At 73.1% G+C, this 57025-nt stretch carries 56 protein-coding genes (2 of these 56 cut by a window edge); 41 read left to right on the top strand and 15 right to left on the bottom strand.

Translation table 11 applies throughout. From position 1 onward, the window contains the following. Positions 1 to 1284, top strand: the 3' portion of a protein-coding gene (locus tag OG871_RS11280; RefSeq protein WP_371496476.1) for an MXAN_6230/SCO0854 family RING domain-containing protein. It extends 1392 nt beyond the left edge of the window; only the last 1284 of its 2676 coding nucleotides appear in the window; its start codon lies off the left edge, out of view; its stop codon occupies positions 1282 to 1284. Then, entirely contained in the window at positions 1281 to 1757 is a 477-nt protein-coding gene (locus OG871_RS11275; RefSeq protein WP_371496475.1) for an N-acetyltransferase family protein, read from the top strand. Before OG871_RS11280 ends, OG871_RS11275 begins: the two co-directional genes overlap by 4 nt. An 87-nt stretch (positions 1758 to 1844) precedes the next feature. Here the strand turns inward: OG871_RS11275 and OG871_RS11270 are convergent, their stop codons facing one another. Continuing rightward, positions 1845 to 3557, bottom strand: a complete 1713-nt coding sequence (locus tag OG871_RS11270) for an alkaline phosphatase (protein ID WP_371496473.1) — start codon at positions 3555 to 3557, stop codon at positions 1845 to 1847. A 290-nt stretch (positions 3558 to 3847) separates the two neighbouring features. On the opposite strand from OG871_RS11270, the gene OG871_RS11265 reads away from it, so the two are divergent. From OG871_RS11265 to OG871_RS11250, 4 genes are all read left to right on the top strand, one after another. Next, on the top strand, positions 3848 to 6382 hold the full coding sequence (locus tag OG871_RS11265; RefSeq protein ID WP_371496472.1) for a collagenase: 2535 nt from the start codon (positions 3848 to 3850) through the stop codon (positions 6380 to 6382). A 170-nt stretch (positions 6383 to 6552) separates the two neighbouring features. Next, entirely contained in the window at positions 6553 to 6702 is a 150-nt protein-coding gene (locus tag OG871_RS11260) for a hypothetical protein (RefSeq protein WP_371496470.1), read from the top strand. Positions 6703 to 6794: 92 nt separating this feature from the next. After that, positions 6795 to 7379, top strand: coding sequence for a dienelactone hydrolase family protein (locus OG871_RS11255; protein ID WP_371496468.1), 585 nt, complete (start codon positions 6795 to 6797; stop codon positions 7377 to 7379). A gap of 6 nt (positions 7380 to 7385) precedes the next feature. Then, complete coding sequence (locus tag OG871_RS11250; protein ID WP_371496466.1) at positions 7386 to 7796, top strand: DUF3052 domain-containing protein; 411 nt, start codon at positions 7386 to 7388, stop codon at positions 7794 to 7796. A 10-nt stretch (positions 7797 to 7806) separates the two neighbouring features. Here the strand turns inward: OG871_RS11250 and OG871_RS11245 are convergent, their stop codons facing one another. Together OG871_RS11245 and OG871_RS11240 are read right to left on the bottom strand one after the other, a co-directional pair. Then, a complete protein-coding gene (locus OG871_RS11245; RefSeq protein WP_371496465.1) occupies positions 7807 to 8361 on the bottom strand; it encodes a hypothetical protein in 555 nt (184 codons plus the stop codon). A gap of 84 nt (positions 8362 to 8445) precedes the next feature. Further along, positions 8446 to 9786 carry a DUF2252 domain-containing protein gene (locus OG871_RS11240; protein ID WP_371496463.1) on the bottom strand — a complete coding sequence of 447 codons (1341 nt, stop codon included), beginning with the start codon at positions 9784 to 9786 and terminating at the stop codon, positions 8446 to 8448. Between the two features lie 221 nt (positions 9787 to 10007). Between OG871_RS11240 and dnaE the strand changes: the two genes are divergently transcribed. Next, positions 10008 to 13550: a DNA polymerase III subunit alpha gene (dnaE, locus tag OG871_RS11235; protein WP_371496461.1), complete on the top strand. Its 3543-nt coding sequence runs from the start codon at positions 10008 to 10010 to the stop codon at positions 13548 to 13550. A gap of 16 nt (positions 13551 to 13566) precedes the next feature. On the opposite strand, the gene OG871_RS11230 is transcribed toward dnaE, so the two are convergent. The 6 genes from OG871_RS11230 to OG871_RS11205 all read right to left on the bottom strand — a co-directional run bounded on the left by OG871_RS11230 (position 13567) and on the right by OG871_RS11205 (position 19856). Beyond that, entirely contained in the window at positions 13567 to 14352 is a 786-nt protein-coding gene (locus tag OG871_RS11230; RefSeq protein ID WP_371496459.1) for an alpha/beta hydrolase family protein, read from the bottom strand. A 19-nt stretch (positions 14353 to 14371) separates the two neighbouring features. After that, the gene (locus OG871_RS11225; RefSeq protein ID WP_371496457.1) at positions 14372 to 14824 is read right to left on the bottom strand and encodes a type II toxin-antitoxin system PemK/MazF family toxin; all 453 of its coding nucleotides are present in this window, start codon (positions 14822 to 14824) and stop codon (positions 14372 to 14374) included. Positions 14825 to 14848: 24 nt separating this feature from the next. Further along, the gene (locus OG871_RS11220) at positions 14849 to 15313 is read right to left on the bottom strand and encodes a DUF3291 domain-containing protein (RefSeq protein ID WP_371496456.1); all 465 of its coding nucleotides are present in this window, start codon (positions 15311 to 15313) and stop codon (positions 14849 to 14851) included. Positions 15314 to 15428: 115 nt separating this feature from the next. Continuing rightward, positions 15429 to 18254, bottom strand: a complete 2826-nt coding sequence (locus OG871_RS11215; RefSeq protein WP_371496454.1) for an AAA family ATPase — start codon at positions 18252 to 18254, stop codon at positions 15429 to 15431. Positions 18255 to 18291: 37 nt separating this feature from the next. After that, positions 18292 to 18726 (bottom strand): hypothetical protein, encoded by a 435-nt coding sequence (locus tag OG871_RS11210; protein ID WP_371496452.1) that lies wholly within the window; start codon positions 18724 to 18726, stop codon positions 18292 to 18294. Between the two features lie 248 nt (positions 18727 to 18974). After that, entirely contained in the window at positions 18975 to 19856 is an 882-nt protein-coding gene (locus OG871_RS11205) for a LysR substrate-binding domain-containing protein (protein ID WP_371496450.1), read from the bottom strand. A gap of 72 nt (positions 19857 to 19928) precedes the next feature. On the opposite strand from OG871_RS11205, the gene OG871_RS11200 reads away from it, so the two are divergent. The 6 genes from OG871_RS11200 to OG871_RS11175 all read left to right on the top strand — a co-directional run bounded on the left by OG871_RS11200 (position 19929) and on the right by OG871_RS11175 (position 26292). After that, positions 19929 to 20804 (top strand): dihydrodipicolinate synthase family protein, encoded by an 876-nt coding sequence (locus OG871_RS11200; RefSeq protein ID WP_371496448.1) that lies wholly within the window; start codon positions 19929 to 19931, stop codon positions 20802 to 20804. Positions 20805 to 20915: 111 nt separating this feature from the next. Then, positions 20916 to 21944, top strand: a complete 1029-nt coding sequence (locus OG871_RS11195; protein ID WP_371496446.1) for an aspartate-semialdehyde dehydrogenase — start codon at positions 20916 to 20918, stop codon at positions 21942 to 21944. A 277-nt stretch (positions 21945 to 22221) separates the two neighbouring features. Continuing rightward, the gene (locus OG871_RS11190) at positions 22222 to 23478 is read left to right on the top strand and encodes an NYN domain-containing protein (RefSeq protein ID WP_371496444.1); all 1257 of its coding nucleotides are present in this window, start codon (positions 22222 to 22224) and stop codon (positions 23476 to 23478) included. A 215-nt stretch (positions 23479 to 23693) separates the two neighbouring features. Next, positions 23694 to 24641 carry an ABC transporter ATP-binding protein gene (locus tag OG871_RS11185; RefSeq protein WP_371503276.1) on the top strand — a complete coding sequence of 316 codons (948 nt, stop codon included), beginning with the start codon at positions 23694 to 23696 and terminating at the stop codon, positions 24639 to 24641. Positions 24642 to 24678: 37 nt separating this feature from the next. Next, positions 24679 to 25485, top strand: a complete 807-nt coding sequence (locus OG871_RS11180; RefSeq protein ID WP_371496443.1) for an ABC transporter permease — start codon at positions 24679 to 24681, stop codon at positions 25483 to 25485. A gap of 45 nt (positions 25486 to 25530) precedes the next feature. Continuing rightward, entirely contained in the window at positions 25531 to 26292 is a 762-nt protein-coding gene (locus tag OG871_RS11175; protein WP_371496441.1) for a hypothetical protein, read from the top strand. 25 nt (positions 26293 to 26317) lie between these two features. On the opposite strand, the gene ybaK is transcribed toward OG871_RS11175, so the two are convergent. The 3 genes from ybaK to OG871_RS11160 all read right to left on the bottom strand — a co-directional run bounded on the left by ybaK (position 26318) and on the right by OG871_RS11160 (position 29229). Beyond that, entirely contained in the window at positions 26318 to 26812 is a 495-nt protein-coding gene (gene ybaK, locus OG871_RS11170; RefSeq protein ID WP_371496439.1) for a Cys-tRNA(Pro) deacylase, read from the bottom strand. Between the two features lie 16 nt (positions 26813 to 26828). After that, on the bottom strand, positions 26829 to 27557 hold the full coding sequence (locus OG871_RS11165) for an LON peptidase substrate-binding domain-containing protein (RefSeq protein ID WP_371496438.1): 729 nt from the start codon (positions 27555 to 27557) through the stop codon (positions 26829 to 26831). A 94-nt stretch (positions 27558 to 27651) separates the two neighbouring features. Then, positions 27652 to 29229: an oxidoreductase gene (locus tag OG871_RS11160; RefSeq protein WP_371496436.1), complete on the bottom strand. Its 1578-nt coding sequence runs from the start codon at positions 29227 to 29229 to the stop codon at positions 27652 to 27654. A gap of 95 nt (positions 29230 to 29324) precedes the next feature. On the opposite strand from OG871_RS11160, the gene hisD reads away from it, so the two are divergent. From hisD to hisF, 8 genes are read left to right on the top strand one after another with little or no spacing between them, the layout of a single operon-like run. Further along, positions 29325 to 30632, top strand: a complete 1308-nt coding sequence (hisD, locus tag OG871_RS11155; RefSeq protein WP_371496435.1) for a histidinol dehydrogenase — start codon at positions 29325 to 29327, stop codon at positions 30630 to 30632. Then, positions 30629 to 31726 (top strand): histidinol-phosphate transaminase, encoded by a 1098-nt coding sequence (locus OG871_RS11150; protein ID WP_371496433.1) that lies wholly within the window; start codon positions 30629 to 30631, stop codon positions 31724 to 31726. Before hisD ends, OG871_RS11150 begins: the two co-directional genes overlap by 4 nt. Before the next feature lie 5 nt (positions 31727 to 31731). Continuing rightward, positions 31732 to 32325, top strand: coding sequence for an imidazoleglycerol-phosphate dehydratase HisB (gene hisB, locus OG871_RS11145; protein ID WP_371496431.1), 594 nt, complete (start codon positions 31732 to 31734; stop codon positions 32323 to 32325). Then, positions 32322 to 32474 carry a hypothetical protein gene (locus OG871_RS11140; protein ID WP_371496429.1) on the top strand — a complete coding sequence of 51 codons (153 nt, stop codon included), beginning with the start codon at positions 32322 to 32324 and terminating at the stop codon, positions 32472 to 32474. The genes hisB and OG871_RS11140 overlap by 4 nt, the downstream gene beginning before the upstream one ends. A gap of 25 nt (positions 32475 to 32499) precedes the next feature. Next, the gene (gene hisH, locus OG871_RS11135; protein WP_371496427.1) at positions 32500 to 33135 is read left to right on the top strand and encodes an imidazole glycerol phosphate synthase subunit HisH; all 636 of its coding nucleotides are present in this window, start codon (positions 32500 to 32502) and stop codon (positions 33133 to 33135) included. Positions 33136 to 33155: 20 nt separating this feature from the next. Then, positions 33156 to 33881, top strand: a complete 726-nt coding sequence (priA, locus tag OG871_RS11130) for a bifunctional 1-(5-phosphoribosyl)-5-((5-phosphoribosylamino)methylideneamino)imidazole-4-carboxamide isomerase/phosphoribosylanthranilate isomerase PriA (RefSeq protein WP_371496426.1) — start codon at positions 33156 to 33158, stop codon at positions 33879 to 33881. Then, positions 33878 to 34312, top strand: coding sequence for a RidA family protein (locus OG871_RS11125; protein ID WP_371496424.1), 435 nt, complete (start codon positions 33878 to 33880; stop codon positions 34310 to 34312). Before priA ends, OG871_RS11125 begins: the two co-directional genes overlap by 4 nt. Further along, on the top strand, positions 34309 to 35079 hold the full coding sequence (gene hisF / locus OG871_RS11120) for an imidazole glycerol phosphate synthase subunit HisF (RefSeq protein ID WP_371496422.1): 771 nt from the start codon (positions 34309 to 34311) through the stop codon (positions 35077 to 35079). Before OG871_RS11125 ends, hisF begins: the two co-directional genes overlap by 4 nt. A 43-nt stretch (positions 35080 to 35122) precedes the next feature. On the opposite strand, the gene OG871_RS11115 is transcribed toward hisF, so the two are convergent. Together OG871_RS11115 and OG871_RS11110 are read right to left on the bottom strand one after the other, a co-directional pair. Then, the gene (locus OG871_RS11115; protein WP_371496420.1) at positions 35123 to 35902 is read right to left on the bottom strand and encodes a VOC family protein; all 780 of its coding nucleotides are present in this window, start codon (positions 35900 to 35902) and stop codon (positions 35123 to 35125) included. 145 nt (positions 35903 to 36047) lie between these two features. After that, the gene (locus tag OG871_RS11110; protein WP_371496419.1) at positions 36048 to 36683 is read right to left on the bottom strand and encodes a TIGR03085 family metal-binding protein; all 636 of its coding nucleotides are present in this window, start codon (positions 36681 to 36683) and stop codon (positions 36048 to 36050) included. Between the two features lie 107 nt (positions 36684 to 36790). Between OG871_RS11110 and OG871_RS11105 the strand changes: the two genes are divergently transcribed. After that, positions 36791 to 37486, top strand: a complete 696-nt coding sequence (locus OG871_RS11105) for an ester cyclase (RefSeq protein ID WP_371496417.1) — start codon at positions 36791 to 36793, stop codon at positions 37484 to 37486. Positions 37487 to 37498: 12 nt separating this feature from the next. Here OG871_RS11105 and OG871_RS11100 read toward each other — a convergent pair whose 3' ends face one another. Next, on the bottom strand, positions 37499 to 38017 hold the full coding sequence (locus tag OG871_RS11100; protein ID WP_371496414.1) for a hypothetical protein: 519 nt from the start codon (positions 38015 to 38017) through the stop codon (positions 37499 to 37501). Between the two features lie 117 nt (positions 38018 to 38134). Here OG871_RS11100 and OG871_RS11095 point away from each other — a divergent pair, with 117 nt between their 5' ends. The 19 genes from OG871_RS11095 to OG871_RS11005 form a co-directional block, all read left to right on the top strand. After that, entirely contained in the window at positions 38135 to 38608 is a 474-nt protein-coding gene (locus tag OG871_RS11095) for a hypothetical protein (protein ID WP_371496413.1), read from the top strand. A gap of 56 nt (positions 38609 to 38664) precedes the next feature. Beyond that, on the top strand, positions 38665 to 39039 hold the full coding sequence (gene hisI, locus OG871_RS11090) for a phosphoribosyl-AMP cyclohydrolase (protein WP_371496411.1): 375 nt from the start codon (positions 38665 to 38667) through the stop codon (positions 39037 to 39039). A gap of 45 nt (positions 39040 to 39084) precedes the next feature. Beyond that, complete coding sequence (locus tag OG871_RS11085; RefSeq protein ID WP_371496410.1) at positions 39085 to 40602, top strand: anthranilate synthase component I; 1518 nt, start codon at positions 39085 to 39087, stop codon at positions 40600 to 40602. Between the two features lie 125 nt (positions 40603 to 40727). Then, the gene (locus OG871_RS11080; protein WP_371496408.1) at positions 40728 to 41330 is read left to right on the top strand and encodes a TIGR02234 family membrane protein; all 603 of its coding nucleotides are present in this window, start codon (positions 40728 to 40730) and stop codon (positions 41328 to 41330) included. A gap of 149 nt (positions 41331 to 41479) precedes the next feature. Further along, positions 41480 to 41725, top strand: a complete 246-nt coding sequence (locus OG871_RS11075) for an HGxxPAAW family protein (protein ID WP_371496407.1) — start codon at positions 41480 to 41482, stop codon at positions 41723 to 41725. Between the two features lie 93 nt (positions 41726 to 41818). Continuing rightward, a complete protein-coding gene (locus OG871_RS11070) occupies positions 41819 to 42259 on the top strand; it encodes a DUF2752 domain-containing protein (RefSeq protein WP_371496405.1) in 441 nt (146 codons plus the stop codon). 238 nt (positions 42260 to 42497) lie between these two features. Then, complete coding sequence (trpC, locus tag OG871_RS11065; protein WP_371496404.1) at positions 42498 to 43310, top strand: indole-3-glycerol phosphate synthase TrpC; 813 nt, start codon at positions 42498 to 42500, stop codon at positions 43308 to 43310. 10 nt (positions 43311 to 43320) lie between these two features. Next, positions 43321 to 43470 carry a tryptophan biosynthesis modulator TrpM gene (trpM, locus tag OG871_RS11060; protein WP_368666561.1) on the top strand — a complete coding sequence of 50 codons (150 nt, stop codon included), beginning with the start codon at positions 43321 to 43323 and terminating at the stop codon, positions 43468 to 43470. 59 nt (positions 43471 to 43529) lie between these two features. Then, positions 43530 to 44768 (top strand): tryptophan synthase subunit beta, encoded by a 1239-nt coding sequence (trpB, locus tag OG871_RS11055; RefSeq protein WP_371496402.1) that lies wholly within the window; start codon positions 43530 to 43532, stop codon positions 44766 to 44768. A 2-nt stretch (positions 44769 to 44770) separates the two neighbouring features. Then, positions 44771 to 45580, top strand: coding sequence for a tryptophan synthase subunit alpha (gene trpA, locus OG871_RS11050; protein ID WP_371496401.1), 810 nt, complete (start codon positions 44771 to 44773; stop codon positions 45578 to 45580). A gap of 167 nt (positions 45581 to 45747) precedes the next feature. After that, positions 45748 to 46182 carry a helix-turn-helix domain-containing protein gene (locus OG871_RS11045; protein ID WP_371496399.1) on the top strand — a complete coding sequence of 145 codons (435 nt, stop codon included), beginning with the start codon at positions 45748 to 45750 and terminating at the stop codon, positions 46180 to 46182. A gap of 67 nt (positions 46183 to 46249) precedes the next feature. Then, on the top strand, positions 46250 to 46633 hold the full coding sequence (locus OG871_RS11040) for a DUF4180 domain-containing protein (RefSeq protein ID WP_371496397.1): 384 nt from the start codon (positions 46250 to 46252) through the stop codon (positions 46631 to 46633). A 155-nt stretch (positions 46634 to 46788) separates the two neighbouring features. Continuing rightward, positions 46789 to 47052 (top strand): hypothetical protein, encoded by a 264-nt coding sequence (locus OG871_RS11035; RefSeq protein ID WP_371496395.1) that lies wholly within the window; start codon positions 46789 to 46791, stop codon positions 47050 to 47052. Positions 47053 to 47197: 145 nt separating this feature from the next. After that, positions 47198 to 47713 carry a MauE/DoxX family redox-associated membrane protein gene (locus OG871_RS11030; RefSeq protein ID WP_371496393.1) on the top strand — a complete coding sequence of 172 codons (516 nt, stop codon included), beginning with the start codon at positions 47198 to 47200 and terminating at the stop codon, positions 47711 to 47713. A 56-nt stretch (positions 47714 to 47769) separates the two neighbouring features. Beyond that, positions 47770 to 48627, top strand: a complete 858-nt coding sequence (locus OG871_RS11025) for a DsbA family protein (RefSeq protein ID WP_371496392.1) — start codon at positions 47770 to 47772, stop codon at positions 48625 to 48627. A gap of 119 nt (positions 48628 to 48746) precedes the next feature. Beyond that, positions 48747 to 49724, top strand: coding sequence for a prolipoprotein diacylglyceryl transferase (lgt, locus tag OG871_RS11020; RefSeq protein ID WP_371496390.1), 978 nt, complete (start codon positions 48747 to 48749; stop codon positions 49722 to 49724). 212 nt (positions 49725 to 49936) lie between these two features. Next, positions 49937 to 50677, top strand: coding sequence for a VIT1/CCC1 transporter family protein (locus tag OG871_RS11015; RefSeq protein ID WP_371496388.1), 741 nt, complete (start codon positions 49937 to 49939; stop codon positions 50675 to 50677). Positions 50678 to 51148: 471 nt separating this feature from the next. Next, complete coding sequence (gene gltB / locus OG871_RS11010) at positions 51149 to 55747, top strand: glutamate synthase large subunit (protein ID WP_371503275.1); 4599 nt, start codon at positions 51149 to 51151, stop codon at positions 55745 to 55747. Continuing rightward, positions 55740 to 57025, top strand: partial view of a glutamate synthase subunit beta gene (locus OG871_RS11005; protein WP_371496387.1) — the 5' portion only. The gene runs 175 nt beyond the window's last position; 1286 of the gene's 1461 nt are visible here — the first part of the coding sequence; the start codon lies at positions 55740 to 55742; its stop codon lies beyond the right edge, outside the window. Before gltB ends, OG871_RS11005 begins: the two co-directional genes overlap by 8 nt.

Genomic DNA, 57025 nt, shown 5'->3' with positions numbered 1-57025 from the left:
CTGCGGACGGTCGCCGCGGCCCTGCGCCCGGTGGCGCCGGGCCCGCTGCTCGGCGCGTACGGACGGCTGCGCGGCCCGCGCGTCCAGGGCGAGCGGCGGCTGTACTTCCCGCGCGGCACCGTCGCGCTCGCCCACGCCCGGGAGGACCACGGCGTCGTCGTCCCGGCCGAACTCAGCGCCCCGGTCTGCGCGTTGATCGAGGCCGAGCTGGTGCGGCGGGCCGGCGCCGGCGCCGAGCGGTACGAGACGGCGCTGCTGGACGAGGGACTGGCCGACCTGGTCGTCCCGTTCGCGGAGCGAGCCGCCGCCAAGGTGCTGGTGCCGGTACCGCGCGGCAGCGTCCAGCCGCTGCCCGACGGCGCGGCGCTGCGACTGTTCCTGCACTGGACGCAACCCGAGGGGCTCAGGGTCGACCTCGACCTGTCGATCGCCCTCTACGACGCCGACTGGCGGTTCGTGGGCCTGTGCGACTACACCGCCCTGGTGTACCGGGACCGGGCCGCCGTCCACTCCGGGGACTTCGTCGACGCGCCGCCGCCGCACGGCGCGACCGAGTTCGTCGACCTGGACCTGGCGCGGCTCGGTGCCGCGGGCGCCCGCCACGCCGTGGTGGTCGTCTTCAGCTACAACGACGTCGCCTTCGAGGAACTGACCGACGCCTTCACCGGGTTCATGGAACTCCCGGCCGCACAGACCCACTTCGACCCGAAGGCCGTCCGCCAGCGGATGGACCTGGCGGGGGCGGCGAAGGTCTGTGTCCCGATGATCGTCGACCTGGCGGAGCGCCGGTACACCTGGACCGATCTGAACACCGCCGCCACGGTGGGTTTCCACGACGTCCGCCGCCATCAGGAGAAGGTCGGACAGCTCTGCGCCGACGTCCTCGCGCACTTCGCCCCCGGCGCCCGGGCCACCCTCTGGGACCTGGCCTGCGCGGTGGCCGCGGCCGGCTCCCGGGAGGTCCTCGTCCGGGGCCGCGACGGCGCCACCGTCCGGACCTGGCGGCGCGGTGAGAGCGAGCCGGTCGACGCGTTCGCGGCCCGGCTGCGCGCCCTGCGCTCCCCGGACGCCGAGCGGCGGACGTCCGGTGCCGAGCTCTCCGCCCGGCTGGCCGGCACCGAAGCCTTCCTCGGGCTGGTCGACGGCGACCTCCCCGCCCCGCCGGCCCTCTCCGGAACGGGCTACCGCCTCTATCAGGGCCCGCTCGACGCCGCTCCCGACACCTTCCGCCGGCTCGCCGCCGGTGACCTGGTCGCCCGCTTCGCCCCGCAGGAGAGCCGATGAACGCGACCGACCTGCCGCGGGTGCGCCCGGCGGTACCGGCCGACCTTCCCGCGGTGGCCGTACTCGCGGCCGAGCACGCGGCGTACGAGCGGGCCGCGCCCCCGGCCGACGCTCTGGCACAGCTGCTGGTGGGCGAGCTCTTCGAGCGGGCCGAGCCCAGGCTGAGCTGCCTGGTCGCCGAGCTGCCCGGCGGCGCGCTGGCCGGGTACGCCACCTGCACCGAGGAGTTCAGCACCTGGCAGGGGCGGCCGTATCTGCACCTGGACTGCCTGTACCTGCGCGACGAGCACCGCGGTCTCGGCCTCGGAGCCCGGCTGATCGACGCCGTCCTCGCCGAGGCCCGGGCCCGGCAGCTGGACGAGGTGCAGTGGAACACCCCCGCCTGGAACGAGGGCGCGATCCGCTTCTACGACCGGCTCGGTGCCACACGCAAGGAGAAGCAGCGCTACAGCCTTGCCGTGGAACCGGCCTGACGCACCGCCCGGCGGCGGCCCGGCCCGGTGACGGGACCGGCCGCTCCCTCCCCGTTCCGGAGGGGGAGCGGCGCGGCCGGCGGTGCGTCACTTGACGGGGGAGTACACCCGCTCGATCTGCTGCGTGCCGGAGCGGGTCCGGTACGAGCGGGTCCACTTGGAGGTGGCGTCCTTCCTCGTCCGGTCGGACAGGACGTAGAAGTCCATCTGCGCGGCCTGCGGGGTGATGTCCAGGACGCCGTAGCCGTGCGAGTCCAGGTCGATCCACTTGATGTGCCGGTTCGCGGCCTCCAGGGCGGCGACGCCGACCAGGGAGACGGTCTGCGGGAGGACCTTGAGGATGTCGTCGATGTTGTCCGAGGTGACCGAGGTGACCACGAACTCGGTCGCGACGCTGCCCGAGGCCGGGTAGGTGGCGGCCTCGTACGGGACGTCGGCGGCCCAGGCGGAGTGGATGTCGCCGGTCAGGAAGACGGTGTTGGTGATGCCGTTCTGCTTGAGGTGGCCGAGCAGTTCGCGGCGGTCGTGGGTGTAGCCGTCCCACTGGTCGGTGTTGACCGCGATGCCCTCGCCGGGCAGGCCGAGCAGCTTGGCCAGCGGACGGAGCAGGAAGCCGGGCAGCGACAGGAAGGCGACCGGGGAGATCATCACCTCGTTGCCGATCAGGCGCCAGGTGGTGTCGGAGGCGGAGAGACCGGACTTCAGCCAGTCGAGCTGCTGGCGGCCGGTCAGGGTACGGTCGGCGGAGTCGACATCGCCGTTGCCCACCTTGACCTGCTCGGAGCGGAACGAGCGCAGGTCGAGCAGGTGGAGGTCGGCGAGCTTGCCGTAGCGCAGCCGCCGGTAGGTGGTGCCGGCGACGGACGGGCGGACCGGCATCCACTCGAAGTAGGCCTGCTTGGCCGCGGCGACGCGGTCCGCCCAGACTCCCTCGGTGCCGGGGGTGTGGTTCTCCGCGCCGCCGGACCAGGCGTCGTTGGCGAACTCGTGGTCGTCCCAGATCGCGATGGTCGGGACGGCGGCGTGCAGGGCCTGGAGGTCCGGGTCGGTCTTGTAACGGCCGTGCCGGGTCCGGTAGTCGGCGAGCGTGGTGATCTCGTGGGCGGGCTCGTGCGGACGCACCACGCTGCCGCGGGCGCAGAACTCGCCGGACTTGTACTCGTAGATGTAGTCACCGAGGAACAGGAAGGCGTCCAGGTCGCCGCGGGCCGCCAGGTGGCGGTAGGCGGAGAAGTAGCCGGCCTCCCAGTTGGCGCAGGAGGCGACCCCGAGCCGCAGGCGGGAGAGGGCGGCGTCGGCGGCCGGGGTGGTGCGGGTGCGGGCGGCCGGCGAGGTGACGCCGTCGGCGGTGAAGCGGTACCAGTAGTCGGTGTCGGGCCGCAGTCCGCGGACGTCGGCCTTGACCGTGTGGTCGGTGGTGGCGGTGGCGGTCACGGTGCCGCTCGCCACGACGGCGGTGAAGGACCTGTCGGTCGACAGCTGCCAGCCGACCTCGACGTCGGGGCCTCTGCCGGAGCCGGGGACGGCGTCCGGGGTCGGGGTGACCCGGGTCCACAGGAGTATGCCGTCCGGCAGCGGGTCACCGGAGGCGAGGCCGTGCAGGAACTGCGGCGCGGGCGCGGCGGTGGCGGTGGCGGTGGCCCCGCCCAGGCCCAGCGGAACGGCGACGGCGCCGGCGGTCAGCACGGCGGCCTTGAGGACCCGGCGGCGGCGCGGCCGGGAAACGGAGAGGGCATCGGTGGGCTCAGTCACGTCGCCAAAGGCTACTAGCCGGTAATCAGCTGTCCAGTCCCCGCGCATGACTGTTCGTCGACTCTTCACCCGGTGGTCGGCCTGCCCGGTTCGGGGGCTTCGACCTGCTTGTTCCGCTATGGGTGGCGCGTGCGGGCGACCCGGGGCCGCATGAGGTCTTCCATCGCCATGTGATACGTGCAATGGTACATGTCACACCCGCTGTCGGCGGGCGGGCGCGGCCCCAACCGCTCCGGCCTGCCGAGGTTCCCCCCGGCCGCCCCCCCCATCCGGCCGACCCCCCACCTTTCACGGCCGCGTCCGCGCGCGGCCACATCACCGGCCCGGAGGCCCCCACCGTGAGATCCTTCCGGACAACCGCGCACTCGGCGCGCCTGCTCACCACGGCCGTCGCCGCCTGCCTCGCCTTCGGCCTGTTCTCTCCCCAGAGCCAGGCCGCCACCCCGACCGCCGGCCGTTCCCCCGCGCCGGCCTCACCCTCCGCGGGCGCACCCCGGCCCGCCAGCGGCACCCTCCTGACGGAGGACCAGCACCTCGGAAGCACCGTGCCGCTCTCGCAGCGGGCCCCGCGCACCGCCGCCGACTCCGCGGCCCGCACCGACTACGCCAAGCCCAAGGCCCAGGCCCAGGCCGCGCCGCAGGCGCTCGCCGCGGCGAGCTGCAACGTCTCCGACTTCGCGTCCAAGACCGGCAGCGCCCTGGTCCAGCAGGTCAAGTCGGTGCCGGTCGACTGCGTCAACACCCTCTTCGGCCTGCTCGGCGCCGACGCCAACGCGGTCTTCCGCGAGGCGCAGATGGTCAGCGTCGCCAACGCGCTGCGCGACGTGTCCGCGGCCTACCCCGGCGACAACACCACGTCGGCCGGGCAGTTGGTGCTCTTCCTGCGGGCCGGGTACTACGTGCAGTGGTACCACCCCGCGGACGTCGGCGCCTACGGCACCCCGCTGAAGACCGCCACCCGGGCCGCCCTCGACGCCTTCTACGCCTCCGCGCACTCCGGCGACGTCACCGAGGCGAACGGCGCGACCCTCTCCGAGGCCGTCATCCTGATCGACAGCGCGGGCGAGAACGCCCGGTACCTGTCCGTCGTCAAGCGCCTGCTGAACGGCTACAACAGCACCTACAACAGCAGCTGGTCGATGGTGAACGCGGTCAACAACACCTACACGGTGCTGTGGCGCGGCCACCAGAACGCCGACTACCAGGCCGCCGTCCAGGCGGACCCGAGCATCACCGACACCCTGGTGAACTTCGCCGTCACCAACTTCGCGCTGCTCGGCACCGACCGCGGCTACCTGGCGGCCAACTCCGGCCTGGAGCTCGGCCGCTTCCTGAACTACCCGTCCCTGCTCACCAAGGTCCGCCCGCAGGTCAAGAGCCTGCTCGACCGCAGCTCGATCACCGGGGCCAGCTCCGCGCTCTGGGTCAACCTCGCGGTCGCGACCGACACCTACGACCAGGCCAACTGCTCGTACTACGGCACCTGCAACCTGGGTCCCCGGCTCCGGGCCGCCATCCTGACGATCAACTACACCTGCAGCCCCAGCATCAGGATCGTCGCCCAGCAGGTCGGCGCGGCCGACCTCGCCGCCACCTGCACCAGCCTGGTCAACCAGGACGCCTACTTCCACAGCGTCCTCAAGGACAACGGGCCGGTCGCGAACGACGGCAACACCACCATCGAGGTCGTGGTCTTCCACTCCAGCAGTGACTACCAGACCTACGCCGGGCCGATCTTCGGCATCTCCACCAACAACGGCGGCATGTACCTGGAGGGCGACCCGGCCGCGGCCGGGAACCAGCCCCGCTTCATCGCCTACGAGGCCGAGTGGGTCCGCCCGGGCTTCCAGGTCTGGAACCTCAACCACGAGTACACCCACTACCTCGACGGCCGCTACGACATGTACGGCGACTTCGACGCCGGCTCGGCCACGCCGACCGTCTGGTGGAGCGAGGGCCTCGCGGAGTACGTCTCCTACTCCTACCGGGGCGTGCGCTACGACGACGCGATCACCCAGGCCGGCCGGCACACCTACACCCTGAGCACGCTCTTCGACACCACCTACGACAACGCCGACCAGGCCCGCATCTACAACTGGGGCTACCTGGCGGTCCGTTACATGGTCGAACGGCACTGGGCCGACATGAGCGCCGTCCTCGCCAAGTACCGCAGCGGTGACTGGGCCGGCGCCCGTACCTACCTCACCAGCACCATCGGCACCCGCTACAACGCGGACTTCGACACCTGGCTGACCGCCTGCAACACCGGCGCCTGCAACCCCGGCACGCAGACCAACAAGCCGCCGGTGGCGGCGTTCACGGCCCTGGTCAGCGACCTGTCCGTCACCTTCACCGACACCTCCACCGACCCCGACGGCACCATCGCAGCCCGCTCCTGGAACTTCGGCGACGGCACCACCTCCACCGCGGCCAACCCCAGCAAGACCTACACCGCGGCCGGCAGCTACACCGTCACCCTGACCGTGACCGACGACAAGGGCGCCACCGCCACCCGCAGCCAGGCCTTCGCGGTGGCCGGACTGCCGCTGTGCAGCGCGCCGGACGTACGGCAGTACGACAAGAACTGCCGCCGCACCGGCGTCACGGCCACGACGGGCAACTACAGCTACATGTTCGCCTACCTCCCCGCCGGGGTGAAGCAGCTCCGGCTCACCAGCAGCGGCGGCACCGGCAACGCGGACCTGTACTACAACGGCACCAACTGGGCCACCACCGGCTCGTACGTCAGCAAGTCCACCGCCGTCGGCAACGCCGAGTCCCTGACCGTCGCCACGCCGCCCTCCGGCTGGGTGTACTTCAGCCTCTACGCCGCGCAGACCTTCGGCGGCGTCACCATGAAGGTCGAGTACTGACCCCGGCCCGACCACGGACACGACGGCGCCCTCCCACCCGGCATCCGGGTGGGAGGGCGCCCGTCGCCTGTGGTGAGTGTGCCTTCCTCCGGCCGGGGGTCGGGTGATATTCCCCACCATTCAGCCCCGACATCAGGTGCCGGGTGCCGGATACCGCCTGCCTCGCAATCGTGATCGTGCACTCGCGTGCCAACCGGTTCGCCGAGTACCCCGCCGTCTCCGGCCCGGAGTTCCTCCGGCGCCTGCTCACCCGGGAGACCGTCTGTCCGATCCTGCAGGCCCGCCGGCCCGAAACCCCGCGGGCCCGGTGCACCGGGTGATCGGCGTCCAACGGGCGGTCGCCCCGCTCCGGACACGATGGGGGATCATGGAGGGTGAGCCCTTGACCCGCGAGCCGTAAGGAACCGACCCCGTGGCCCAGATCCTCCTGCTGCACTCCGTCTACGGGCTGCGCCCCGCCGTGCACGCCGCCGCCGAGCGGCTGCGGGCGGCCGGGCACACGGTCGACACGCCGGACCTGTTCGAGGGCAAGACCTTCGAGGACGTCGAGGCGGGCATGGCGTACAAGGAGGAGGTCGGCGGTGACGAGCTGCTGCGCCGGGCCGTGGCGGCCGCCGCGCCGCTGATCGGCGCGGGTGGGCCGGGCCTGGTGTACGCGGGCTTCTCGCTCGGCGGGTCGCTGGCGCAGAACCTGGCGCTGGCGGACGAGCGGGCACGCGGGCTGCTGCTCCTGCACGGCACCTCCGACCTGCGGGAGGACGCGGCGACGGAGATCCCGGTGCAGTTGCACGTGGCGGAGCCGGACCCGTTCGAGACCGAGGACTGGCTGAACGCCTGGTACCTGCAGATGACCCGGGCCGGGGCGGACGTCGAGATCCACCGCTACCGGGGCGCCGGGCACCTCTACACCGACCCCGAGCTGGCGGACTACGACGCCGAGGCCGCCGAGCGGACCTGGCGCGTGGCGGAGGGCTTCCTCGCCGAGCTGGACGGCTGACGCCCGGTGGCGGCCGGCCACTCGGGCACCCCGCTGGCCCGGAAGCTGGGCATCGCCGCCGAGGCCGTCCTGCTGCTGGCGGGCGCGCCGGCGGGGTTCGCGGTGCCCGAGCTGCCGGCCGGGGTGCGGGTCCGGCGGGCGCCGGACCCGGCCGAGCCGTTCGACGTCGCGCTGTGGTTCCCCGCCGACCGGGCGGAGCTGGCGGCGCGGCTGGCGGAGTTCCGGGCGGCGATGCGGCCGGCCGCCGGGCTGTGGGTGGCCTGGCCGAAGAAGGCGTCCCGGGTCCCGACCGACCTGACCGAGGACGTGCTGCGCGCGGTGGCCCTGCCGACCGGCCTGGTGGACAACAAGGTGTGCGCCGTCGACACGACGTACTCGGGGCTGCGGCTGGTGATCCGCCGGGAGCTGCGCGGCTGAGCCGGGCGGGTCAGCCCGTGGGCGGGCCGGCCGGGTAGGGCGGCGCCGGCGGCGGCATCGGTGGCGGGTAGAGCGGCGGATACGAGGGCGAGGGGGCCGGCTCGCGCCGCTGGGTGGCCGCCACCACGGCCGCTACCACCACCGCGATCAGGAGCGTCGCCACCACGGTCAGGTTGAGCACCAGGTGGCTGACCGGCTCGGCGAAGCCGTCCGCGTTCTCCTGGAGCTGGTTGACCAGCAGCGCGCCCGCCGCGTACGCGTTGACCCCGAGCACGGCGACGGCCGCCGGGCGCACCCAGCGGCCGCCGCTGAAGGCGCCGACGGCCAGGACCAGCAGGGCCACGCTGAGCGCGGTGTCGTTGCCGAAGAAGCCGACCGGCGCGGGCACGTAGTGCTGGTAGGAGAAGCCGAGGGCGGTCGAGAGGTAGTCGACGCCGGCCTCGCTGAGGTCGTAGCCGAGGACGCCGAGCTCGATCGCCAACTGCACGAGCAGCAGCAGGCCGAGGGCGATCAGGCCGCCGTCGCGGCCTCTCGGTACCGGGCTGTTCACAGGTCCCCAGGACATGGCTCCCCCTCCGTGGCGTCGGCAGCCGAGAGTAGCGCGCGGGCGCCGGGGGCGGAATCCCCCCGGCGCCCGCGTACACCGGCCTCAGAGGCCGGGGATCCGCCCGTTGCGGAAGAGGTCGACGAAGATCTGGTGGTCGCTGCGGGCGCGGTCGCCGTAGGCGTGGGCGAACTCCACCAGCATGTCGACAAAGCCACTCTCGTCCCGGCTGATGGCGGCGTCGATGGCGTGCTCGGTGGAGAACGGCACCAGGCTGTGCCCGCTGGAGGACTCGTCGGCGGCGGCGTGCATGGTGGCCGTGGCCCGCCCCAGGTACTCGATCACGGCGAGCAGCTCGGCCGGCTCGTTGAGGTCGGTCCAGTCCAGGTCGGCCGCGTACGGGGAGACCTCGGCGACCAGCTGGCCCCGGCCGTGCAGGGTGGTGTGGCCGAGCCAGGGGTCGCTGTGGGCCTGCAGGGCCCGCTGGGAGATCACCGTGCGGTGGCCCTCGTGCCGGAAGTAGCCGCGGATCTCCGGGTCCGTGACGTGCCGGGAGACCGCGGGGGTCTGGCCCTGCTTCATGTAGATGATCACGTCGTTCTCGAGGGCGTCGGTGTGCCCCTCCAGCAGCAGGTTGTACGAGGGCAGCCCGGCGCTGCCGATCCCGATGCCCCGGCGGCCGACCACGTCCTTGACCCGCAGCGCGTCCGGCCGGGTGCGGGAGGCCGGCGGCAGGGTGCCCAGGTACGCCTCGAAGGCGGCCAGCACCTCGGCCCGGAGGTCGGGCGCCAGCTCGATCGCGCCGTTGCCCTTGCGGAACCGGCGGTCGTAGTCCTCGATCACGGTCTCGTGGTCGAGCAGTTCGACCCGGGTCTGCAGCCGGGCCCGCCGCAGGGTGTCCAGGATCGGCCCGGTGGCGGTGTCCAGGGTGTAGGCGTCGCCCTCGCCCGACCCGTGCACCAGGGCGGAGATCTGGCTGCGGTAGGCGGTCGCGAAGGCCCGGACCAGCTCGGTGATGGTGGCGTCGGACAGCGCCTTCGCGTAGCCGATCAGGGCCAGGCTGGCGGCGAGCCGCTGGACGTCCCAGGTGAACGCGCCGACGTAGGCCTCGTCGAAGTCGTTGACGTTGAAGACCAGCCGTCCCTCGGCGTTCAGGTAGGTGCCGAAGTTCTCCGCGTGCAGGTCGCCGTGGATCCACACCCGGCTGGTCCGCTCGTCCAGGAAGCGGGCGCCGTGGCCCTCGAACGGGCCGCTGGTGAGGTCCGCGTAGTACAGCCCGGCGGTACCCCGGTAGAAGGCGAAGGCGGAGGCCGCCATCTTGCGGAACTTCACCCGGAAGGCGGCCGGGTCCTGGGCGAGCAGGTCTCCGAATGCGGTGTCGAAGACCGTCAGGATGGTCTCGGCGCGGCCGGCCTCGCGGTCGGCGGCGTTCTGGTGCTCGGGCATGTTCAGGGCGTCCTTCGGTGGTGCTCGGGGGGAACTCGGGGCCTACCTGCGGACCGACGAAACGGTGACCTCGATGGTTCCAGGATCGACGGTGCCGGGGGCTAGAGTAGGGCGGGTGAACGCGTGAGACCTGGCCCGAGCCGCGATGCGGCCGGGCCTGAAGTGTTTCCGCGCACCTGCCGTGACCAGCCAGAACACCCGCAGACCCCGGAGGCCCCGCCTTGAGCGACCAGCCGTACGCGCACCTGCACGTCCACACCGAGTACTCGATGCTGGACGGCGCCGCCCGGCTGAAGCAGCTGTTCAAGGAGGTCGAGCGGCTGGGCCAGACCCACGTCGCGATGACCGACCACGGCAACATGTACGGCGCCGCCGAGTTCCACAAGCAGGCGACCGCCGCCGGCATCACCCCGGTGATCGGCATCGAGGCGTACGTCGCGCCCGAGTCCCGCTCCAACACCAAGCGCATCCTGTGGGGCCAGCCGCACCAGAAGCGGGACGACGTCTCCGCCTCCGGCGCCTACACCCACAAGACCATCTGGGCCCGGGACAGGCAGGGCCTGCACAACCTCTTCAAGCTGACCTCGCGCTCGTACGCCGAGGGCTGGCTGGTCAAGTGGCCCCGGATGGACAAGGAGATCATCGCCGAGCACGCGGCGGGCCTGATGGCCACCACCGGCTGCCCCTCCGGTGAGGTGCAGACCCGGCTGCGGCTCGGCCAGTTCGACGAGGCGATCAAGTCGGCCTCCGACTACCAGGACATCTTCGGCAAGGAGAACTACTTCCTGGAGCTGATGGACCACGGCCTCGACATCGAGAAGCGGGTCCGCGACGGGCTGATCGAGATCAGCCGGAAGCTCGCCATCCCGCCGGTGGTCACCAACGACTCGCACTACACCACCGAGGGCGACGCGGGCGCCCACGACCTGCTGCTCTGCGTCCAGACCGGCAAGAACCTCTCCGACCCGGACCGCTTCCGGTTCGACGGCACCGGCTACTACATCAAGTCGGCCGCCGAGATGTACGCGCTCGACTCCTCGGACGCCTGGCAGGAGGGCTGCCGCAACAGCCAGCTGCTGGTCGCCCAGCGGGTCGACACCGCCGGCATGTTCGAGTTCAAGAACCTGATGCCGCGCTTCCCCATCCCGGAGGGCTTCGAGTCCGAGTCGGACTTCTTCAAGGCCAAGGTCTGGGAGGGGATGGACTGGCGCTTCCCGGACGGGTACGACGACGAGCACAAGAAGCTCGCCGAGTACGAGATGGACACCATCATCCAGATGGGGTTCCCGGCGTACTTCCTCGTGGTCGCCGACTTCATCATGTGGGCCAAGCAGCAGGGCATCGCGGTCGGCCCCGGCCGTGGCTCGGCGGCCGGCTCGCTGGTCGCGTACGCCATGGGCATCACCGACCTCGACCCCATCCCGCACGGCCTGATCTTCGAGCGCTTCCTCAACCCCGAGCGCATCTCGATGCCCGACGTCGACATCGACTTCGACGAGCGCCGGCGCGGCGACGTGATCCGCTACGTGACGGAGAAGTGGGGCTCCGACAAGGTCGCCATGATCGTCACGTACGGCACCATCAAGGCGAAGGCCGCCATCAAGGACTCCTCGCGGGTCCTCGGCTACCCGTACGCGATGGGCGACCGGATCACCAAGGCGATGCCGCCGGACGTCATGGGCAAGGGCATCCCGCTCTCCGGCATCACCGACTCCTCGCACCCGCGCTACGGCGAGGCCGGCGAGATCCGCGGCCTGTACGAGAGCGACCCGGACGTCCGCAAGGTGATCGACACCGCCCGCGGCATCGAGGGCCTGATCCGCCAGCCCGGCGTGCACGCGGCCGGCGTCATCATGTCCGCCGAACCGCTGACCGACCACATCCCGGTCTGGACCCGGCACACCGACGGCGTCACCATCACCCAGTTCGACTACCCCACCTGCGAGGGCCTCGGCCTTCTCAAGATGGACTTCCTCGGACTGCGCAACCTCACGATCATGGACGACGCCGTCAAGGCGATCGAGAAGAACAAGGGCATCAAGATCGAGCTGCTCGATCTGCCGCTGGACGACAAGCCCACCTACGAACTGCTCGCCCGCGGCGACACACTCGGCGTCTTCCAGCTCGACGGCGGCCCGATGCGCTCGCTGCTGCGCCTGATGAAGCCCGACAACTTCGAGGACATCTCCGCCGTCCTGGCGCTGTACCGACCGGGCCCGATGGGCGTCAACTCGCACACCAACTACGCGCTGCGCAAGAACGGCCAGCAGGAGATCACCCCGATCCACCCGGAGCTGGAGAAGCCCCTGGAGGAGATCCTCAAGCCGACCTACGGCCTGATCGTCTACCAGGAGCAGGTGCAGAAGGCCGCGCAGATCCTGGCCGGCTACTCGCTCGGCCAGGCCGACCTGCTGCGCCGCGCCATGGGCAAGAAGAAGAAGGAGATCCTGGAGGCGGAGTTCGTCCCCTTCCAGCGGGGCTGCCGGGAGCACGGCTACTCCGACGCGGCGATCCAGGCGGTGTGGGACGTCCTGGTCCCCTTCTCCGGCTACGCCTTCAACAAAGCCCACACCGCGGGCTACGGACTGGTCTCGTACTGGACGGCCTACCTCAAGGCCAACTACCCGGCCGAGTACATGTCCGGCCTGCTCACCTCGGTCAAGGACGACAAGGACAAGTCCGCGATCTACCTCAACGAGTGCCGGAAGATGGGCATCCAGGTCCTGCCGCCGGACGTGAACGAGTCGGACGCCGACTTCACCCCGCACGGCAACGAGCTCGTCCGGTTCGGCCTCACCGCCATCCGCAACGTCGGCGGCCCGGTCGTCGACTCGATGATCCGCACCCGGAAGGCCAAGGGGAAGTACGCCTCCTTCCCCGACTTCCTGGACAAGGTCGAGTCGGTGGTCTGCAACAAGCGGACCGTCGAATCCCTCATCAAGGCGGGCGCGTTCGACTCGCTCGGGCACACCCGCAAGGGCCTGACCGCGCAGTTCGAGCCGATGATCGACAACGTGGTCGGCGTCAAGCGCAAGGAGGCCGAGGGCCAGTTCGACCTGTTCGGCGGCGACGTGGTCTCCGACGAGCCGAGCTTCGGCCTCGACGTGGTCTTCTCCGAGGAGGAGTGGGAGAAGGGCTTCCTGCTCACCCAGGAGCGCGAGATGCTCGGCCTCTACGTCTCCTCGCACCCGCTGCACGGCATCGAGCACGTGCTGTCCGACAAGGCCGACTGCGCGGTGGCCGACCTCGCCGAGCGACCGGACGGCGCCATCGTCACCATCGGCGGCATCATCTCGGGCCTCCAGCGCAAGATGACCAAGCAGGGCAACGCCTGGGCCATCGCGACCGTGGAGGACCTGGCCGGCTCCATCGACTGCATGTTCTTCCCCGCCAGCTACCAGCTGGTCTCCTCCCAACTGGTCGAGGACGCCGTGGTGTTCGTCCGCGGCAAGCTCGACAAGCGGGAGGACGTGCCACGCCTGATGGGCATGGAGCTGTCCGTCCCGGACCTCTCCAACGCGCACGCCGACGCGCCGATCATCATCTCGATCCCCAGCGTCAAGATCACCCCGCCGCTGGTCGCCCGGCTCGGCGAGGTGCTCACCCACCACCGCGGCACCACCGAGGTACGGCTGCGCCTGGAGGGCACCCGGCAGACCACCGTGCTGCGCCTGGACCGGCACCGGGTGAAGAGCGACCCGGCGCTGTTCGGCGACCTCAAGCAGCTGCTCGGCCCCAGCTGCCTGGCGAGCACGGCGGTCTGACGGTCCGTCAGGCTGGTCACCGGCCCGTGGGCCCGGCGACCAGCCGGACGGCGTCCGCGACCGCGGGCCAGGCCGCCGACGCCGGATCGATCAGCTCGAAGTGGCCCGCGCCCGGCGGCTCCACCAGCCGCACACCGTCGAACGCGTCCCGGTAGCGCCGGGCCTGGGCCACCGGCAGGACCTCGTCCCGCTCGCCGTGCACCAGCACCACCGGGACCTCGGGCGCGCCCAGTGCGGTCGGGTCGGCGGCGGCGTAGCGCTCGGGCAGCTCGTCCGGGCCGCCGCCGAGCAGCGCGGCCACCGCGCCACGGCCGTCGCCCAGCCGGTACGCCTCCGCCAGGTCCGCCACCGGCGCCAGCGCGAGGACCCCGGCCACCGCGGGGAGCCGTTCGGCCCGGCCCGGCGCACCCTCGGGGAGTCGGTCGCGCAGCGCCGCCCACAGGGCCAGGTGCCCGCCCGCCGAATGCCCCGCGTAGACGACCGCGGTGCGGTCGACCAGCCCGGGGTGGGCGGGCTCGACCGCGTCGGGCAGGGTGTCGGCGGCCAGCGCGACATCGGTGAACGTGGCCGGCCAGCCGCCGCCCCCGCCGATCCGCCGGTACTCGGTGTTGGCCACCGCGTACCCGCGTGCGGCCAGGGCGTGGGCCAGCGGACGGATGTGCGCCCGGTCGTACTCGGCCCGCCAGAACCCGCCGTGCAGCAGCACGACGAGCGGCGCCGGCCGGGTGCCCACGACGGGCAGCACCAGGTCGGCCACCTGGTCGGGGTGCGGCCCGTAGGCGACCGTCGTCCCGTCCGGCATCGTCCCCCCGTCGTCCGGCTCAGCTCCAGCGGTAGCGGCGCTTCAGGCTGTCGACCACCAGGTTGAAGCGTGCCCGGTCCAGCGCGCAGGCCTCGCGGCGCATTCCGCCGTCGTACACCCGCATCACCCGGTCCAGGGCGACCCAGGAGTCCCGGCCGGACTTGTCCCACGGGCCGGCGCCGATCGGCACCCAGTCGGCGTCGTGCGCGTGGCCCTTGCTGGAGAGCATCACCGCGAGCAGCGAACCGCCGGCCTCCCGGGCCACCACCAGCACCGGGCGGTCCTTGCCGCGGCCGTCGCGCTCCTCGTACGGCACCCAGGTCCAGACGATCTCGCCCGGGTCGGGGTCGCCGTCGTGGTTCGGCGCGTACTCGGTGCGCACCTTGCCCACCTGGTGGGCCTCCACCTCCACGGTGGCGTCGGGGCCGAACCGGCCGGGGGCGTCGTCCTGCTGCTGCGTCCACTGGGTCATGGGGGACAGGGTAGTGGTGCGGTGTCAGCGCTCCGCCGGTGCGGGGGCGGGGAAAGTGTGACGGAGTGTGAAGGCCTCGGGGGTCGGCCCGTGCTCCCGCAGGGCGATCAGCCGGGCCTGTGCCTCGGCGACGTCCGGGCGGTGCCCGGCCGGTACCCACCACAGGGCGGTCATCGCCTCGACGGGCCTGGCGAACCACTCGCGCCGCCGGCTCAGCACCTCGCGGTGCAGCGGGCTGTAGACGTACGCGGACAGTGACCGCGGGTCGCGCCACACGGACATGTTGACGATCAGCCAGTCGTCCTCGAAGACCCGGATCGCGGTGGCGTCGCCGTCCTGGTCCTGCAGGCGCCCGCGGTAGCCGTCGGCGGCCTCGGCAGCGGCGTTGACCGACTCCAGGGCGGCCACGAAGCCGGCGAGCCGATCGCTGTCGAGGGGGGCGAGCAGGCGGGAGATGTTGATCTGGGCGAGTTCGGACGTGTTCTCCATGATGGCCACCAGCGTCGCCGACCACCGCCGGCCCCGGCCAGTGGCAGGCAGGACACCCGCCGTCGAAATCCTGCCAGTGCCAGTGCCAGTGGTGGTGCCGGTGCCCCCCGGTCCCTCAGGGGCGGGGCCCGAGCGCCGAGCGCACCTCCCGGCGGCTCGGCACCCGCAGCTTGCGCAGCACCTTCGCCACGTGCTGCTCGACCGTGCGCGGGGACAGGAACAGCACCTGGGCGATCTCCCGGTTGGTGCGCCCGGAGGCCAGCAGCCGGGCGACCTCCAGCTCGCGCGGGGTCAGCTCCTCGCCGTAACCGCGCCGGGCGTGCGCCCGCGGATCGCCGATGCCCTGCTCCCGGAGCACCATCGCGCAGCGCGAGCTGTCGGCCACGGCGCCCAGCCGCTCGTACTCCTCGGCGGCCTCCACCAGCCCCGGGGTGGCCGGCCGCTGTCCGGCGGCGAGGCGGGCGAGCGCGGCGAGTTCGGTGGCCCGGGCGCGGGCGTAGCGGCGGCCGATCCGGCCGTGGATCGCGGCGGCGCGCTGGTAGTGGTCGGCGGCGGCCGCCGGATCGCTGTCCACGGCCAGGTGGCCGAGGGCGAGTTCGACTCCGGCGGCGACGGCGGGGGCCGGGTGGTCGGCGCACCGCAGGGTGAACTCCTCGGCGAGGCGCCGGGCTTCGTCGCCGGCGTCGGCGGCCAGCGCGGCGAGCACGGCCTCGGGGACGAGTTCGCAGCCCCAGGCCCAGACCGCCTTGGTCCGGTACAGCTCCAGCACGGGCAGCAGCGAGCGCCAGGCCTGCTCGGCGTGGCCGTCCGCCAGGGCGAGCCGGGTGGCCAGCGCGTGCGCGTCGAAGAACGGCATCGGGTCCGGTCCGTGGCCGCCGGACAGCAGGGGTTCGAGGGCGGCGGCGGCCTCGTCGAACTCGCCGTGCAGGGCGTGCAGATGGGCCAGTACTAGGGAGGCGTCGGTGCGCAGCGCGGGCATCTCGGAGATCTCCGAGAGCAGCGCGCGGGCGCGGGTCTCCAGCCCGTCGAGGCGGGCGGTGTGCCAGTCCAGGACCAGGGTCATGGCGCGGCCGACGCCCTGCATGAAGTCCATGCCGGTGGCCTCGGCGAGGTCCAGGCCCTCGTCCAGGTAGCGGCGGGCCTGCTCGTTCAGGCCCCAGCCGACGGCGCCGCTGGCCGCGTTGCACAACGCCCTTGCGGTCTGGCGCAGTTCGGCCTGGTGCGGAGTGGTGCGGGGGAGTTCGGCGAGCAGTTCCCAGGCGGTCGGGTCGCCGACGCAGGCCAGCCAGGTGACCCGGCTGGCGAGTACCCCGGTGCGGGCCACCGGGTCGCCGCTGAGCCGGGCGGCCCGTTCGGCGCGGTCCAGCCAGCGGGCCTGCTGGGTGGCGTGGACGGCCAGGATCGGTGCGGCGAGGGCCCCCATGGCGCGCGCCGCGAGGTCCGGGCGCTCGCGCAACTCGGTGACGCAGCGCTCCAGTTCACGGAAGCCGGCCTCGCTGTCGCCCTCCTGGTTGAGGAGCAGCAGGCCGAGCGTGAGCCGGACTTCGCCGCGGGTCGCCGGTTCCAGGTCGGCCGTGGTGACGATCCGCCGGAGCACCGCCAGCACCTGCTGGTGGTCGAGGGTGTTGACGCAGACCCGGGCCAGCGCGAGCGCCGCGCGGGAGCGGTACTCGGCGGGCAGCGAGGGCTCGGCCAGCAGCTGGTGCAGCAGCTCGGTGGCGGTGCCGCTGTCGCCGGCGGCCACGGCCTGGTCGGCGGCGGCCTCGGCCTGGTCGCGCCAGCCGGCCAGGTCGCCGGCGGCCCGCAGGTGGTGGGCGAGCTCGGCCGCCGGCACCGGGTCGGCCGCCCGCAGTGCCTCGGCGGCGGCCAGGTGGGCGCGGCGCCGTTCGGGGCCGGGGACGGCCCGGTGCACGGCCTCCCGGACGAGCGGGTAGGGCAGGCCGTACCGGCAGTCGGCGTCCTCGGTGAGCCGGCCAGTCGCCAGCGCCTCCAGCAGGGCGGTGCGGGCGCTGTGCCCGTCCAGTCCGGCGACGGCCGCCAGCAGGTCCTGCCCGGCCGGCCGGCCGATCACGGCGCAGGCCCTGACCAGGGCGTCGGCGGCCGCGGATCCGGTCTCCACCGGGTGGACGAGGCCGTCGGCGGTGCGCCGGACGGCCTGCTCGGGGGAGTGGCCCTCCAGCCGGTCGAGCACCTGGACCAGCAGGTACGGTGCGCCGCCGGTCCAGCGGTGCAGCTCGGCGGCGGTCGCGGGCGGCTGGTCCGGGCACAGCCGGCGGACCTGCTCCTCGTTCAGCGGCCCCAGCCGCAGCTCGGCGCCGGCGACGCCCGGCGGGCGGTGCGGCACGGCGGCGCCCCGGGCGCCGGAGGGGCGCTCGGCGAGCAGCAGGCCGAGGGTGGGCACCGGGTCGAGGGTGAGCGCGCGTAGCAGCTCCAGACTGTCCGGGTCGGCCCACTGGAGGCCGTCGACCACCAGGACGGTCGGCCCGAGCGCGGCCAGCACCGCCCGTACGGCCCGGAACACCCGGTGCCGGGCGAGCCCCGGATCGGGGGTCGGCGGGGGCGCCGGCGGGAGGTGCGGGGCGGCCTCGGGCAGCAGCTCGGCCAGCGCGCCGGTGACCGGGTCCAGGCCCTCGGGCAGCTGCGGTCCGACGTCGTGCAGCAGCTCGGCGAACGCCCCGAACGGGAACGGCCGCGCCAGTGGCGGCACCCGGGTCCGCAGCACCCGCAGCCCGTCCGCGCGCAGCCGTCCGGCGGCCCGGTCGACCAGCAGGGTCTTGCCGAGCCCGGCCGGGGCGCTCACCCGCACCACGGCGGGCAGCCGGCGCAGGCCGGCGAGGGTCGCGGCGAGCTCGTCGTCGCGGCCGACCATGGGCCGCTCCGGCTCCGGCTCGGGCTCCGGGGCCGCGGCGAGGCGGGCCCGCGGACGTCGTGCAGTGTCCACTCCGGACTCCCCGGATCCGTGGCCTGGCAGGGTGGCGTTAACCGATTCCACCGTAGTGGGCGCGCGTCGCCGGTACCCGGCGGAGCGGTACGGGAGGGGCGTCGGCCGCGTCCGGGCGGGCCGGGACGGGCTGGCGGCCGGTACGCTCCTGCGGCAGCTGCAGGACGGACGCGCCCAGCACGGACAGCCGGTGGCAGACCTTCGCCGCGCGGGTGTCGTCCAGGTGGAAGACGAACGGCCCCGGCACCAGGACGACGCTGAAGGTGTTGCGCTCGACGGCGCTCAGCAGCTCCAGCAGACGGGGCTTGGGCCCGTGCGAGGCTTCGCCGTTGTCGATGAACCAGACCGGATCGGCCAGGCCGAGATCGCGGGCCCAGGTCTCCATGGCGTGCCGGTGGACCGGCATCTCCCAGGTGTCGAACGGGACGCATCTGAGATAGGCGGCGCAGGAGCGCCGGGAGCCGCTGAGCACGTTGACCTCCTGTCCGGCGAAAGGCCGGTGTCGGGGCGGCCGCCGTTGACCGCCCGTCTCGGTCGGCGAGCCTCGGGATGCACTGTCAGGTGGACAGCCCGGGGCCCGCCGGCCGTCCCCTCGGACCGCGTACCCGCCGGTGGCGGGACGCCCCCGTGGTGAGTACAGCGGTCGTACCGGCAGCCCGACAAGGACTACGTAGGGGGATAGGTAGGTCGGTGCCGCAGGGCCCCAACTACGTAGTGGGGTCAGCTGATCAGCCCCGGCGGCAGGGCCTCGCGCAGGGCCGCGGTGAAGGCCGCGACCGCCGGGTGCGCACCCGCCCCGGCGCGGAAGGCGACCCGGGTCCGGCGGTACATCGGCAGCCGGGTGAGGGTCGCCGACCCGCTGCCCTGCAGGGTGCCCAGCCGCGGTACCAGCGCGACGCCCTGGCCGACCCCGACCAGCGCGAGCGCGGTGCCGAAGTCGTCCACCTGGTGCCGGATCTGCGGCGCGAACCCCGCGGCCTGGCAGGCCCGGACCACCATGGTGTGACAGAGCGTGCCCTGCGGGGACACGATCCACGGCGCGTGCCGGAAGTCCGCGACCGTGCCCGCGGTGGGGGCGGCCAGGTACATCGGCTCGGTGAAGATCGCTTCGGTCACGGTCAGACCCGGCTCGGGCTCGGCCGGCACCAGGTCGTACTCGTGCACCAGCGCCACGTCCAGCTCGCCGACCCGCAGCTGGGCCGCGACCCGGGCCGGGTCCACCTCGGTGACCATCGGCTCCAGTGCCGGATGGCGGCCGGTCAGCACGGCCAGCGCACCCGGCACGATCGCCCGGGCCGCGGACGGGAAGGTGCCGATCCGCAGCGGCCCGGCCGGTCCGCGCCGGGCTCCGGCCAGCTCGGCGGTGGCCTGCTCCAGGCGCTCCAGGACGGCCTCGGTGTGCCGTACCAGTTTCAGCCCCGCCGGGGTGAGCGCCACCCGGCGCCCGGTCCGCTCCAGCAGGGCGACCCCGGCCTCCCGTTCCAGCACCGAGAGCTGCTGCGAGACGGCCGAGGGGCTGAACGAGAGGGCCTCGGCGACGGCCGCGATGGTGCCCCGGTGGGACAGTTCGCGCAGCAGCCGCAGGCGGCGGAGATCGAGCATCGGCTCAGCTTACGAGAACCCTCGGAAAGATGAACTGGACCTGCACGATCGGCACGCGGCAGGCTCGTCGGCATGGAACTGCACGGCATCCACATCCCCCTGGTCACCCCGTTCGCTGCGGACGGCTCGGTCGCCCTCGACGCCCTGGAAAGCCTGGCGCACCGGCTGCTGGACGCCGGCGCGGCCGGCCTGGTCGCGCTCGGCACGACCGGCGAGCCCGCCACCCTGGGCGCCGCGGAGAAGCAGTCGGTGATCGCGGTGGTCGGCGGCGTCTGCCGGGCCCGCGGGGCGGTCCTCACCGTCGGCGCCGGCAGCGCGGACACCGCCGGCACCGTCGAGGCGCTCGCCGCGCTGGACGGCGTCGCCGACGCGGCCCTGGTCACCGTCCCGGCCTTCGTCCGTCCCGGCGAGGCCGGCGTGCTCGCCCACTTCACGCACCTCGCCGAACACAGCCCCGTCCCGCTGGTCGTCTACCACATCCCCTACCGCACCGGGCAGGCACTCGGTGCCGCAGCCCTGCGCCGGATCGGCGAACTGCCGGGTGTGGCCGGGCTGAAGCTCGCCACCGGCGCCGTCGACGGGGACGCCGTCGAACTGCTCGCCGACCTGCCGCCCGGCTTCGCCGTCCTCGCCGGGGACGACCTCGTGGTGTCACCGCTGCTGGCACTCGGCGCGGCGGGCGGGATCCTCGCCTCGGCGCACCTGGCGACCGAGCGGTTCGTCGCCCTGGAGCAGGCCTGGCGGGCCGGGGACGTCTCGGCGGCCCGGGCGCTCGGACACCGGCTGGCCGGACTGTCGAAGGCCGCCTTCGCCGAGCCCAACCCGGCCGTGGTCAAGGGCGTGCTGCACGCCCGGGGGCTGATCCCCACGCCGGACGTCCGGCTGCCGCTGCTGCCCGCGGGCGGGGAGACGGTCGCGGCGGCGCTGGCCGCCCTCGGGAAGCTGTAGCCCACAGCGTGGGACGAGTCGCCGCCCGACGGCGGTGACAGGGCATGATGGGCAGGGTGCGGCGGTGATCAAGCGCAACCTGATCGAGCACGAAACAGGAGGAGCAGTCGGATGAGGATCGGCATCGTAGGAGCAACCGGCCAGGTCGGCGGAGTGGTCCGCAGCATTCTGGCGGAGCGCGCGTTCCCGGTGGAGCAGCTGCGGCTGTTCGCGTCGGCACGTTCGGCGGGGCGCACGCTGCCCTGGCAGGACACCGAGATCACCATCGAGGACGCGGCCACGGCCGACTACAGCGGCCTCGACATCGTGATCTTCTCGGCCGGCGGATCCACCTCCAGGGCCCTCGCCCCCAAGGTCGCCGCAGCCGGCGCCGTGGTGATCGACAACTCCTCCGCCTGGCGCCGCGACCCCGAGGTCCCGCTGGTGGTCGCCGAGGTCAACCCGGACGCCGTCGCGGACCGCCCCAAGGGCATCATCGCCAACCCCAACTGCACCACCATGGCCGCCATGCCGGTGCTGCGCCCGCTGCACCAGGAGGCCGGCCTCGCGGCCCTCGTCGTCTCCACCTACCAGGCGGTCAGCGGCAGCGGCCTGGCCGGCGTCTCCGAACTCCACGACCAGGCCCTCAAGGTGGTCGACGGCGCGGCCGCCCTCGCGCACGACGGCTCCGCCGTCGAGTACCCGGCGCCCAACGTCTACAAGCGCCCGATCGCCTTCAACGTGATCCCGCTCGCGGGCTCGGTCGTCGAGGACGGCTCCAACGAGACCGACGAGGAGCAGAAGCTCCGCCACGAGAGCCGCAAGATCCTCGGCATCCCCGAGCTCAAGGTCGCCGGCACCTGCGTGCGCGTCCCGGTCTTCTCCGGCCACTCGCTCCAGATCAACGCCCGCTTCGAGCGCCCGATCACCCCGCAGCGCGCCGCCGAACTCCTCGCGGACGCCCCGGGTGTCGAGCTCTCCGAGATCCCCACCCCGCTCCAGGCCGCCGGCCAGGACCCGACCTACGTCGGCCGCATCCGCAGCGACGAGACCGTCGAGCACGGCCTGTCGCTCTTCCTCTCCAACGACAACCTCCGCAAGGGCGCGGCCCTCAACGCCGTCCAGCTCGCGGAGCTGGTGGCGGCGGAGCTGCGCGGCTGACCCGCCCCGCCCCGACCGACACGCCGGTGGCCCGACCCCACACCGCGGGGCCGGGCCACCGGCATGTGCACCCGGCGGTGCCGGTGCCCCACCCCCGGGTGTCCCCCCGTGTCCCGCCACGCCCGACGAACCAGCCACCGCTCGGCCCGCGGGCGCCGGCAGCGGAACGGGTGGTTCGCCCGGCGTCCCCGGGGGTAGAGGAAGGCCCAATAGCCGCACGGACCGCCAGGCGACTTCCCCCACACCGCCCGGCCGACCCGAGAAGAGGTGCGGAGCTGTGGACCGCTGTGTCGTTCTGGTCGATGCCGGATACCTGTTGGGTGCTGCCGCCAGCCTGCTCGCCGGAGAGCCCGGGCGATCCCGGGTGGCGGTGGACCACACCGTGCTGATCTCGGCGCTGCGCGAGCGGGCGGAGGCCGAGACGGGTCTGCCGCTGCTGCGGATCTACTGGTTCGACGCGGCGCCCGAGCGCCGGCCGCTGCCGGAGCACCGGCGGCTGCGGGTGCTGCCCCGGGTCACCGTCCGGTTGGGGGCGCTCACCCGGGCCGAGGGCCGCTGGGTGCAGAAGGGCGTGGACGCCGCGATGCACGCCGAGCTGTCCGAGCTGGCCCGTAACCACGCCTGCGCGGACGTGGTGCTGGTGACCGGCGACGGCGATCTGCTGCCCGGGGTGATGTCCGCCAAGGAGCACGGCGTGGCGGTGCACCTGTGGGCGCTGCAGGCGGCCGACGGCGACTTCAACCAGTCCGAGGACCTGGTCGGCGAGGCCGACGAACGGCGGGTGCTCGACCGGGAGTGGATCACGCGCTGGGCCCGGCAGAAGGAGCAGCCGGCCTTCCACCCGCCGTTCCCCGCACCGGCTCCGGCACCCGAGATCGCCGAGATCATGGTGGTCGGATCCGCCGAACCGGCCGCGACGCCCCCGCCGGCCCGGACCCGGCCGGCCGCAGCCGCGCTGCGGATGATCCCCACCCCCAAGGACCTGGCCGTACGCGCCACCGCCCCGGTGGCCTCGGCCGGGCTCGGCGGCCCGGTGCTGCGCTGGTCCTCCGACCGGGGCTGGGTGGACCGCCCGTCCGCGGAGGCGGTCACGACCACCGCAGCCGACGGGCTCCCCACCCTCGCCCAGCTGACCAGCGCCGAGCAGCGCTGGGCGGACCGCGAGGAGGACATCACCACCATCGGCGGTGACGCCCACGAGGTCGGGCAGGTCTTCGCCCGGCGCTGGAGCGACCGGCTGTGTGCGGCGGACCGGCTGGGCGCCGTCGACCGGCAGGGCACCCGGGACCGCCTGGGCGTCCTGTGGACGGACTACCCCCGCATCCCGCACCGGCTGGACGGCGAGCTGCTGCGCTACGCGGCCCGGTTCGGCCTGCTCGCGCACAAGGACGACCAGATCGACGAGCACGACCGGTACGCGATCCGGGCCGGCTTCTGGAAGGAGTTCGCCTCCCGGGTCCCGCAGGAGACGGCGTCGCTGGGCCAGGAGATCGAGCTGCCCGAGGCACGCGGCGCCCAGGACGCCCAGGACTGAGCCAGGACCGATTCCGGCTACCGGGCGGACGGCCCCCGACGGCCCGCGGACCCGCCGCCGGGCCGGATTGACCCCGTTGTCCGGATCCGCACCGTCAACGCGTAGAGTCTTCGACCGTGAGCGACACCGACCGGCAGGCAGCGCAGCCCCCGTCGCAGGGCGACGCGGGCGGGCCCGGCCGCCACCCGGCGGAGTCCTGCTGCACCGTCCGCGACCTGGCCAAGAGCTACCGGAGCGGGGCCAGGGGCAAGGGCACCCGGCCCGACGAGATCCGGGCGAACGACGGCATCGACCTGACCGTGCGACGGGGCGAGATCTTCGGCCTGCTCGGCCCCAACGGCGCCGGCAAGTCCACGCTGGTCCGCCAGCTCACCGGCCTGCTGCGCCCGGACCGCGGCGGCATCGACATCCTCGGCCACGACATCGTCCGCCACCCCGAGCGGGCCCCGCGGCTGCTGGCCTACCTCGGCCAGGAGTCCACGGCGCTGGACGAGCTGACCGTCGCCCTGGCCGCCGAGACCACCGGACGGCTGCGCGGCCTCGGCCGGGCCGCGGCCCGCGCGGAGTCCGCCGGGGTCCTGGCCGAGCTCGGGCTGGAGCCGCTCGCCGGCCGTCCGCTCGCCAAGCTCTCCGGCGGTCAGCGGCGCCTGGCCTGCTTCGCCGCCGCGCTGGTGGGGGAGCGGCCGCTGCTGGTGCTGGACGAGCCCACCACCGGGATGGACCCGGTCGCCCGCCGGGCGGTGTGGTCCGCCGTGGAGCGCCGCCGGGCGGAGCGCGGTACGACGGTGGTGCTGGTCACCCACAACGTGATGGAGGCGGAGACGGTGCTGGACCGGGTCGCCGTGATCGACGACGGCCGGGTGATCGCCTGCGACACGCCCGGCGGCCTGAAGGCGCTGGTGGACGGCGACGTCCGGCTCGACCTGGTCTGGCGTACCGAGGCCCCGGTCGAGGTGCCCGCGGTCGCCCGGCTGGCCGAGCGCGCCGAGCGCAGCGGGCGCCGCTGGACCGTCCGCACCACCCCGGAGCACGCCCGTGAACTGGTGGCGGCCGTCACCACCGGCCCGGCCTTCGCGGCCCTGGACGACTTCACGCTGGCCACCCCGAGCCTGGAGGACGCCTACCTCAAGCTCGGCGGCCGCGGCGGCGGGCTGGTCAAGTGATGGCCGGTACGGACCTGTGGACCTGGAGAGTGACCGGGTGACCCTGCTCGAAGCCCCCGCGCCCGCCGCCCCGGCGGCCGCCGAACCGGCCCCGCTGGCGCCCGCCGCCGCTCTGCTGCCCTCGATGGCCGCCGTCTACCGGGCGCAGCTCGCCCGGGCCCGGGTGGCCCGGATCCCGCTGCTCTTCGTGGCGACCTTCCAGTCGGTCGGCATCCTGGTGATGATGCGCGGCGTGGTCGACCCCGGCGACAGCCCGGCGGCCCGCTCGGTGGTGGCCGGATCCAGCGTGCTGGTGGTGGCGTTCGTCGCGCTCAACCTGCTCGCCCAGTACTTCGGCCGGCTGCGCGCCACGGGGGGGCTCGACCACTACGCGACGCTGCCGGTGCCGCCGGCCGCCGTGGTGCTCGGGGCGGCGGGTGCGTACGCCTCGTTCACGCTGCCCGGCTCCCTGGTCACGGCCGGCTTCGGCGCCTGGCTGTTCGGCCTGTCGGCGGCGCACCTGTGGGTGCTGCTGGCGGTGGTCCCGTTGGCCGGTGCGGCGCTGGCGGGGCTGGGGGCGGCCTGCGGGCTGCTGGCGCCCAGGCAGGAGATCGCGACCCTGCTGGGCCAGCTCGGGATGTCCGCCGCGCTGCTGCTCGGGGTCCTGCCGGTCGACCACCTGCCGACCTTCGTGCAGTGGCTGCGGGACCTCCTGCCGTCCACCTACGGGGTGGAGGCCTTCGCCCGGACGTTCGGCGAGCGGCCCGACTGGACGGCCGTGGCCGGGGACCTCTCGGTCTGCGCGGCGGTCGCCTTCGCCTCCCTCACGCTGGCCGCGTGGGCGTACCGGCGGGCCACCCGCTGACGGGCTGACCGGACCCGCGCGCCCGGGGCGTGAAACGATGGACGGGTGACCGTACCGAACACACCTGCGGGTGCCGCGGCCGGGCCCGGGCCCGACCGGGACCCGTACGCCCCGCCGACCGTCGATCTCCCGGCCGAGCGCACCAGGCCGGCGTTCCTGCCCGAGCTGCGGATCGGCGCGCTGACGGGCCTGGCCTGCGCGCTGCTCGGCGTGCTGGTCGGGCTGCTCTGGTTCTGGCTGGCGCCCAGGGTGATGTTCCAGGTCAGCGGCAACCAGATCCTCTACATGGACCCCGAGGGCGAGCAGCGGGCCGGGGCGGACGCCGTCCTCGCCCTGCTCGGGCTGGGGGCGGGTGTGCTCAGTGCCGTCACCGCCTTCCTGCTCACCCGCGGCCGTGGCGGCGGGATCGCGGTCGCGGTCGGGCTCGCGCTCGGCGGTCTGGCCGGTTCGCTGGCCGCCTGGCAGCTCGGTGCCGCGCTCGGCCCGACGGCCGACCTGCGCGCACATGCCCGGCAGGTCGGTGACGGCGGTACGTTCAGCGCGCCGCTGGAGCTCGGGGCGCACGGCGCGCTGCTGGTCTGGCCGCTGACGGCGATGGTGCTGCTGCTGGCCCTGTCGGCCGCGTTCGGCAAGCGCGAGGAGGAGCCGCCGCCGTACTGGGCCTTCGGTCCGCAGTGGTCGGCGCCGGAGGGCCGCCACCGGGCGGGCGGGGCGGCCGCGCCGCAGCAGGGTCCGCAGCAGCCGGGCCCGCAGGCGCAGACCCCGCAGCCGCAGACCCCGCCGCAGGACTTCCCCCGCCCCGAGTAGCAGCGCCCCGAGTAGCAGCGCAGGCTCAGCGGCCGATCGGGGCCGTCCGGGCGGAGGTGAGCGTCACCAGGTCGGCCGGGGCCAGTTCGACCTCCAGGCCGCGCCGGCCGGCCGAGACGAACACGGTCGGGTGGTCCAGCGCGCTGTGGTCCAGCACGGTGGGCAGCGGCCGGCGCTGGCCGAGCGGTGAGATCCCGCCCCGCACGTAGCCGCTGCTGCGCTCGGCGGCGGCCAAGTCCGCCATCGCGGCCCGCTTGCCGCCGACGGCGGCGGCCAGCGCCTTGAGATCCAGCTTCCCGGAGACCGGGACGACGCCGACCGTGAGCGCGCCGTCGACGTCGGCGACCAGGGTCTTGAACACCCGCCCGGCGGGGATCCCCAGGGCCTCGACGGCCTCGCCGCCGTACGTGTCGGCGGCCGGGTCGTGCTCGTACGCGTGCACGGTGAAGGGCACCCCGGCGGCCTCCAGCGCCACCGTCGCGGGTGTGCCCTGGCCGCCCTTCCTCGGCTTCCTGGCCATCGGACTCCTTCCTGGGTCAGTTCGGGCTGAACGCCTGCCGGGTCAGGTCCACGGCCGGCAGTGAGGGGAGCTGGGCCAGCAGGGCCGTCTCGCGGCGCAGCAGCTCCAGTTCGAGCGCGAGGCGCCCGGCGTTGTCGGGGCAGGCCAGCAGCTGCTGTTTGACCGGCGCGGGCAGCACGGCGGCGGCCGCGACCAGGTAGGACAGCACCTGCGGGTCGCCCGGCAGGTCCTGCTCGCCGGCCAGGCTGGCCTCGCGGGCGCCGGCCAGCCGCTTCTGGTACGCGCGGAAGGCCCGGACCACCCCGGCCGCGAGCGCGCCGGCGCCCTCGCCCGGCTGCTCGGGCACCGTCTCGGCCTCGCCGACCAGGTACGGGCCGCCGGTCTCCACCGAGCGCAGCCGGAACCGGGTGGTGCCGGTGACCAGCAGCTCGAACCGGCCGCCGGGCTGCTCGCGCAGGGAGCTGATGTCGGCGACGCAGCCGACGGCGTGGATCGCCTCCAGCGGGTCACCGGTGACGGTGCCCAGGCCGTCCAGCGGCCCCGCGGGTTCCTCGCTCTCGCGGACCGGGGCCACCTCGCGGCCGTCCCGGATCGCGACCACCCCGAAGCGGCGCGGCCGGTCCTCCGGTTGGTCCTGGAGGTCGGCCACGAGCCGGCGGTAGCGCTCCTCGAAGACGTGCAGGGGCAGCACCAGTCCCGGATAGAGGACCGTGTTGAGCGGGAAGAGCGGCAGCCGTTCAGTCACGGCGCACAGCGTAGTTGCCGCGCCGCCGCCCGCGCCCCGCCCTTTTCCCGGAGAGTCCCCGGATCGGCCCGGCCGCGCGCCCGCGCCGCAGGCCTCAGCCGCGCTGGAGCAGCCGGGTCGCGGCGGTGACCACCGTGGTGGCGAGCACCCAGCCGGTGATCACCAGGGCGGCCGCCACCCACTGCCCGGTCCGGTCGGGGTTCCAGCCGCCCTGCCCGAGGTCGACCACCGGGATCACCTTGCTGAGCGCGTACAGCGGGGCGTTCCAGACGGGTGCCTCGTCGGCCTTCAGCGCCGGCGGCGGGTGCTCGGAGAAGTACGCGGTGCCCAGGCCCCAGGCCAGGACCAGCCACAGCGCGGCCCGCCCGGGCCGGTAGCCGTAGCCGACCGCGAAGTCCTGCAGCACGCCCCAGAGCCGGCCAGGCAGCGGCAGGGCGGCCCGGCGGCGGCGCTGTTTGGCGTACTGCACCTCGCGGGCGTCCTCGTCCCGGCCGTCGCGGCGCAGCGCGGCGGCCAGCTGTTCGTACGGCTCGGGGCGGTACTCGGCGAGGGCGTTCTCCAGCCAGGCGATCCGCTGCCGGACGGTGAAGGGTCGGTCCGGGCGCAGCGAGTCGTAGGTGAAGCCGGTGAGCCCGACCAGGCCGTTGCGCGGCCAGCTCTCGGGCGAGTCCACCAGGTTGCCGACCCGGGCGCGGGAGAGCGAGACCTTGCCGCGGGGCGGGGTGGGGCAGGTGATCCGCAGTTCCGGGGTCTGGATCCGGCGCAGGGAGAGCTCCTGCAGCTCGGAGAGGTGGAACTCGGCGTTGGTGATCAGGCAGGCGTTCTCGAACCGGCCGTCGACCAGCCGGACGCCGCCGAAGGCCCGCAGCGGGGTGCTGGCCGCGCCGGGCGGGACGGGTGCGCCGTACCCGTCGGCGTAGATGGTCCGGGAGTCGGCCCAGCCGCCGTCCAGGGACCCGCCGAGGTAGAGGGTGTGTCCGACGGTGATGTGGGCCAGGTTGAGGCAGTTGCGGTCGTCCGCGGCGGCGTGCAGCTGGGCGCCGCGCAGTGAGAGCCGGCCGCCGATCCGGGCGGAGCGCAGGCTGACCTCGCCGTGGGCGGTGATCCGGTCGGCCTCCAGGTCCTGGCTGACGGTGAGGCCCTCGCCGGACAGTGCCCGGCCGTGCCGGTCGGCGCCGATGACGGCCTGGTTGAGCAGCAGGTCGGTGCCGATCTTGGCGTCGGTGAGCCGCAGGCCCTGCGGGAGGTGGCAGCGGGCCAGGTGCAGATCGCCCTCGGTGGCCAGCCGGGAGGCTTCCAGCCGGGGTATCAGGCAGCTGATCAGCCGTATCGTGCCGGCCCGCGCCTCGGAGATCAGCACATTGCGCTCGAACCGGCACTGGTGCAGCTCGACGTAGTGCCGGATGTCCGCGCCGGCCAGCACCAGCGGGCCGGTGATCAGGGCGCCGCTCAGTCTGAGCGAGGCGACCCGCCCGGGGGACGGCTCCGGACCGGCGAGCAGCAGCTTGGCGATCACCTCGGAACGGATCGTGCGGGAGGGGCCCCAGACCGCCGGGCCGGCCGCGTCGTCGAGGGTGTCGTCACCGACCCGCAGGTCGTGCACGCTGCCCTGCCGGAAGGCCTGCCACAGCCGTTGCTCGGTCGGCGTCCAGTCGCCCGGTGCGTGCTCCACGCCGTCTCCCCCGAAGATCGCGAATCGTCTCGGCTTTCGTATCACGGACTGAAATGCGCGACCGTCGATTTCGGCCACTCCCTACACTTGGCCCTGTGATCTCTCGAATCGACCTGCGCGGCTCCTCCTCGGACCTGCGCGACGTGCTGCCCCGTGCCGAGTTCGACGTGGAAGCCGCCCTGGAGAAGGTGCGGCCGATCTGCGAGGACGTACGCCATCGCGGGGTCGCGGCGCTGATCGAGATCACCGAGCGGTTCGACGGCGTGAAGCTGGAGAGCACCCGGGTCGCCCCGGAGCGGATCGACGCCGCCCTGGAGGCGCTGGACCCGAAGGTCCGGGCCGCGCTGGAGGAGTCGATCCGCCGCGCCCGCCTGGTCCACCGCGAGCAGCGCCGCACCGACCACACCACCCAGGTGGTGCCGGGCGGCACGGTCTCCGAGCGCTGGGTGCCGGTCGACCGGGTCGGCCTGTACGTGCCGGGCGGCCTGGCCGTCTACCCGTCCTCCGTGGTGATGAACGTGGTGCCGGCCCAGGAGGCCGGGGTCGCGGGCATCGCGGTCACCTCGCCGCCGCAGAGGGACTTCGGCGGGAGCGTCCACCCGACCATCCTGGCGGCCTGCGCGCTGCTCGGCGTCACCGAGGTGTACGCGGCCGGCGGCGCCCAGGCGATCGCGATGTTCGCCTACGGCACCGAGGAGTGCGCGCCGGTCAACCTGGTCACCGGCCCGGGCAACATCTACGTGGCCGCCGCGAAGCGCCTGCTCAAGGGCCGGATCGGGATCGACGCCGAGGCCGGCCCGACCGAGATCGCCGTCCTCGCCGACGACACCGCCGCCCCCCGCGACGTGGCCGCCGACCTGATCAGCCAGGCCGAGCACGACCCGATGGCCGCCTCGGTGCTGGTCACCGACTCGCTCGCGCTGGCCGAGGCCGTCGAGGCCGAGCTGGCGGCGCAGGTCGCCACCACCAAGCACCGCGAGCGGGTCACCGAGGCGCTCGGCGGCCGGCAGTCCGGCATCGTGCTGGTCGACGACCTGGAGCAGGGCCTCGCGGTGGTGAACGCCTACGCCGCCGAGCACCTGGAGATCCAGACCCGCGACGCCCGCGCGGTCGCCGCCCGGGTGCGCAACGCCGGTGCGATCTTCATCGGCCCCCACTCGCCGGTCTCGCTCGGCGACTACGCGGCCGGATCCAACCACGTGCTGCCGACCGGCGGCTGCGCCTGTCACTCCTCCGGCCTGTCGGTGCAGTCCTTCCTGCGCGGCATCCACGTCGTGGACTACTCCCGCGAGGCGCTCGCCGACGTCGCCGCGCACGTGGTCAACCTGGCCGAGGCGGAGGACCTGCCCGGCCACGGCGACGCGATCAAGGCCCGCTTCGACTGGACGGTACCCGGTACGTGAACCTGAACGATCTCCCCATCCGGGACGAGCTGCGCGGCCAGTCCCCGTACGGCGCACCGCAGCTGGACGTCCCCGTGCAGCTCAACACCAACGAGAACCCGTACCCGCTGCCCGAGCCGCTGGTGGCCCGGATCGCCGAGCGGGTCGCCGAGGCCGCCCGCGGGCTCAACCGCTACCCGGACCGGGACGCGGTCGAGCTGCGCGAGGGCCTGGCCGCCTACCTGACCCGCACCACCGGCTTCGCCCGCACCCGCGAGCAGGTCTGGGCGGCCAACGGCTCCAACGAGGTCCTCCAGCAGCTGCTGCAGACCTTCGGCGGCCCGGGCCGGACGGCGATCGGCTTCGAGCCCTCGTACTCGATGCACGCGCTGATCTCCCGCGGCACCGGCACCGAGTGGATCTCCGGGCCGCGCAACCCGGACTTCACCATCGACCTCGACGCGGCCACCCGGGCCATCGCCGAGCGCAGGCCGAACGTGGTCTTCGTCTGCTCGCCGAACAACCCGACCGGCACCGCCGTCGCCGCCGACACGGTGCTCGCGCTGTACGAGGCCGCGCAGGCCGCCGGGCCGAGCCTGGTGATCGTGGACGAGGCGTACGTCGAGTTCTCGCACCGCGCCTCGCTGCTGCCGCTGCTGGCGGGCCGCCCCAACCTGGTGGTCACCCGCACCATGTCCAAGGCCTTCGGCGCGGCCGGCCTGCGGCTCGGCTACCTGGCGGCCGACGCGGCCGTGGTCGACGCCGTCCAGCTGGTCCGGCTGCCGTACCACCTGTCGGCCGTCACCCAGGCCACCGCACTGGCCTGCCTGGAGCACACCGACACCCTGCTCGGCTACGTCGAGCAGCTGAAGGCCGAGCGCGACCGGCTGGTCGACGCGCTGCGCGGGCTCGGCCTCGACGTCACCGACTCCGACGCCAACTTCATCCAGTTCGGCCGCTTCGACGACACCCACGCGGTCTGGCAGTCGATCCTCGACCGGGGCGTCCTGGTCCGGGACAACGGGGTCCCCGGATGGCTGCGCGTCACCGCCGGCACCCCCGCGGAGAACGACGCCTTCCTCGACGCCGTCCGCTATTCCATCAAGGAGCTGTAACCCGCATGTCCCGTACCGGCCGCGTTGAGCGCACCACCAAGGAGACCTCGGTCCTGGTCGAGATCGACCTCGACGGCACCGGCAAGACCGACATCTCCACGGGCGTCGGGTTCTACGACCACATGCTCGACCAGCTCGGCCGCCACGGCCTCTTCGACCTCACCGTGAAGACCGACGGCGACCTGCACATCGACACCCACCACACCATCGAGGACACCGCCCTCGCGCTCGGCGCCGCCTTCAGGCAGGCGCTCGGCGACAAGATCGGCATCTACCGCTTCGGCAACTGCACCGTGCCGCTGGACGAGTCGCTCGCCCAGGTCACCGTGGACCTCTCCGGCCGTCCGTACCTGGTGCACACCGAGCCCGAGTCCATGGCGCCGATGATCGGCAGCTACGACACCACGATGACCCGGCACATCCTGGAGTCGTTCGTCGCCCAGGCGCAGGTGGCCCTGCACGTGCACGTCCCGTACGGTCGCAACGCGCACCACATCGTCGAGTGCCAGTTCAAGGCCCTCGCGCGTGCCCTGCGCTACGCCTCCGAGCGCGACCCGCGCGCGGAGGGCATCCTCCCCTCGACCAAGGGTGCGCTGTGAGCAAGTCCGCAACACTGCTGATCATCGCCGGGCTCTTCCTGTCCGGCGGCGTGTACTCGTTCTGGAAGCAGAAGCAGTCCAGGAGCCTGATCGCGGTCCTCGCGATCGGTGCCGTGCTGTGCCTCGCCTCCGGCGTCATGCGCCTCTAGAGACCGGAAGAGACGAAGAACCCTGATGGCCAAGAACGTCGTCGTGCTGGACTACGGGTCCGGCAACCTGCGCTCCGCCCAGCGGGCCGTCGAGCGCACCGGCGCGAACGTCACCGTGACCTCGGACTTCCAGACGGCGCTGAACGCGGACGGCCTGCTCGTCCCCGGCGTCGGCGCCTTCGAGGCCTGCATGCGCGGGCTGAAGGAGGTCCGCGGTGACGTGATCATCGGCCGCCGGCTGGCCGGCGGACGCCCGGTGCTCGGCATCTGCGTCGGCATGCAGATCCTCTTCGAGCGGGGCGTCGAGCACGGTGTCGAGACCGCCGGCTGCGACGAGTGGCCCGGCACGGTCGAGCCGCTGGACGCGCCGATCGTCCCGCACATGGGCTGGAACACCGTGGACGTCCCCGAGGGCAGCCGGCTGTTCGCCGGACTCGACCCCGAGACCCGCTTCTACTTCGTGCACTCCTACGGCGTGCGGAACTGGGAGCTGCAGGTGACCAACAAGAGCATCGCCGCTCCGCTGGTCAGCTGGACCACGCACGGGCAGCCGTTCGTCGCGGCCGTCGAGAACGGCCCGCTCTGGGCCACCCAGTTCCACCCCGAGAAGTCCGGCGACGCCGGCGCCGCCCTGCTGACCAACTGGGTCAACACCCTCTGAGCCAGGAGCCTGTCCTACCGATGAGCCGCCTCGAACTCCTCCCCGCCGTCGACGTCCGCGACGGCCAGGCCGTCCGACTGGTCAAGGGCGCCTCCGGCACCGAGACCTCCTTCGGCGAGCCGCTCGCCGCCGCCCTGGCCTGGCAGAACGCCGGCGCCGAGTGGCTGCACCTGGTCGACCTGGACGCCGCCTTCGGCACCGGCTCCAACCGCGAACTGCTGGCCGAGGTCACCGGCCGCCTCGACATCAAGGTCGAGCTCTCCGGCGGCATCCGCGACGACGCCTCGCTGGCCGCCGCCCTCGCCACCGGCTGCACCCGGGTCAACCTCGGCACCGCCGCCCTGGAGACCCCGGAGTGGGTCGCCAAGGTGATCGCCGAGCACGGTGACAAGATCGCGGTCGGCCTGGACGTGGTCGGCACCACCCTGCGCGGCCGCGGCTGGACCCGCGACGGCGGCGACCTCTACGAGGTCCTCGCCCGCCTCGACTCCGAGGGCTGCGCCCGCTACGTGGTCACCGACGTCAACCGCGACGGCACCCTGACCGGCCCCAACCTGGAGCTGCTGCGCAACGTCTGCGCCGCGACCGACCGGCCCGTGGTCGCCTCCGGCGGGGTCTCCTCGCTCGACGACCTGCGCGCCATCGCGACCCTCGTCCCGGAAGGTGTCGAGGGTTCGATTGTGGGCAAGGCCCTCTACGAGCAGAAGTTCACCCTCGAAGAGGCCCTGGAGGCAGTGTCCCGATGAGTGAGACCCCGGCCGCGCCGCGATCGCACCGAGTGACCGGATTCTCCCCCTGGGAGGAGCAGTTCGGATTCTCCCGAGCCGTCGCGGTCGGGGACACCGTCCTCGTGGCGGGCACCACCGCGTTCGAGAACGGCATGGTGCACCACGAGGGCGACCCGTACCGGCAGACCCTCGCCGCCTTCGAGGTGGCGTTCAAGGCCCTTGCGGAGTACGGCCTTTCGGCCGCCGACGTGGTCCGCACCCGGATGTACCTCACGCACGTACGGGACTGCGACGAGGCAGGCCGGGCGCACAAGCAGCTCTTCGACACGATCCGACCGGTCTCGACCATGGTCGTGGTGGAGGGCCTGATCGACTCCCGGATGATGGTCGAGATCGAGATCGAGGCCTACCGTCCCGGGCTGGCAACCTCCTTGGAAGGCAAGCAGTGACCCTCGCCGTACGAGTCATCCCCTGTCTGGACGTCGACGCCGGTCGGGTCGTCAAGGGTGTCAACTTCCAGAACCTGCGCGACGCGGGCGACCCGGTCGAGCTCGCCAAGCTCTACGACGCCCAGGGCGCCGACGAGTTGACCTTCCTCGACATCACCGCCTCCTCCGGCGACCGGGCCACCACCTACGACGTGGTGCGGCGCACCGCCGAGCAGGTCTTCATCCCGCTCACCGTCGGCGGCGGCGTGCGGACCGTGGACGACGTCGACAAGCTGCTGCGGGCCGGCGCGGACAAGGTCGGCGTCAACACCGCCGCGATCGCCCGACCCGAACTGGTCCGCGAGATCGCCGAGCGGTTCGGCCGCCAGGTGCTGGTGCTCTCGGTGGACGCCCGCCGCTGCCCCGAGGGCACCGTCACCGGGTCCGGCTTCGAGGTGACCACGCACGGTGGCCGCCGCGGCACCGGGATGGACGCGATCGAGTGGGCCGTGCGCGCCGCCGAGCTGGGCGCGGGGGAGATCCTGCTCAACTCGATGGACGCGGACGGCACCAAGGACGGCTACGACCTGGAGATCATCCGGGCCGCCCGCAAGGCCGTCACCGTCCCGGTGATCGCCTCCGGCGGCGCGGGCAAGCTCGCCGACTTCGCCCCGGCCGTCGAGGCCGGCGCCGACGCGGTGCTCGCCGCCAGCGTCTTCCACTTCGGCGACCTGCGGATCGACCAGGTCAAGGACGCCCTCCGGGAGGCTGGCCACCCCGTCCGCTGACCTCCTGCGGTGCCCCCGGCCCGGGGCACCGCAGGAGGGGCGGTCAGGACTGCGGCGGGACGCTCGTGATGGCGGCGAACCGGGCACCGAACGGGTCGGCAAGCCAGGCCATCCGGCCGATCCCGGGAGCGTCCGTCGCCGGCATCACCACCGAGCCGCCGGTGCCCTGCGTCCGCTCGACCACCGCGTCCACGTCGGCCACCTCGACGTACGGCAGCCAGTGCGGCGGCTGGTGGTCGTCCTGCAGCGGGGCGATACCGCCGAACGAGGCCTCCCGCTGGTCGCCCTCGGCGGCCGACAGCACCGTGTACGTCATCCCCGGCACCTCCACCTCCTCGTCGCGCCAGCCGAAGAGCGTGCGGTAGAAGGCGAGCGCCGCCGCCGGGTCACCGGAGTGCAGCTCCGCCCAGCACAGGCTGCCGGGCACCGTCACGGCGTCCAGGCCGAGGACCGCCGCCGGCTGCCAGACGGCGAACTCCGCGCCGGCCGGGTCGGTGAGACAGGCCATCCGGCCGGCATCCATCACGTCGAAGGCGGGCACCCGCACGGTGCCGCCGGCCTGCTCGGTCGCCTTGACCGCGGCGTCGGCGTCCGGCGCGTGGAAGTACACCGTCCAGGCCGAGGTCGCGCCCTCGGTCAGCGAGCCGATCGCGGCGACCGTCCGGCCGTCCTGCTGGAGGAAGCCGTAGCCGCCCGCCTCCGGGCCGGCCAACTGGAACGACCAGCCGAACACCGCCCCGTAGAAGGCGGCGGCGGCCTCGATGTCCGGGCTGCCGAGGTCGAGCCAGTTGGGGGCGCCGGGGGTGTGGTCGGTGCTGAGCATGTGGTCTGTGCTCCTTCGACGGGCCGGGAACGGGACCTGCGGCCGGGCAGGGCTGCGCACGCGCGCGGCGCCTCGGTGCTGCCCGGCGCCAACAGGCTGGCACACCCCACTGACAACTCGCCGAAACCGGGCCGCGTCGGCGGTGTCAGGGCAGCGGCCGTACCCGCCGCAGCGCCGCGACGGCCGTCTCGGCCCCGCTCACCGCGAGCTCGGCGTGCGCCCCGCGCCCGTACCCGAACAGCACCAGCTCACCCGGCTCGCCGGTGATCTCGACCGTCGGCCCGGTCGGATGCGCCAGCTCCACCCGCTGCCCGTCCGGCCGCGCCAGCACCAGGGCGACCGGCAGCCGGCGGCCCACCTCGAACCGCAGCAGCGACGGCAGCCGCCGCCACAGCGCCTGGGCCAGGCCCGGCTCCACCGGCGCCGGCCCGCCCGCACCGGCCCGCCGGACGTCCTCCGCGTGGACGAAGTACTCCACCACGTTGGCCGCCTCGTCCGCGCCCGGCAGCGCGAACGGCGACAGCCGCGGCGGCCCCTCGCGGAACATCCGCACCAGCTCCTCGTACGGCCGCTCGGCGTATCCGGCCTGGACCCGCCGGTTCCAGCCGGCCAGCGCCTTCAGCCGGATCCCCGCCGCCGCGTCCGGCCGCCGTTCCCGCAGGACCAGGTGCGCCGCCAGCTCCCGGGTGCGCCACCCGCCGCACAGCGTCGCCGCCTGCGGCCCCGCCTCGGCCAGCAGCCCCGCCAGCCGTTCCCGCTCCACCCGCGCATACCTCGCCATGCCGCCCACCCTAGGGCGCGCCTTGTGGCGGTGGTGGGGCGGGAGGAGAGTGGGAGGCAGTGCGATCGGCGGACGCCGAACCAGGGGGGCTACCTCGGGAGGTAGCGATGACCTTTGTACAGATCGTGGAGTGTCGCACGGAGCAGCCGGACGAGCTCAACCGATTGATGGACACCTGGATCGAGCAGACCCAGGGCAGGCGCACCGCAACCCACGCGATGGTCGGCACGGACCGGGCGGACGGCCGGCACATCGTGGAGATCGTCGAGTTCCCCTCGTACGAGGCGGCGATGCGCAACTCCGGGCTGCCGGAGACCGACCGGATATTCCGGGAGATGGTGGCGCTCTGCCAGGAGCCGCCCACCTTCACCAACCTCGACCTGGTCCGCGACGACCAGCTGCACAAGGAGGCCGCCCGCAGGCTGCTGATGAACCCCGCGATGGGCGACATGTCCCCGATCGACGAGCTGCTCGCGCCGGACTACTGCGACCACGACCCGTCGATGGACGGCGACACGGTCGGCCCGGCGGCCGTCAAGGCGATGATCGAGGGCTACCGCAAGGCCTTCGACTTCACGTTCGACATCCACAGCCAGCTCGCCGAAGGCGACCAGGTGGCCACCCGATGGACCTGGCGCGGTACCCACATCGGCGAGTACATGGGCATGGCGCCCACCCGCAAGACCATCGAGGCCGACGGGATGACGATCTGGCGGTTCGAGGACGGCATGGTCAAGGAGGGCTGGTGGAGCTGGGACTCCGTGGCGATGATGCAGCAGATGGGCATGATGCCGGAGAGCTGACCCGGCGGACCGTCAGCGCAGGTGGCCGGTGAGCTTCCGGCCGCCCTGCCGGTCGCTGGCCGTCAGCGTGCACGTCGCCTCGTGCATGCCCTGCTGGTAGTACTGCAGGTACGGGCCGAGCGGGAAGCCGTAGTAGGGGCCGTCGCCGCCCTGGCGCTGCCGCCACTCGGCCACCGGCGCCGTGCACAGCTCGCGCAGGGCCCGGCCGATCCCGGCGTCACTGGTGATCCCGTCCGGCAGGACCACGTCGGCGATCGCCTCGCCGTCGTGCGACCCCTCGCAGGGCCGCGCCTCGGCGCGGGTGACCGTCTCGCTCAGCTGCGGGTGGTCCAGACAGGTGCCCGGAACGAAGAAGGGATAGGGCAACACCTTCGACGGGCTCGGGCTCGGGCTCGCCGTCGCCGTCAGCGAGGCCGACGGTGGCGGCGGCCCGGCCACCCGGTGGCCGTCCTGCGGCCACAACAGGACGGCCGCCCCGACCACCAGCACCACCACGGCGACCGCCGTCGCCACCACGCGCCGCTGCCGCACGGCTACCCCCTCGACTCGCAGCCATTGTGTCCGGGCCAGGCCGCCGCCGTCAGTGGTTCGGGCGATTCCCTATACGCTGGCGGCGGCACGGCCCCGAGACGAGGGGTCAGATCTTCCATGCGCGTCGGAATCATCGGGCACGAGGGCCTGTCGGACCTGACCGAGATGCTGGTCAGGGGCGAGCTCTGGCAGCTGGTGACCACCTTCGGTGCCTACGACCTGGTCGGGGTGGGCCGCCTCGCGCCGGGCCCGGAGAGCTGGTTCGCCCAGGCGGTACTGGACCACGGCGGCAGGATCGAGGCGATCGTCCCGGCGAGCGCCGCCCGGGCCGGCACCTTCGCGGACGCGGCCGGCAACCGGCCCGGGCACCGCCTGCTCGACCGGGCGACCGCGGTGCACCGGCTCGCCCCCGTCGAGGTCGGCGGACCGGGCGACGACACCTGCCGGGCGCTGGTCGGCATGATCGACGAGCTGATCGCGGTCTGGGACGGCCGGCCGGGCACCGAGCCGGCCAGGGTGGTCGAGGCCGCGCAGCGGGCCGGCCTGTTCGTCCAGGTGGTGTGGCCGGACGGCTGCGAGAGCCCGGCGTGAGCGCGGGCCGCCGTCCTCGATCCGGCCGTCCCGCCCCGGCTGCCACAATGGGACCCATGTCCACCACGCCCGCCGCCCCCGGCACCACCGCCCTCGACCCGGCCGTCGCGGCCCGCCTCAAGCGCACCGAGGACGGCCTGCTCCCCGCCATCGCCCAGCAGTACGACACCGGTGAGGTGCTGATGCTCGGCTGGATGGACGACGAGGCGCTGCACCGCACCCTCACCACCGGGCGCTGCACCTACTGGAGCCGCAGCCGCCGCGAGTACTGGGTCAAGGGCGACACCTCGGGCCACCTCCAGCACGTCAAGAGCGTCGCCCTGGACTGCGACGGCGACACCCTGCTGGTCAAGGTCGACCAGGTCGGCGCCGCCTGCCACACCGGCGACCGGACCTGCTTCGACGCCGACGCCCTGCCGCTCGCTCGGTAATCTGTCCCCACGTCAGTCCGCCTACCCCGAACGGTGCCGAACCCCATGGACCTCGAGGCCTTCCGCAAGCTCGCCGCAGACACCCGGGTCATCCCCGTCACCCGTCGGCTCCTGGCGGACGGCCTCACCCCGATCGGCGTGTACCGCAGCCTCGCCGCCGAGCGGCCCGGCACCTTCCTGCTGGAGTCCGCCGAGCAGGGCCGCAGCTGGTCCCGCTACTCCTTCGTCGGCGTGCGCAGCGCCGCCACCCTCACCGTCGACCCGGACGGCCGGGCCCGCTGGCTCGGCGCACCCCCGGTCGGCATCCCCACCACCGGGGACCCGCTGGAGGTGCTGCGCGCCGCACTCGCCACCCTGCACACCCCCCGGCACGCCGACGACGGCCTCCCGCCGCTCACCGGCGGCCTGGTCGGCTACCTCGGCTACGACGTCGTCCGCCGGCTGGAGAAGCTGCCGAACCTCACCCCGGACGACCTGAAGCTCCCCGAGCTCACCATGCTGCTGGCCACCGACCTGGCCGTGCTCGACCACGTCGACGGCAGCGTGGTGCTGATCGCCAACGCGGTCAACCACAACGACCTCGCCACCGGCGCCGACGAGGCCTACGCGGACGCGGTCGCCCGGCTGGACGCCATGGAGGCCGACCTCGGCCGCCCGGTCGACCCGGGCCTGGCGACCTTCACCCCGACCGCCGCTGACGCCCGGTCACCCTTCGGCGGCGAGCCGTACCGCAAGGCCGTCGAAGAGGTGAAGGAGCGGATCCGGGCGGGCGAGGCCTTCCAGGTCGTCCCCTCGCAGCGGTTCGAGGCGCCGTGCCCGGCCAGTGCCCTGGACGTCTACCGGGTGCTGCGCACCACCAACCCCAGCCCGTACATGTACCTGTTCCGCTTCCCCGGTCCGGACGGCACCGCGGAGGGCGGTTTCGACGTGGTCGGTTCCAGCCCGGAGGCGCTGGTCAAGGTCACCGACGGCGAGGCGATGGTGCACCCGATCGCCGGGACCAGGCACCGCGGCGCCACCCCGCACGAGGACGCAGAGCTGGCCGCCGAACTGCTCGCCGACCCCAAGGAGCGGGCCGAGCACCTGATGCTGGTGGACCTGGGCCGCAACGACCTCGGCCGGGTCTGCGAGCCGGGCAGCGTCGAGGTGGTCGACTTCATGTCGATCGAGCGCTACAGCCACGTGATGCACATCGTCTCCACCGTCACCGGCCGGGTCTCGGCCGGCCGGACCGCCTTCGACGTGCTCACCGCCTGCTTCCCGGCCGGTACCCTCTCCGGGGCGCCCAAGCCGCGCGCGATGCAGATCATCGAGGAACTGGAGCCCACCCGCCGCGGCCTGTACGGCGGCTGCGTCGGCTACCTCGACTTCGCCGGCGACTCGGACACCGCGATCGCCATCCGCACCGCCGTGATCCGCGACCGCACCGCCTACGTCCAGGCCGGCGCGGGCGTGGTCGCCGACTCCGACCCGGCGAGCGAGGACGCCGAGTGCCGCAACAAGGCCGCCGCCGTCCTGCGCGCCGTCGCCACCGCCAACACCCTGCGCGCGCCGCTGTCGTGAGCACAGCCGAGCCACCGAGGCGGGGAGGGAGGCGGACGGCGTGACGGCGCTCGTGATCCGCACCGACGGCTTCCCCCGGGACCCCGCCCGACCGGACGGCCCGGTGCGTCAGGGATAGTGGACGGGTGACCGTACAGACCGCTCCCCGTCCCACCGACCGCCGCAGCCTCGCGCTGATGCTGCTGCTCACCGCGCTCGGCGCCGTCCTGGTGCTGACCGCCGTCGGGCGGACCTGGGCCCGGGGGGCCGTGACCGGTCTGGACGGCGGGCGGCTGGAGATCAGCGCGACCGGCAGCACGCTGACCGGTCTTCCCGGTGGCCTGGCGCTGGTCGCGCTGGCCGCCGCGGTGGCGGTCTTCGCGGTGCGGGGCAGGGCGCGGGCGGCCGTCGGCGTGCTGACGGTGCTGGCCGGGCTCGGCGCGGCGGCGGGCGCGGTGCTCGGCGCCACCGACACCGCGGGCCTGCACGCCGAGGCGGCCCGCAAGCTCGCGCTGGCCGACGCGCAGGCGCAGCAGATCAGCCACTCCGGGTGGCCCTGGGTGGCCCTGGCGGGCGGGGTGCTGCTGGCTCTGGCCGGTGCGCTGACCGTTCGCTCCGGCCGGCACTGGCCGGCCATGGGCGCCCGCTACGACGCTCCCACCCGCAAGGCCTCCGCCGTGCCGCGGGCGGCGGACTCCCCGGCCGACCTGTGGAAGGCGCTGGACCGCGGCGAGGACCCGACCGGCTGACCCGCGTCAACACCCGGACGGGTGTGACGAGGGCTACCGGGCCCCCCTTTGGGTGTACGTGTAGCCGCCCGGCACAATGGAAGGCGTCAACCCGCCGAGCGCCACGCGGCCGCCCGCCCGGGACCCGGAGAACCAAGGAGCACCAGCAGATGTCGGCAGCAGCGCACGGCCACACTCCCGCCGCCTGGACCGGCGTGACCATCGCCTTCATCGGCTTCACCGTCAGCGGTGTCGCGATGATCATTCCGAGCATCCCGCTCTTCTGGGCCGGTCTCGTGGTCGTCGTGGCCGCCGGCGTCGTCGGCAAGGCGATGTCGATGGCGGGCATGGGCAAGCAGCCCAGCCAGAACTTCGCGCCGACCCCGACCGAGGAGCGCACCCCGGTCACCGCCTGACCGCGCAGAGCTCGTACGGCCGAACGGCGGGCGCGCCACGCCCGCCGTTCCGCGTTCCTCCGCCCGGCCCGTCCGGCGGGCACAATCTGCTGCGTGAACGCTCCCGCAGCCCCGGCCCCGAAGGGGTCCCCGCTCCGCCGGCTCGGTCGGCCGCTGGCCGCCCTGGTGACGGTCGGCATCCCGACCGTGTACGTCGCCGCGGTCGATCCCGGCGCCCCGGGCCACTACCCGACCTGTCCGGTGCTCCTGGCCACCGGCTGGTGGTGCCCCGGTTGCGGCGGGCTGCGCTGTGTGCACGCGCTCACCAGGGGCGATCTCAACACTGCGGCCCACGACAACGTGCTGGTGCTGGTGCTCGCCGCGGTCCTCGCGGTGTTCTGGCTGCGCTGGATGTGGGCGGCGCTGAGCGGCGGGCCCACGCCCAGGGTGTCGTTCGGCCTGCGGCAGACGGTGTTGCTGGTGCTGCTGCTGGTCGCGTTCACCGTGCTGCGGAACCTTCCTCCCGGGGTCGCACTGGCGCCCCCGATCATCTGACCGGGCCGCGACACCGGCGCACGGAACGGCGCACAGGAGGTCCGCTCCGCGAGACGCGAGCCGGTCTGATGCGCTTCGCGCCCCCTGCGCCCGATACCATCGAAGGGCCGACGGGGGCGTGGAAGCACAGGATTCTCACCGATCCGTGCGAATCGCACCCGAGGTCAGACCTACTGCAAGACCCGGCAGGGCACGACCCTTGCCGGCTCACAGCCAGCAGAATGATGGGGGCGCTCGCGTGAGTGTGCTCGACGAGATCATCGACGGGGTCCGTGAGGACCTCGCCGAGCGACAGGCCCGGGTCTCCCTGGACGAGCTCAAGGAGCTCGCCGCCAAGGCGCCCGAGGCCAAGGACGGCGTGGCCGCCCTCCGGGGCGACGGTGTCCGGGTGATCTGCGAGGTCAAGCGCTCCAGCCCCTCGAAGGGCGCGCTGGCGGCCATCGCAGACCCGGCCGCCCTGGCCACGGACTACGCGGCCGGCGGCGCCGCCGCGATCAGCGTGCTGACCGAGCAGCGCCGCTTCGGCGGCTCGCTCGCCGACCTCGACGCCGTGCGCGCCGCGGTCGACACCCCGCTCCTGCGCAAGGACTTCATCGTCACCGCGTACCAGCTGTGGGAGGCCCGCGCCCACGGCGCCGACCTCGCGCTGCTGATCGTGGCCGCGCTCGAACAGCCGGCCCTGGTCTCGCTCATCGAGCGGGCCGAGTCGATCGGCCTCACGCCGCTGGTCGAGGTGCACGACGAGGAGGAGATCGCCCGCGCGGTCGACGCCGGCGCCCGGATCATCGGGGTCAACGCCCGCAACCTCAAGACCCTCGAGGTGGACCGCAACACCTTCGGCAACGTGGTGGACGCGATCCCGGCGCACATCGTGAAGGTCGCCGAGTCCGGTGTGCGCGGCCCGCACGACCTGATCTCCTACGCCAACCTGGGGGCCGACGCGGTCCTGGTCGGCGAGTCCCTGGTGACCGGCAAGGACCCGAAGTCCGCCGTGGCCGACCTGGTCGCCGCCGGTGCCCATCCGGCCCTGCGCAACAACGGGCGGGGCTGACCCGCACACCATGTCACTCGCCTCCCGTCTCGCCCCCGGCTGCCGCCCGCGCGGCTGCCGCGCGCCCGCACGCCGGGTGCTGGGCCGCCGGGTGCGGTACGTGATCGGGTGCGAGCCGGGGCAGGTGCCGGGGCGCCGATGGCGAAGGACGCACGGCTGACCACCGGGTCGCCGCCAGACGTCACCGCACGCCATCCCCTTCACCTCAAGGACTTCTCCATGTCCGAGAACCACCGGCCGGGCCTCCAGGTCCCGGACACCCGCGGCTACTTCGGTGCCTACGGCGGGCGCTTCATCCCCGAGGCGCTGGTCGCCGCGGTCGAGCAGGTCGCCGACGAGTACGAGAAGGCCAAGGCCGACCCGGCCTTCGCCGCCGAGCTCGACGCCCTGCTCAAGGACTACACCGGCCGCCCCAGCCCGCTCACCGACGTCCACCGCTTCTCCGCCGAGGCGGGCGGCGCGCGCGTCCTGCTCAAGCGCGAGGACCTGAACCACACCGGCTCGCACAAGATCAACAACGTGCTGGGCCAGGCCTTGCTCACCCGGCGGATGGGCAAGACCCGGATCATCGCCGAGACCGGCGCCGGCCAGCACGGCGTGGCCACCGCGACCGCCTGCGCGCTGTTCGGCTTCGACTGCACCATCTACATGGGCGAGGTGGACACCGAGCGCCAGGCGCTCAACGTCGCCCGGATGCGGATGCTCGGCGCCGAGGTCGTCGCCGTGAAGTCCGGCAGCCGCACCCTCAAGGACGCCATCAACGAGGCGTTCCGCGACTGGGTCGCCAACGTCGACTCCACCCACTACCTGTTCGGCACCGTCGCGGGCCCGCACCCGTTCCCGATGATGGTCCGCGACTTCCACCGGGTGATCGGCATCGAGGCCCGCGAGCAGGTGCTGGAACGCACCGGCCGGCTGCCCGACGCGGTCGTCGCCTGCGTCGGCGGCGGCTCCAACGCGATGGGCATCTTCCACGAGTTCATCCCGGACGCCGGCGTGCGCCTGATCGGCTGCGAGGCGGCCGGCGAGGGCGCCGAGACCCCGAGGCACGCCGCCACCCTGACCAAGGGCGACCCGGGCGTGCTGCACGGCTCGCGGACCTACGTCCTGCAGGACGAGGACGGCCAGACCATCGAGAGCCACTCCATCTCGGCCGGCCTCGACTACCCCGGCGTCGGGCCCGAGCACGCCTGGCTGAAGGACACCGGCCGCGCCGAGTACCGCCCGGTGACCGACGACGAGGCGATGCAGGCGCTGCGCCTGCTGTCCCGCACCGAGGGCATCATCCCGGCCATCGAGAGCGCCCACGCGCTGGCCGGCGCCCTGGTCCTCGGCCGGGAGCTCGGCCCGGAGGCCACCATCCTGGTCAGCCTCTCCGGCCGCGGCGACAAGGACATGCACACCGCCGCGCAGTACTTCGGCCTCTACGACGACAACGCCGCCGACGGGGGCAAGTGACCATGACGCAGACCAAGCTGAGCACCACCCTCGCGGCCGTCCGGGCCGCGGACCGGGCCGCCCTGATCGGCTACCTCCCGGCCGGCTTCCCGACCGTCGAGGGCGGCATCGCGGCCGTCCGCGCGCTGATCGACGGTGGCTGCGACATCGTCGAGGTCGGCCTGCCGCACTCCGACCCGGTGCTGGACGGCCCGACCATCCAGACCGCCGACGACATCGCCCTGCGGGCCGGTGTGAAGATCAAGGACGTGCTGCGCACGGTCGCCGAGGTGTCCGCCCAGACCGACGCGCCGGTGCTGGTGATGACGTACTGGAACCCGGTCGACCGCTACGGCGTGGCCCGGTTCGCCGCCGACCTGGCGGCCGCCGGGGGAGCCGGCTGCATCCTGCCCGACCTGCCGGTCGAGGAGTCCGACGAGTGGCGCAAGGCGGCGGGCGAGCACGGTCTCGACACCGTCTTCGTGGTCGCCCCGAGCAGCAAGGACCCGCGCCTGGCCGAGGTCACCGCCGCCGGTTCGGGCTTCGTCTACGCCGCCGCCGTGATGGGCGTGACGGGCACCCGGGCCGCGGTCGGCAACCTCGCCGAGGACCTGGTGGCCAGGACCAGGGCCACCACCGACCTGCCGGTCTGTGTGGGCCTGGGAGTCTCGAACGCCGACCAGGCGGCCGAGGTCGCCCGCTTCGCGGACGGCGTGATCGTCGGCTCGGCCTTCGTCCAGCGGATCCTGGACGCGGACGGTGACGAGCGGGCCGCCCTCGCGGCGGTCCGCGAACTGGCCGCGGAACTGGCGGAGGGCGTCCGCCGCCGCTGACCCACCCGCCCTGACCCACCCGCTCCACCGCTGACGGCCCGTCGGCCCTCGCCCACCCGCGAGTGCCGGCGGGCCGTTCGTCGTTTCCGCCTCCTCAGTCCTCCCTTTCACTCCCTATCCTTCCCTTTCTGGCCGTGCATCAGGTATGTTTTGGGAATCAGAAGGAGATGACCGTGTCGCAGGAGCTGTACTCGGTGGAGCAGGTGGCCGAGCTGTTGGGGCTGCACGTGCGGACGGTGCGCGGCTATGTCCGGGACGGGCGGCTGAAGGCCGTCCGGATCGGCAAGCAGTACCGGATCGCCAGACAGGACCTGGAGGCCCTCACCGGCCGGCCCGTCGAGGCGCCGTCGCCCTCCCCCGCGCCGGGTGCCCGGCACAGCGAGGTGACCGGCGTCGTGCGGATCGACGCGATCGACCGGGCGACGGTGGACCGCCTGACCACCCTGCTCACCGCCTCCCTGGGCGGCCGGGCACGGGGCGGCGAGCCCCTGCGGGTCGAGACCGTCCACGACGAGGAGCGCGCCAGCCTGAAGATCATCGTGATCGGCGGACTGGAGGACAGCGCCGAGGTCCTGCGGCTGATCGCCCTGCTGACCGACTGACCTGCTGACCGGCCTGCTGACCGGCCGACCGACCGACCGACCCGACCCGCGAGAGGACCCGCCTCGAATGACCCAGACCCTGCAGGACCTCGACGGCACCCCGGTCCTGCTCTGCGCGCCCGGCGGACCTCCGCTGGCGGGGGAGCAGGACGCCCTGGACCTCATCGGCGAGGCGTTCGGCCTCGGTGCCCACTGGGTCGCCGTTCCGGTCGAGCGCCTCCCCGACGACTTCTTCCGGCTGCGCACCCGGCTGGCCGGCGAGATCGTCCAGAAGTTCGCCAACTACCGCCTGGGCCTTGCCGTTCTGGGGGACATCGGGCGGCACCTGGAGAGCGGCACCGCACTGCGGGACTTCGTCCGCGAGTGCAACGAGGGGAGCCGGGTCTGGTTCGTCGAGGACCTCGCGCAGCTCGGCGGCCGGCTGACGCGGACCGGGCGCCGCGGCGGGTGAACCGCGGGCCGGGCAGCCCGAACGGGTGAACAGCGGAGCCGACACGCATCGGCGACGGTTGACCGGCGTTGAGCGGAGGGACGAGTCCCCGGTGCTCCCGGACCTTCACGGTTCGTGCGCTGTTCGAACAACCAGGCTCCGCGAAAGGGCTGCCCGTGCCGTGCCTGCACCGCTCCGTCCTGCTCCGTGCCGCTGCCGCCGCCCTCGCGCTGAGCGCCTGCGTGGGGGTGGACGCGGCCGTGGAGCAGGCGCTGGCCAGGCGCGGGGAGGAGCGGGCCAGGCAGGACGCGTACCTGTGCGGGGAGGCGGCCCGGCTGATGGCGCAGGCCCCGTCGCGGGCCGACCGCTCGCTGCCGGACGGGCGGCGGCCGCTCGACGAGCTCGCCCGCCAGAATCGCTGCGCTCCGCGCAAGCCGTAAGTTCAATCGGACATATGACCGCCTTTCCTCACTCATTCGGCTTAACTGCTGAAACTGGAGGAACTCTCCCTTTTCCCCTACGGTTCATCAGGCAGGACGCCGGGGCCGCTGGGCAGCGGCGGCGATCGCAGGAGGGGATCCCCTGATGGCCAGTCAGCAGACCGTCGAGGCGGGCGCGGGTTCGCGGCTGCGCCGGGCGGTGGACGGAGAGCCGGCCGAGTGGTTCGGTCTGGTGGTCCGGCTGGCCCTGGCCGTGGTGTGGGCCTGGGCGGGGCTCGCGAAGATCTCCGACCCGGCCGAGGCGGCGCAGGCCGTCCGGGCGTACGAGATCCTGCCGGAGTCGCTGGTCAAGCCGGTCGGCTACGGCCTGCCGTTCCTGGAGCTGGCCCTCGCGGTCCTGCTGCTGATCGGCCTGGGCACCCGCATCGTCGCCGCGATCTCCGCCCTGCTGCTGCTCGCCTTCATCGGTGGGATCGCCTCCGCCTGGGCGCGCGGCATCTCCATCGACTGCGGCTGCTTCGGCGGCGGCGGCACGGTGGACGCCTCGAAGACCGAGTACCTGCAGGAGATCCTGCGCGACTCCGGCTTCCTGCTGCTGGCCGTCTGGCTGATCTTCCGGCCCCGGACGAAGCTCTCGGCCGACGCCTGGCTCGCCGCTTAGGCCGGCGCGAGCCACCCACCCCCGGTGACCCGATCCCCCCTTTGGACACAGCACCCATGAGTGACAAGAACCGTGAAGGCAAGCGCAACGCCCGCGATCGGATGCGTGAGGCGCGGGCGGCCGAGGAGGCGCGCGACAAGCGCAAGAAGAAGCTGGTGATCGGTGGGGCGGTGCTCGCGGTGATCGCCGTCGCCGTGGTGGTCGGCGTGGTGGTGCAGAACCAGCGCTCCACGCCGGAGACCCCGGTCGCCGCCCCCGCGGGGGCGATCGGGGACAAGAGCCTGGTGCTCCCGGCCGGCCCGGCCAACGCACCCGCCGTCCTCACCGTCTACGAGGACCCGCGCTGCCCCGCCTGCGGCACGTTCGAACGCCAGTTCTCGCCCACCATCGACCAGCTGGAAGACCAGGGCAAGCTGTTCGTCAACTACCACGTGGTGTCCTTCATCGACCGCTCGCTCGGTGGCAAGGGCTCCAAGTACGGAGCCAACGCCCTCGCCTGCGCCCAGGACGCGGGCCACTTCCGCGACTACCACGACGTGCTCTACCGCAACCAGCCGGACGAGACCAGCGACTCCTTCGGCGACAAGGCCACCCTGATCGAGCTGTCCAAGAAGGTCCCCGGCCTGGACACGCCCGTCTTCGAGGCCTGCGTCAACGACAACAAGTACGGCGACTGGGTGTCGGCGGTGCAGCAGGACTTCGACAAGTCCAGCTACAAGTCCACCCCGACCGTGCTGCTCAACGGCGCACCGATCTACCCGAAGAAGGGCGAGGACCAGATCAGCCCCGAGACGCTGGTGCAGTGGGTCGACGAGGCCAACGCGGGCAAGCCGCTCGGCAGCCCCGGCCCGAACGGCCAGAGCCCCGCGCCGACCAGCACCGCGGCCGAGAGCAACACCCCGCCGTCCCCCTGAGCCGGCCACCGCGCGCCGCCGCACCCCCGGGCCGGGGTGCGGCGGCGCCGTGTTTGGCCAAGCTGTGACCGCCGGCGGTGCCGGAGTGGCGGGTGCGACACGGTAGCGTCGACCCTGCCATGGATATCGCTTACATTCCGAGCCCGTCGCGGGGCGTCCTGTACCTGGGGCCCGTCCCGCTGCGCGCCTACGCGTTCTGCATCATCATCGGTGTCGTCGTGGCCGTGTGGCTCGGCAGCAAGCGCTGGGTCGCCCGCGGCGGCGCCAAGCACACCGTCGGCGACATCGCCGTCTGGGCCGTACCCTTCGGCCTGGTCGGCGGCCGGCTCTACCACGTGATCACCGACCACCAGCTCTACTTCGGTGACGGCAAGAACCCCTGGAACGCCTTCAAGATCTGGGAGGGCGGGCTCGGCATCTGGGGCGCGATCGCGCTCGGCGCCGTCGGCGCCTGGATCGGCTGCCGCCGCCGCGGCGTCCCGCTGCCCGCCTACGCCGACGCCATCGCCCCCGGCATCGCGCTGGCGCAGGCCTGCGGCCGCTGGGGCAACTGGTTCAACCAGGAGCTGTACGGCAAGCCGACCACCCTGCCCTGGGGCCTGGAGATCGACAAGGTGCTGCCGGACGGCACCGTGACGACCGGCACCTACCACCCGACGTTCCTCTACGAGTCGCTGTGGTGCGTCGGCGTCGCGCTGCTGGTCATCTGGGCCGACCGCCGCTTCACCCTCGGCCACGGCCGCGCCTTCGCGCTGTACGTCGCCGCCTACACGGTGGGCCGGTTCTGGACCGAGTACCTGCGGATCGACGAGGCCCACCACATGCTCGGCCTGCGCCTGAACGACTGGACCGCGATCCTGCTCTTCGTCGGCGCCGTCGCCTACCTGGTGATCGTCGGCAGGAAGCACCCCGGTCGCGAGGCCCCGGACTCGATCGACCCGGCGGCCCGGGCCGAGGCCGAGGCCGCGAGCGAATCCGAGCCCGAGTCCGCGGCCACCGCCGCCGACGGGCCCGCCGACCTGACGGAACCGGACGCGTCCGCCGAGCCGGCCGACGCACCCGAGAAGTCCGGCAAGAACTCCGACCGACCCACCTGACCTGCCGTTGTCCGGTCTCCCGGCCGTCTGCGCCCACCTCGGCGCAGGCGGCCGAAGCCATGTTCGGACAGCCTTACTTTGCTGGAAACTCGCAGGTCAGATGGCTAACGTCGAGCAGTGAGAGCCCTGCGCGCAGCCCGGTTCACGGCACTTTGTCGTACCCGGCCGCGGCCGGTGGGGGAGGGACGCTCGACGGAAGGCCGTGCAGCACCATGACCGTGACCATCACCGAACAGACCGCCGACCACCAGCCGCCGCGGATACCCCACGAGGGCCACCACCGCGACGTCAACGGCGGCTGGCTGCGCCCCGCCGTCTTCGGCGCGATGGACGGCCTGGTCTCCAACCTCGCGCTGATGACCGGCGTGGTCGGCGGCGACATCGGCCGCACCGCGGTGATCATCACGGGCCTGGCCGGCCTGGCCGCCGGCGCCTGCTCGATGGCGGCGGGGGAGTACACCTCGGTGGCCTCCCAGCGGGAACTGGTCGAGGCGGAGATCGAGGCCGAGCGCCTGGAGCTGCACCGCAACCCGCAGGGCGAGCTGGCCGAGCTGGCCCAGCTGTACGTCGCCAAGGGGGTGGAGCCCGCGCTGGCCCACGAGGTGGCCCGGCAGCTCTCGGTGGACCCGGAGCGGACCCTGGCCGTCCACGCCCGGGAGGAACTGGGCATCGACCCGGCCGACCTGCCCTCGCCGCTGGTCGCCGCGGCCTCCTCGTTCGGATGCTTCGCGGTGGGCGCGCTGCTCCCGCTGCTGCCGTACCTGCTGGGTGCGACGGCCCTGTGGCCGGCGCTGATCGTGGCGTCGGTCGGCCTGTTCCTGTGCGGCGCGGTGGTCGCCCGGGTGACCGCCCGCAGCTGGTGGTTCAGCGGGCTGCGCCAGCTCGTGCTGGGCGGCGCCGCCGCCGGGGTGACCTTCCTGCTCGGCCATCTGATCGGCGGCCACGTGGGCTGACCTCGCGGTACCCGTCCGAGGCGGGTCTGTGCGATGACACATGAGGTTGCATGGTTATGCCGCGGGATGCGTGATGTTCCGCACATGGGTGCCGCTCGGTGCCTGTCCTAGGCTCGCCCGCAGGCGCAACAGTCCGAGGATTCCCATCCCGCCGACCGTCTGTCGGGATGGATTCCCAGGCGGGCCTGTCGCGGTCATGTGGACGGGGCATTTCGCCCCTGTTTCACACCCGGTTCGGCCGGGCACACTGGTGGCAGCGTGCGGAGCAGGGCCTGTCTCCCCAGCCCTGGGCAACCCACTGGAAACGGCGTCTGACCTGCGGATTATGTCCGCGATGTGGACGCGATATTCCGCTTCTCGGGATATCCGGCATCATGTAACCTGCACGAAATCGCATCAGGGCCAACGTCGTCCCTATTGCACAGCTTCTTGCCAATGACGACGACGGGAGAGCCGATGCTGTCTGCATCCATGCACTCCGCCAACGAGCCCCAGCAGGCCGCCGCCCGGCCCTACGCGCTCGTTCCGGATGCGCGACCTGTAGCTCAGGGCCTGTACGACCCTCGCAACGAGCACGACGCCTGCGGCGTCGGCTTCGTCGCCACGCTGACCGGCATCGCCGACCACACCGTCGTCGAGCAGGCGCTGACCGTCCTGCGCAACCTGGAGCACCGCGGCGCCACCGGCTCCGAGCCGGACTCCGGCGACGGCGCGGGCATCCTCACGCAGATCCCGGACGCGTTCCTGCGGTCCAAGGTCTCCTTCGAGCTGCCGGCCGCCGGCTCCTACGCCGTCGGCATCGCCTTCCTCCCGCAGGACGACGCCGCCGCGACCGCCGCGACCGCCCGGATCGAGGTGATCGCCGCCGAGGAGGGCGCGACCGTCCTCGGCTGGCGCGACGTCCCGGTCACCCCCGACCTGCTCGGAGCCACCGCCCGCTCGGTCATGCCCGCCTTCCGCCAGCTGTTCGTCAGCCACGGCGAGAAGGCCGGCGTCGAGCTGGACCGGATCGCCTTCGTGGTGCGCAAGCGCGCCGAGCGCGAGGCCGGCGTGTACTTCCCGTCGCTCTCCGCCCGCACCATCGTCTACAAGGGCATGCTGACCACCGGCCAGCTGGAGCCCTTCTTCCCCGACCTGTCGGACCGGCTCTACGCCTCCGCACTCGGCCTGGTGCACTCACGCTTCTCCACCAACACCTTCCCGAGCTGGCCGCTCGCCCACCCGTACCGCTTCGTCGCGCACAACGGCGAGATCAACACGGTCAAGGGCAACCGGAACTGGATGACCGCCCGGGAGTCCCAGCTCGCCACCGACCTGATCCCCGCCAACGCGAACGGGCAGGGTCTGGACCGGATCTTCCCGATCTGCACCCCGGACCACTCCGACTCGGCCTCCTTCGACGAGGTCCTGGAGCTGCTCCACCTCGGCGGGCGCTCGCTGCCGCACGCGGTGCTGATGATGATCCCGGAGGCGTGGGAGAACCACGCCACCATGGAGCCCGCCCGCCGCGCGTTCTACCAGTACCACTCCAACCTGATGGAGCCCTGGGACGGCCCGGCCTGCGTCACCTTCACCGACGGCACCCGGATCGGCGCGGTCCTCGACCGCAACGGCCTGCGCCCCGCCCGGTACTGGGTCACCGAGGACGGCCTGGTGGTGCTCTCCTCCGAGGTCGGCGTGCTCGACCTGGACCAGGAGACCATCGTCAAGAAGGGCCGGCTGCAGCCCGGCAAGATGTTCCTGATCGACACCGCCGAGCACCGCATCGTCGAGGACGAGGAGCTCAAGGCCCAACTGGCCGCCGAGCACCCGTACGAGGAGTGGGTCGCCGCCGGGCAGATCCAGCTCGCCAAGCTCCCCGAGCGCGAGCACATCGCGCACACCCACGCCTCCGTCACCCGCCGCCAGCAGACCTTCGGCTACACCGAGGAGGAGCTGCGGGTCATCCTCGCGCCGATGGCGCGGACGGCCGGCGAGGCGCTCGGCTCGATGGGCACCGACAGCCCGATCGCCGCGCTCTCCGAGAAGCCGCGACTGCTCTTCGACTACTTCGTGCAGCTCTTCGCACAGGTGACCAACCCGCCGCTGGACGCCATCCGCGAGGAGCTCGTCACCTCGCTGCTGAGCAACCTCGGCCCCGAGGGCAACCTGCTCGACGCCGCACCCTCGCACTGCCGCTCGGTCGGCATCACCTTCCCGGTGATCGACAACGACGAGCTGGCCAAGCTGGTCCACATCAACGTCGACGGCGACCAGCCCGGCCTCAAGGCCGTCACGCTCTCCGGCCTCTACAAGGTGTCCACCGGCGGCGCCGGCCTGGCCGCCCGCCTGGCCGAGATCGCCGCCGAGGCCGACGCCGCGATCGCCGACGGCGCCCGGATCGTCGTGCTCTCCGACCGCCACTCGGACGCCGAGCACGCCCCGATCCCGTCGCTGCTGCTCACCTCCGCGATCCACCACCACCTGATCCGCACCAAGCAGCGCACCCAGGTGTCGCTGATCGTCGAGGCCGGTGACGTCCGCGAGGTGCACCACGTCGCGCTGCTCGTCGGCTACGGCGCCGGTGCGGTCAACCCGTACCTGGCGATGGAGTCCGTCGAGGACCTCGTCGCCCAGGGAGTGTTCATCGAGGGCATCGAGCCCGAGAAGGCCATCAAGAACCTGATCAAGGCGCTCGGCAAGGGCGTCCTGAAGGTCATGTCCAAGATGGGCATCTCCACCGTCGCCTCCTACCGCGGCGCCCAGGTCTTCGAGGCGATCGGCCTCTCCCAGGAGCTGGTGGACGGCTACTTCGCCGGCACCACCACCAAGCTCGGCGGCATCGGCCTGGAGCAGATCGCCAAGGAGGTCGCCGCCCGCCACGCCAAGGCGTACCCGGCCTCCGGCATCCCGGCCGCGCACCGCGCGCTGGACATCGGCGGCGAGTACCAGTGGCGCCGCGAGGGCGAGCCGCACCTGTTCGACCCGGACACGGTGTTCCGCCTGCAGCACTCCACCCGCTCGCGCCGCTACGACATCTTCAAGCAGTACACCGAGCGTGTGAACGAGCAGTCCGAGCGCCTGATGACGCTGCGCGGCCTGTTCAAGCTGGACGGCAAGGGCCGCGCGCCGATCTCGATCGACGAGGTCGAGCCGGTGTCCGAGATCGTCAAGCGCTTCTCCACCGGCGCCATGTCCTACGGCTCCATCTCGATGGAGGCGCACGAGACGCTCGCCATCGCGATGAACCGCCTCGGCGGCAAGTCCAACACCGGCGAGGGCGGCGAGGACCCGGAGCGCCTGTACGACCCGGAGCGCCGCTCGGCGATCAAGCAGGTCGCCTCCGGCCGCTTCGGCGTCACCTCCGAGTACCTGGTCAACGCGGACGACATCCAGATCAAGATGGCCCAGGGCGCCAAGCCCGGCGAGGGCGGCCAGCTGCCCGGCCACAAGGTCTACCCGTGGGTCGCCAGGACCCGGCACTCCACCCCGGGCGTCGGCCTGATCTCCCCGCCGCCGCACCACGACATCTACTCCATCGAGGACCTGGCTCAGCTGATCCACGACCTCAAGAACGCCAACCCGGCGGCCCGCATCCACGTGAAGCTGGTCTCCGAGGTCGGCGTGGGCACCGTCGCGGCCGGCGTCTCCAAGGCGCACGCGGACGTCGTGCTGGTCTCCGGCCACGACGGCGGCACCGGCGCCTCCCCGCTCACCTCGCTCAAGCACGCGGGCGGCCCCTGGGAGCTCGGCCTCGCCGAGACCCAGCAGACCCTGCTGCTGAACGGGCTGCGCGACCGGATCGTGGTGCAGACCGACGGCCAGCTCAAGACCGGCCGCGACGTGGTCATCGCCGCGCTGCTCGGCGCCGAGGAGTTCGGTTTCGCCACCGCGCCGCTGGTGGTCTCCGGCTGCATCATGATGCGCGTCTGCCACCTCGACACCTGCCCGGTCGGCGTCGCCACCCAGAACCCGGTGCTGCGCGAGCGTTTCTCCGGCAAGCCCGAGTTCGTGGTGAACTTCTTCGAGTTCATCGCCGAGGAGGTCCGCGAGATCCTCGCCGAGCTGGGCTTCCGGTCGATCGAGGAGGCGGTCGGCCACGCCGAGCACATCGACGCCGCCGACGCGATCACCCACTGGAAGGCCGCCGGCCTCGACCTGGCGCCGCTCTTCCACGTGCCCGAGCTCCCCGAGGGTGCGGCCCTGCACAACACCACCGTCCAGGACCACGCCCTCGACAAGGCCCTGGACAACCAGCTCATCGAACTGGCCGAGGACGCCCTGGTGCGCGGCGACGCCGTCCGCATCCAGCTGCCGATCCGCAACGTCAACCGCACGGTCGGCACCATGCTCGGCCACCAGGTGACCACGCGGTACCGCGGCGAGGGCCTGCCCGAGGGCACCATCGACGTGACCTTCACCGGCTCGGCCGGCCAGTCCTTCGGCGCCTTCGTCCCGCGCGGCATCACGCTGCGCCTGGAGGGCGACGCCAACGACTACGTCGGCAAGGGCCTGTCCGGCGGTGTGGTGATCGTCCGCCCGGCCCGCGAGGCCGCGGCCATCGGTGCGGACGCCCAGAGCCACGTGATCGCCGGCAACACCATCGGCTACGGCGCCACCAGCGGCCGGATCCACCTGCGGGGCAAGGCCGGCGAGCGTTTCGCCGTCCGCAACTCCGGTGCCACCCTGGTCGTCGAGGGCGTGGGCGACCACGGCCTGGAGTACATGACCGGCGGCCGGGTCGTGATTCTCGGCGAGACCGGCCGTAACCTGGCAGCAGGCATGTCCGGCGGTATCGCCTACGTCCTGGACCTGCGCCCGGCGAACGTGAACGACGGCATGGTGGGCATCGAGGCCCCGACCGCCGACGACCGGGAGTGGCTGCGCGAGACCGTGCAGCAGCACTACGAGGAGACCGGCTCCACCGTCGCCGCCGAGCTCCTGGCCGACTGGGGCAGCGGTGTCAGCCGCTTCTCCAAGATCATGCCGACCGACTACAAGGCAGTGCTCGCCGCCAAGGACGCCGCTGAGCGCGACGGGCTCTCCGAGTCCGAGACCACTCGCAAGATGATGGAGGCGGCACATGGCTGACCCCAAGGGCTTCCTGACCACGCCCAAGCAGCTGGCCGAGCGCCGTCCCGTGGACATCCGTCTGCGGGACTGGAACGAGGTCTACGTCGAACGCAGCCTCCTGCCGATCATCACCAAGCAGGCCGGCCGCTGCATGGACTGCGGCATCCCGTTCTGCCACAACGGCTGCCCCCTCGGGAACCTCATCCCCGAGTGGAACGACCTCGCCTACCGGGACGACTGGACCGGCGCGATCGAGCGGCTGCACGCGACCAACAACTTCCCGGAGTTCACCGGCCGCCTGTGCCCGGCTCCCTGCGAGTCGGCCTGCGTGCTGGGGATCAACCAGGACGCGGTGACCATCAAGAACGTCGAGGTCACGATCATCGACAAGGCCTGGGACCGGGGCGGCGTCGCCGCCCAGATCCCGGAGCGCCTGTCCGGCAAGACCGTGGCCGTCGTCGGCTCCGGCCCGGCCGGCCTGGCCGCCGCCCAGCAGCTCACCCGGGCCGGGCACACCGTGGTGGTCTACGAGCGCGCCGACCGCATCGGCGGCCTGCTGCGCTACGGCATCCCCGAGTTCAAGATGGAGAAGCGCCACATCAACCGCCGCATCGAGCAGATGCGCGCGGAGGGCACCCGGTTCCGTACCGGCGTGCACGTCGGCGAGGACATCACCGGCCAGCAACTGCGCGACCGCTTCGACGCGGTCGTCATCGCGGCCGGCGCCACCACCGCCCGCGACCTCCCGGCCCCCGGCCGCGAGCTCAAGGGCATCCACCAGGCGATGGAGTACCTGCCGCTGGCCAACAAGGTCCAGGAGGGCGACTACGTCGACTCCCCGATCAGCGCCAAGGGCAAGCACGTGGTCGTCATCGGCGGCGGCGACACCGGCGCCGACTGCGTCGGCACCGCCCACCGCCAGGGCGCGGCCTCGGTCACCCAGCTGGAGATCATGCCGCGCCCCGGCGAGGAGCGCCCCGGTCACCAGCCCTGGCCGACCATGCCGATGACGTACAAGGTCACCTCCGCGCACGAGGAGGGCGGTGAGCGGATCTACGCCGTCAACACCACCCACTTCACCGGCGACGAGGAGGGCAACGTCCAGGAGCTCCACCTGGTCGAGGTAGAGTTCAAGGACGGCCGGTTCGAGCCGGTGCCCGGCACCGAGCGGGCCCTGCCCGCCCAACTGGTCACCCTCGCCATGGGGTTCACCGGCACGGACGTGAAGAACGGCCTGGTCGAGCAGCTCGGTGTGGAGCTCGACGCCCGCGGCAACGTCGCGCGCGACGGGAAGTT

The sequence above is a fragment of the Kitasatospora sp. NBC_00374 genome, from assembly GCF_041434935.1.
Classification (GTDB): Bacteria; Actinomycetota; Actinomycetes; order Streptomycetales; family Streptomycetaceae; genus Kitasatospora.
Note: the sequence above shows the minus strand (reverse complement) of the source record. Positions and strands in the feature narration are given on the sequence as shown.

Bases quoted from the DNA above. Each gene is read 5' to 3' on its own strand.
- OG871_RS11125 (WP_371496424.1), top strand. From the start codon at position 33,878: ATGAGTGAGACCCCGGCCGCGCCGCGATCGCACCGAGTGACCGGATTC.
- hisH (WP_371496427.1), top strand. From the start codon at position 32,500: ATGGCCAAGAACGTCGTCGTGCTGGACTACGGGTCCGGCAACCTGCGC.
- lgt (WP_371496390.1), top strand. From the start codon at position 48,747: ATGGATATCGCTTACATTCCGAGCCCGTCGCGGGGCGTCCTGTACCTG.
- OG871_RS11270 (WP_371496473.1), bottom strand. From the start codon at position 3,557: ATGCGCGGGGACTGGACAGCTGATTACCGGCTAGTAGCCTTTGGCGAC.
- trpA (WP_371496401.1), top strand. From the start codon at position 44,771: ATGACGCAGACCAAGCTGAGCACCACCCTCGCGGCCGTCCGGGCCGCG.
- OG871_RS11220 (WP_371496456.1), bottom strand. From the start codon at position 15,313: ATGGAGAACACGTCCGAACTCGCCCAGATCAACATCTCCCGCCTGCTC.
- OG871_RS11110 (WP_371496419.1), bottom strand. From the start codon at position 36,683: ATGGCGAGGTATGCGCGGGTGGAGCGGGAACGGCTGGCGGGGCTGCTG.
- OG871_RS11105 (WP_371496417.1), top strand. From the start codon at position 36,791: ATGACCTTTGTACAGATCGTGGAGTGTCGCACGGAGCAGCCGGACGAG.
- OG871_RS11205 (WP_371496450.1), bottom strand. From the start codon at position 19,856: ATGCTCGATCTCCGCCGCCTGCGGCTGCTGCGCGAACTGTCCCACCGG.
- OG871_RS11115 (WP_371496420.1), bottom strand. From the start codon at position 35,902: ATGCTCAGCACCGACCACACCCCCGGCGCCCCCAACTGGCTCGACCTC.
- OG871_RS11025 (WP_371496392.1), top strand. From the start codon at position 47,770: ATGAGTGACAAGAACCGTGAAGGCAAGCGCAACGCCCGCGATCGGATG.
- OG871_RS11040 (WP_371496397.1), top strand. From the start codon at position 46,250: ATGACCCAGACCCTGCAGGACCTCGACGGCACCCCGGTCCTGCTCTGC.
- OG871_RS11030 (WP_371496393.1), top strand. From the start codon at position 47,198: ATGGCCAGTCAGCAGACCGTCGAGGCGGGCGCGGGTTCGCGGCTGCGC.
- trpM (WP_368666561.1), top strand. From the start codon at position 43,321: ATGTCACTCGCCTCCCGTCTCGCCCCCGGCTGCCGCCCGCGCGGCTGC.
- ybaK (WP_371496439.1), bottom strand. From the start codon at position 26,812: ATGGCCAGGAAGCCGAGGAAGGGCGGCCAGGGCACACCCGCGACGGTG.
- hisB (WP_371496431.1), top strand. From the start codon at position 31,732: ATGTCCCGTACCGGCCGCGTTGAGCGCACCACCAAGGAGACCTCGGTC.
- OG871_RS11095 (WP_371496413.1), top strand. From the start codon at position 38,135: ATGCGCGTCGGAATCATCGGGCACGAGGGCCTGTCGGACCTGACCGAG.
- trpB (WP_371496402.1), top strand. From the start codon at position 43,530: ATGTCCGAGAACCACCGGCCGGGCCTCCAGGTCCCGGACACCCGCGGC.
- OG871_RS11245 (WP_371496465.1), bottom strand. From the start codon at position 8,361: ATGTCCTGGGGACCTGTGAACAGCCCGGTACCGAGAGGCCGCGACGGC.
- OG871_RS11230 (WP_371496459.1), bottom strand. From the start codon at position 14,352: ATGCCGGACGGGACGACGGTCGCCTACGGGCCGCACCCCGACCAGGTG.
- hisI (WP_371496411.1), top strand. From the start codon at position 38,665: ATGTCCACCACGCCCGCCGCCCCCGGCACCACCGCCCTCGACCCGGCC.
- OG871_RS11195 (WP_371496446.1), top strand. From the start codon at position 20,916: ATGAGGATCGGCATCGTAGGAGCAACCGGCCAGGTCGGCGGAGTGGTC.
- OG871_RS11225 (WP_371496457.1), bottom strand. From the start codon at position 14,824: ATGACCCAGTGGACGCAGCAGCAGGACGACGCCCCCGGCCGGTTCGGC.
- priA (WP_371496426.1), top strand. From the start codon at position 33,156: ATGAGCCGCCTCGAACTCCTCCCCGCCGTCGACGTCCGCGACGGCCAG.
- OG871_RS11240 (WP_371496463.1), bottom strand. From the start codon at position 9,786: ATGCCCGAGCACCAGAACGCCGCCGACCGCGAGGCCGGCCGCGCCGAG.
- OG871_RS11075 (WP_371496407.1), top strand. From the start codon at position 41,480: ATGTCGGCAGCAGCGCACGGCCACACTCCCGCCGCCTGGACCGGCGTG.
- gltB (WP_371503275.1), top strand. From the start codon at position 51,149: ATGCACTCCGCCAACGAGCCCCAGCAGGCCGCCGCCCGGCCCTACGCG.
- OG871_RS11085 (WP_371496410.1), top strand. From the start codon at position 39,085: ATGGACCTCGAGGCCTTCCGCAAGCTCGCCGCAGACACCCGGGTCATC.
- OG871_RS11200 (WP_371496448.1), top strand. From the start codon at position 19,929: ATGGAACTGCACGGCATCCACATCCCCCTGGTCACCCCGTTCGCTGCG.
- OG871_RS11045 (WP_371496399.1), top strand. From the start codon at position 45,748: ATGACCGTGTCGCAGGAGCTGTACTCGGTGGAGCAGGTGGCCGAGCTG.
- OG871_RS11015 (WP_371496388.1), top strand. From the start codon at position 49,937: ATGACCGTGACCATCACCGAACAGACCGCCGACCACCAGCCGCCGCGG.
- OG871_RS11275 (WP_371496475.1), top strand. From the start codon at position 1,281: ATGAACGCGACCGACCTGCCGCGGGTGCGCCCGGCGGTACCGGCCGAC.